Source organism: Amycolatopsis sp. NPDC003861, from assembly GCF_053605405.1.
Genome location: NZ_JBSGJD010000032.1, coordinates 1 through 53,162, shown reverse-complemented (window position 1 = coordinate 53,162; position 53,162 = coordinate 1). Strand labels below are relative to the sequence as shown.

At 71.6% G+C, this 53,162-nt stretch carries 52 protein-coding genes and 1 pseudogene; 25 read left to right on the top strand and 28 right to left on the bottom strand.

The window, feature by feature from the left end:
- Together ACWEVN_RS11460 and ACWEVN_RS11455 are read left to right on the top strand one after the other, a co-directional pair.
- A partial coding sequence (locus ACWEVN_RS11460; protein WP_452051161.1) for a substrate-binding domain-containing protein occupies positions 1-501 on the top strand: 501 nt, incomplete at its 5' end.
- Between the two features lie 191 nt (positions 502-692).
- On the top strand, positions 693-3,977 hold the full coding sequence (locus ACWEVN_RS11455; protein WP_452051160.1) for a S8 family serine peptidase: 3,285 nt from the start codon (positions 693-695) through the stop codon (positions 3,975-3,977).
- On the opposite strand, the gene ACWEVN_RS11450 is transcribed toward ACWEVN_RS11455, so the two are convergent.
- The 5 genes from ACWEVN_RS11450 to ACWEVN_RS11430 are packed head-to-tail and all read right to left on the bottom strand — an operon-like array spanning position 3,952 to position 6,431.
- Positions 3,952-4,515 (bottom strand): hypothetical protein, encoded by a 564-nt coding sequence (locus ACWEVN_RS11450; protein ID WP_452051159.1) that lies wholly within the window; start codon positions 4,513-4,515, stop codon positions 3,952-3,954. The genes ACWEVN_RS11455 and ACWEVN_RS11450 overlap by 26 nt on opposite strands.
- Before the next feature lie 18 nt (positions 4,516-4,533).
- A complete protein-coding gene (locus ACWEVN_RS11445; RefSeq protein WP_452051158.1) occupies positions 4,534-4,707 on the bottom strand; it encodes a hypothetical protein in 174 nt (57 codons plus the stop codon).
- A complete protein-coding gene (locus tag ACWEVN_RS11440) occupies positions 4,704-5,270 on the bottom strand; it encodes a hypothetical protein (RefSeq protein WP_449684166.1) in 567 nt (188 codons plus the stop codon). The genes ACWEVN_RS11445 and ACWEVN_RS11440 overlap by 4 nt, the downstream gene beginning before the upstream one ends.
- Positions 5,236-5,751, bottom strand: a complete 516-nt coding sequence (locus tag ACWEVN_RS11435) for a hypothetical protein (RefSeq protein WP_452051157.1) — start codon at positions 5,749-5,751, stop codon at positions 5,236-5,238. The genes ACWEVN_RS11440 and ACWEVN_RS11435 overlap by 35 nt, the downstream gene beginning before the upstream one ends.
- The gene (locus ACWEVN_RS11430) at positions 5,748-6,431 is read right to left on the bottom strand and encodes a hypothetical protein (RefSeq protein ID WP_452051156.1); all 684 of its coding nucleotides are present in this window, start codon (positions 6,429-6,431) and stop codon (positions 5,748-5,750) included. The genes ACWEVN_RS11435 and ACWEVN_RS11430 overlap by 4 nt, the downstream gene beginning before the upstream one ends.
- Before the next feature lie 133 nt (positions 6,432-6,564).
- On the opposite strand from ACWEVN_RS11430, the gene ACWEVN_RS11425 reads away from it, so the two are divergent.
- Entirely contained in the window at positions 6,565-7,065 is a 501-nt protein-coding gene (locus ACWEVN_RS11425) for a MauE/DoxX family redox-associated membrane protein (RefSeq protein ID WP_452051155.1), read from the top strand.
- 67 nt (positions 7,066-7,132) lie between these two features.
- Here ACWEVN_RS11425 and ACWEVN_RS11420 read toward each other — a convergent pair whose 3' ends face one another.
- The gene (locus ACWEVN_RS11420; RefSeq protein ID WP_452051154.1) at positions 7,133-8,056 is read right to left on the bottom strand and encodes a glycosyl hydrolase family 32; all 924 of its coding nucleotides are present in this window, start codon (positions 8,054-8,056) and stop codon (positions 7,133-7,135) included.
- Positions 8,056-9,111, bottom strand: coding sequence for a LacI family DNA-binding transcriptional regulator (locus ACWEVN_RS11415; RefSeq protein ID WP_452051153.1), 1,056 nt, complete (start codon positions 9,109-9,111; stop codon positions 8,056-8,058). Before ACWEVN_RS11415 ends, ACWEVN_RS11420 begins: the two co-directional genes overlap by 1 nt.
- 127 nt (positions 9,112-9,238) lie before the next feature.
- Here ACWEVN_RS11415 and ACWEVN_RS11410 point away from each other — a divergent pair, with 127 nt between their 5' ends.
- The 4 genes from ACWEVN_RS11410 (at position 9,239) to ACWEVN_RS11395 (ending at position 12,756) form a co-directional block, all read left to right on the top strand.
- Entirely contained in the window at positions 9,239-10,603 is a 1,365-nt protein-coding gene (locus tag ACWEVN_RS11410) for an ABC transporter substrate-binding protein (protein ID WP_452051152.1), read from the top strand.
- A gap of 6 nt (positions 10,604-10,609) precedes the next feature.
- The gene (locus ACWEVN_RS11405; protein ID WP_452051151.1) at positions 10,610-11,560 is read left to right on the top strand and encodes a carbohydrate ABC transporter permease; all 951 of its coding nucleotides are present in this window, start codon (positions 10,610-10,612) and stop codon (positions 11,558-11,560) included.
- Positions 11,557-12,366, top strand: coding sequence for a carbohydrate ABC transporter permease (locus ACWEVN_RS11400; RefSeq protein WP_452051150.1), 810 nt, complete (start codon positions 11,557-11,559; stop codon positions 12,364-12,366). The genes ACWEVN_RS11405 and ACWEVN_RS11400 overlap by 4 nt, the downstream gene beginning before the upstream one ends.
- A 126-nt stretch (positions 12,367-12,492) precedes the next feature.
- Complete coding sequence (locus ACWEVN_RS11395; protein ID WP_452051149.1) at positions 12,493-12,756, top strand: hypothetical protein; 264 nt, start codon at positions 12,493-12,495, stop codon at positions 12,754-12,756.
- A 39-nt stretch (positions 12,757-12,795) separates the two neighbouring features.
- On the opposite strand, the gene ACWEVN_RS11390 is transcribed toward ACWEVN_RS11395, so the two are convergent.
- Entirely contained in the window at positions 12,796-14,994 is a 2,199-nt protein-coding gene (locus ACWEVN_RS11390; protein ID WP_452051148.1) for a tetratricopeptide repeat protein, read from the bottom strand.
- Between the two features lie 373 nt (positions 14,995-15,367).
- The gene (locus ACWEVN_RS11385; RefSeq protein ID WP_452051147.1) at positions 15,368-16,336 is read right to left on the bottom strand and encodes an Lrp/AsnC family transcriptional regulator; all 969 of its coding nucleotides are present in this window, start codon (positions 16,334-16,336) and stop codon (positions 15,368-15,370) included.
- 107 nt (positions 16,337-16,443) lie between these two features.
- On the opposite strand from ACWEVN_RS11385, the gene ACWEVN_RS11380 reads away from it, so the two are divergent.
- The 3 genes from ACWEVN_RS11380 to ACWEVN_RS11370 all read left to right on the top strand — a co-directional run bounded on the left by ACWEVN_RS11380 (position 16,444) and on the right by ACWEVN_RS11370 (position 21,396).
- The gene (locus tag ACWEVN_RS11380; protein ID WP_452051146.1) at positions 16,444-17,883 is read left to right on the top strand and encodes an FAD-dependent monooxygenase; all 1,440 of its coding nucleotides are present in this window, start codon (positions 16,444-16,446) and stop codon (positions 17,881-17,883) included.
- A gap of 106 nt (positions 17,884-17,989) precedes the next feature.
- On the top strand, positions 17,990-18,946 hold the full coding sequence (locus ACWEVN_RS11375; protein WP_452051145.1) for a ketopantoate reductase family protein: 957 nt from the start codon (positions 17,990-17,992) through the stop codon (positions 18,944-18,946).
- A 155-nt stretch (positions 18,947-19,101) separates the two neighbouring features.
- Positions 19,102-21,396: an SEFIR domain-containing protein gene (locus ACWEVN_RS11370; RefSeq protein WP_452051144.1), complete on the top strand. Its 2,295-nt coding sequence runs from the start codon at positions 19,102-19,104 to the stop codon at positions 21,394-21,396.
- A gap of 9 nt (positions 21,397-21,405) precedes the next feature.
- On the opposite strand, the gene ACWEVN_RS11365 is transcribed toward ACWEVN_RS11370, so the two are convergent.
- Positions 21,406-21,921 carry a hypothetical protein gene (locus ACWEVN_RS11365; protein WP_452051143.1) on the bottom strand — a complete coding sequence of 172 codons (516 nt, stop codon included), beginning with the start codon at positions 21,919-21,921 and terminating at the stop codon, positions 21,406-21,408.
- Between the two features lie 280 nt (positions 21,922-22,201).
- Between ACWEVN_RS11365 and ACWEVN_RS11360 the strand changes: the two genes are divergently transcribed.
- From ACWEVN_RS11360 to ACWEVN_RS11350, 3 genes are read left to right on the top strand one after another with little or no spacing between them, the layout of a single operon-like run.
- Positions 22,202-23,416 carry a hypothetical protein gene (locus tag ACWEVN_RS11360; protein ID WP_452051142.1) on the top strand — a complete coding sequence of 405 codons (1,215 nt, stop codon included), beginning with the start codon at positions 22,202-22,204 and terminating at the stop codon, positions 23,414-23,416.
- Positions 23,417-24,661, top strand: coding sequence for a sensor histidine kinase (locus ACWEVN_RS11355; protein WP_452051141.1), 1,245 nt, complete (start codon positions 23,417-23,419; stop codon positions 24,659-24,661).
- Positions 24,555-25,178 (top strand): response regulator, encoded by a 624-nt coding sequence (locus ACWEVN_RS11350; protein WP_452051140.1) that lies wholly within the window; start codon positions 24,555-24,557, stop codon positions 25,176-25,178. Before ACWEVN_RS11355 ends, ACWEVN_RS11350 begins: the two co-directional genes overlap by 107 nt.
- A gap of 4 nt (positions 25,179-25,182) precedes the next feature.
- On the opposite strand, the gene ACWEVN_RS11345 is transcribed toward ACWEVN_RS11350, so the two are convergent.
- Complete coding sequence (locus tag ACWEVN_RS11345) at positions 25,183-25,776, bottom strand: hypothetical protein (RefSeq protein WP_449684151.1); 594 nt, start codon at positions 25,774-25,776, stop codon at positions 25,183-25,185.
- A 114-nt stretch (positions 25,777-25,890) separates the two neighbouring features.
- Entirely contained in the window at positions 25,891-26,490 is a 600-nt protein-coding gene (locus ACWEVN_RS11340; RefSeq protein ID WP_452051139.1) for a DinB family protein, read from the bottom strand.
- A 137-nt stretch (positions 26,491-26,627) separates the two neighbouring features.
- On the opposite strand from ACWEVN_RS11340, the gene ACWEVN_RS11335 reads away from it, so the two are divergent.
- Positions 26,628-27,500 (top strand): helix-turn-helix domain-containing protein, encoded by an 873-nt coding sequence (locus ACWEVN_RS11335; RefSeq protein WP_452051138.1) that lies wholly within the window; start codon positions 26,628-26,630, stop codon positions 27,498-27,500.
- Between the two features lie 242 nt (positions 27,501-27,742).
- Here ACWEVN_RS11335 and ACWEVN_RS11330 read toward each other — a convergent pair whose 3' ends face one another.
- Entirely contained in the window at positions 27,743-28,672 is a 930-nt protein-coding gene (locus tag ACWEVN_RS11330; protein ID WP_449684148.1) for a helix-turn-helix transcriptional regulator, read from the bottom strand.
- A gap of 62 nt (positions 28,673-28,734) precedes the next feature.
- On the opposite strand from ACWEVN_RS11330, the gene ACWEVN_RS11325 reads away from it, so the two are divergent.
- Positions 28,735-29,604 (top strand): SDR family oxidoreductase, encoded by an 870-nt coding sequence (locus tag ACWEVN_RS11325; RefSeq protein WP_452051137.1) that lies wholly within the window; start codon positions 28,735-28,737, stop codon positions 29,602-29,604.
- A gap of 133 nt (positions 29,605-29,737) precedes the next feature.
- Here ACWEVN_RS11325 and ACWEVN_RS11320 read toward each other — a convergent pair whose 3' ends face one another.
- Positions 29,738-30,586, bottom strand: a complete 849-nt coding sequence (locus ACWEVN_RS11320) for an SCO6745 family protein (RefSeq protein ID WP_452051136.1) — start codon at positions 30,584-30,586, stop codon at positions 29,738-29,740.
- Between the two features lie 410 nt (positions 30,587-30,996).
- Between ACWEVN_RS11320 and ACWEVN_RS11315 the strand changes: the two genes are divergently transcribed.
- Complete coding sequence (locus ACWEVN_RS11315; protein ID WP_452051135.1) at positions 30,997-32,172, top strand: hypothetical protein; 1,176 nt, start codon at positions 30,997-30,999, stop codon at positions 32,170-32,172.
- Here ACWEVN_RS11315 and ACWEVN_RS11310 read toward each other — a convergent pair.
- The 3 genes and pseudogenes from ACWEVN_RS11310 to ACWEVN_RS11300 form a co-directional block, all read right to left on the bottom strand.
- Positions 32,148-32,369 (bottom strand): alpha-L-rhamnosidase C-terminal domain-containing protein, encoded by a 222-nt coding sequence (locus ACWEVN_RS11310; protein ID WP_452051162.1) that lies wholly within the window; start codon positions 32,367-32,369, stop codon positions 32,148-32,150. The genes ACWEVN_RS11315 and ACWEVN_RS11310 overlap by 25 nt on opposite strands.
- Complete coding sequence (locus tag ACWEVN_RS11305; protein WP_452051134.1) at positions 32,333-34,444, bottom strand: family 78 glycoside hydrolase catalytic domain; 2,112 nt, start codon at positions 34,442-34,444, stop codon at positions 32,333-32,335. Before ACWEVN_RS11305 ends, ACWEVN_RS11310 begins: the two co-directional genes overlap by 37 nt.
- Positions 34,445-34,796: 352 nt before the next feature.
- A pseudogene (locus ACWEVN_RS11300) lies at positions 34,797-35,192 on the bottom strand (glycoside hydrolase family 78 protein); the annotation flags it as partial.
- 10 nt (positions 35,193-35,202) lie between these two features.
- Between ACWEVN_RS11300 and ACWEVN_RS11295 the strand changes: the two are divergent.
- The 3 genes from ACWEVN_RS11295 to ACWEVN_RS11285 are packed head-to-tail and all read left to right on the top strand — an operon-like array spanning position 35,203 to position 39,128.
- Positions 35,203-36,033 (top strand): ABC transporter ATP-binding protein, encoded by an 831-nt coding sequence (locus ACWEVN_RS11295; protein WP_452051133.1) that lies wholly within the window; start codon positions 35,203-35,205, stop codon positions 36,031-36,033.
- 22 nt (positions 36,034-36,055) lie between these two features.
- A complete protein-coding gene (locus ACWEVN_RS11290; RefSeq protein WP_449684140.1) occupies positions 36,056-37,033 on the top strand; it encodes an ABC transporter substrate-binding protein in 978 nt (325 codons plus the stop codon).
- 1 nt (position 37,034) lies between these two features.
- Positions 37,035-39,128: an iron ABC transporter permease gene (locus ACWEVN_RS11285; protein WP_452051132.1), complete on the top strand. Its 2,094-nt coding sequence runs from the start codon at positions 37,035-37,037 to the stop codon at positions 39,126-39,128.
- Positions 39,129-39,156: 28 nt separating this feature from the next.
- Here ACWEVN_RS11285 and ACWEVN_RS11280 read toward each other — a convergent pair whose 3' ends face one another.
- The 5 genes from ACWEVN_RS11280 to ACWEVN_RS11260 form a co-directional block, all read right to left on the bottom strand.
- The gene (locus ACWEVN_RS11280; protein ID WP_452051131.1) at positions 39,157-39,504 is read right to left on the bottom strand and encodes a hypothetical protein; all 348 of its coding nucleotides are present in this window, start codon (positions 39,502-39,504) and stop codon (positions 39,157-39,159) included.
- Positions 39,505-39,747: 243 nt separating this feature from the next.
- On the bottom strand, positions 39,748-40,365 hold the full coding sequence (locus tag ACWEVN_RS11275) for a sensor histidine kinase (RefSeq protein WP_452051130.1): 618 nt from the start codon (positions 40,363-40,365) through the stop codon (positions 39,748-39,750).
- 104 nt (positions 40,366-40,469) lie between these two features.
- Positions 40,470-40,676, bottom strand: a complete 207-nt coding sequence (locus tag ACWEVN_RS11270) for a hypothetical protein (RefSeq protein WP_452051129.1) — start codon at positions 40,674-40,676, stop codon at positions 40,470-40,472.
- A 78-nt stretch (positions 40,677-40,754) separates the two neighbouring features.
- Positions 40,755-40,994 carry a hypothetical protein gene (locus ACWEVN_RS11265; protein ID WP_452051128.1) on the bottom strand — a complete coding sequence of 80 codons (240 nt, stop codon included), beginning with the start codon at positions 40,992-40,994 and terminating at the stop codon, positions 40,755-40,757.
- A 71-nt stretch (positions 40,995-41,065) separates the two neighbouring features.
- The gene (locus ACWEVN_RS11260) at positions 41,066-41,554 is read right to left on the bottom strand and encodes a MarR family winged helix-turn-helix transcriptional regulator (RefSeq protein ID WP_449684135.1); all 489 of its coding nucleotides are present in this window, start codon (positions 41,552-41,554) and stop codon (positions 41,066-41,068) included.
- 64 nt (positions 41,555-41,618) lie between these two features.
- Between ACWEVN_RS11260 and ACWEVN_RS11255 the strand changes: the two genes are divergently transcribed.
- Positions 41,619-42,038, top strand: a complete 420-nt coding sequence (locus ACWEVN_RS11255; protein ID WP_452051127.1) for a DUF6069 family protein — start codon at positions 41,619-41,621, stop codon at positions 42,036-42,038.
- Here ACWEVN_RS11255 and ACWEVN_RS11250 read toward each other — a convergent pair.
- From ACWEVN_RS11250 to ACWEVN_RS11240, 3 genes are all read right to left on the bottom strand, one after another.
- Entirely contained in the window at positions 41,995-42,822 is an 828-nt protein-coding gene (locus ACWEVN_RS11250) for a hypothetical protein (RefSeq protein WP_452051126.1), read from the bottom strand. The genes ACWEVN_RS11255 and ACWEVN_RS11250 overlap by 44 nt on opposite strands.
- Positions 42,823-42,917: 95 nt before the next feature.
- The gene (locus ACWEVN_RS11245; RefSeq protein WP_452051125.1) at positions 42,918-43,751 is read right to left on the bottom strand and encodes a hypothetical protein; all 834 of its coding nucleotides are present in this window, start codon (positions 43,749-43,751) and stop codon (positions 42,918-42,920) included.
- Positions 43,752-43,883: 132 nt separating this feature from the next.
- On the bottom strand, positions 43,884-44,603 hold the full coding sequence (locus ACWEVN_RS11240; protein WP_449684132.1) for a TetR/AcrR family transcriptional regulator: 720 nt from the start codon (positions 44,601-44,603) through the stop codon (positions 43,884-43,886).
- 86 nt (positions 44,604-44,689) lie between these two features.
- Here ACWEVN_RS11240 and ACWEVN_RS11235 point away from each other — a divergent pair, with 86 nt between their 5' ends.
- The 3 genes from ACWEVN_RS11235 to ACWEVN_RS11225 all read left to right on the top strand — a co-directional run bounded on the left by ACWEVN_RS11235 (position 44,690) and on the right by ACWEVN_RS11225 (position 49,065).
- A complete protein-coding gene (locus ACWEVN_RS11235) occupies positions 44,690-45,805 on the top strand; it encodes an FAD-dependent oxidoreductase (protein WP_452051124.1) in 1,116 nt (371 codons plus the stop codon).
- Between the two features lie 144 nt (positions 45,806-45,949).
- A complete protein-coding gene (locus tag ACWEVN_RS11230; protein ID WP_449684130.1) occupies positions 45,950-46,228 on the top strand; it encodes a hypothetical protein in 279 nt (92 codons plus the stop codon).
- Complete coding sequence (locus ACWEVN_RS11225; protein WP_452051123.1) at positions 46,225-49,065, top strand: RNA polymerase sigma factor; 2,841 nt, start codon at positions 46,225-46,227, stop codon at positions 49,063-49,065. Before ACWEVN_RS11230 ends, ACWEVN_RS11225 begins: the two co-directional genes overlap by 4 nt.
- On the opposite strand, the gene ACWEVN_RS11220 is transcribed toward ACWEVN_RS11225, so the two are convergent.
- The 3 genes from ACWEVN_RS11220 to ACWEVN_RS11210 all read right to left on the bottom strand — a co-directional run bounded on the left by ACWEVN_RS11220 (position 49,043) and on the right by ACWEVN_RS11210 (position 51,280).
- Positions 49,043-49,678, bottom strand: coding sequence for a hypothetical protein (locus ACWEVN_RS11220; RefSeq protein WP_452051122.1), 636 nt, complete (start codon positions 49,676-49,678; stop codon positions 49,043-49,045). The genes ACWEVN_RS11225 and ACWEVN_RS11220 overlap by 23 nt on opposite strands.
- A gap of 133 nt (positions 49,679-49,811) precedes the next feature.
- Positions 49,812-50,393 carry a dihydrofolate reductase family protein gene (locus ACWEVN_RS11215; protein ID WP_452051121.1) on the bottom strand — a complete coding sequence of 194 codons (582 nt, stop codon included), beginning with the start codon at positions 50,391-50,393 and terminating at the stop codon, positions 49,812-49,814.
- Positions 50,394-50,458: 65 nt separating this feature from the next.
- Positions 50,459-51,280 carry a helix-turn-helix domain-containing protein gene (locus ACWEVN_RS11210; protein WP_449684187.1) on the bottom strand — a complete coding sequence of 274 codons (822 nt, stop codon included), beginning with the start codon at positions 51,278-51,280 and terminating at the stop codon, positions 50,459-50,461.
- Between the two features lie 303 nt (positions 51,281-51,583).
- Between ACWEVN_RS11210 and ACWEVN_RS11205 the strand changes: the two genes are divergently transcribed.
- Positions 51,584-52,381 (top strand): hypothetical protein, encoded by a 798-nt coding sequence (locus ACWEVN_RS11205; RefSeq protein WP_452051120.1) that lies wholly within the window; start codon positions 51,584-51,586, stop codon positions 52,379-52,381.
- 61 nt (positions 52,382-52,442) lie between these two features.
- Positions 52,443-53,123 (top strand): LppX_LprAFG lipoprotein, encoded by a 681-nt coding sequence (locus ACWEVN_RS11200; protein ID WP_452051119.1) that lies wholly within the window; start codon positions 52,443-52,445, stop codon positions 53,121-53,123.
- Positions 53,124-53,162 lie beyond the last annotated feature (39 nt).

The following is a 53,162-nucleotide window of genomic DNA, read 5'->3' as shown; positions in this document are numbered from 1 at the left end:
GAGCACGTGGCCCTGATCGGCTCGACCCCCGCGACCTACCGGCGCGGCAGCAGTGCCGCGACCCGGCTCGCGCAGGGCTTCACCGCGGAAGCGGATCGCCGGGGCATCCGCTCGACGACGCTGGCCTGGGGTGACACCCACTGGCGGACGCTGCGCGGCCTGGACGCGCTGTTCGCCCGCCACCCCGGCGTCACCGGTCTGGTGGTGCACAACGAAACGGCGCTGCCCGCGGTGCTGGCCGCCCTGCACCACCGGGGGCTGCGGGTCCCCGAGGACGTCTCGCTGGTCGCGGTCTGCCCGGACAGCCTGACCGCGCACAGCCTGCTCGAGCTGACCTGCCTGGCCATCCCGGCGCGGGAGATCGGCGCGCTGGCCGTCGAAACGGTCCTCGGGCAGCTCGACGACGGCACCACGCCGGGCACCCGGCTGCTCGCCCCGGAGCTGACGGTCCGCGCCAGCACCGCGCCGCCGCGCCTGCCGGGAACCGGGCGGCCCCAATAGCGTCCGGCGCATTTTGCCACTGTCGGTATTCCGGTGATCAATTGTCGGCGGTTGGTTCACGGAAATGACGTATTGCCCGGACGGCCCGGGCCGGTGTTAACGTGACCGCGGCGACCGCGCGGCTGTTTTTCCGCTCGCATTTGCCGAGACGAAATTCCGGGGGAAGCGATCTCAGCCGGAGGGGCCCTGACATGCATCGAAGACAGCTGGCGCTGGCGGCCGTCGTGGTGGCGGGGTGGTCGCTGCCCGTTCCGGCGGCGGCGGAACCGGCCGCCGCCGCCGTTGCAGCGAACGATTCGGGCCAATCGGTCACGCTGATCACCGGCGACCGGGTGCGGGTGCTCCCGAATTCCCGGGGAGAAAGCACGGTCACGGTCGAACCGGGTCCGGGCCGCGAGCGGATCGGTTTCTTCCGCGAAACGCACACCGGTGCGCAGGCCGGCGACATCACCGTGGTGCCGTCGGACGCGCTGGCCCTGGTCGCGTCCGGCAAGCTCGATTCCCGGCTGTTCGACGTTTCCGGGCTGCTGCGGCAGCACCTCGCCGACTCCACGGGCAGCCTCCCGCTGATCGTCACCTATTCCGCAGGCTCCCCCGCCGCCACCCCGCCCGCCACGACGGCCGTGCGCGACCTGCCGAGCGTGCGCGGCGCGGCGCTGCGCCAGGACCGGCGGCGCGGCACGGAGTTCTGGTCCTGGCTCACCGCCGGGTCCGCGCTGCGGCCCGGGGTGGGCAAGGTGTGGCTGGACGGCCTGGCCACCCCCGCGCTCGACGTCAGCGTGCCGCAGATCGGCGGCCCGGCCGCCTGGCAGGCGGGCTACACGGGCCGCGGGGTCACCGTCGGCGTCCTCGACACCGGTGTCCGGGCCGATCACCCGGATCTCGCCGGCAAAGTCGTGGAAGCCCGGGACTTCACCGGAACCCGGCCGGACGCGAGCGACGACCTCGGGCACGGCACGCACGTCGCCGGCATCATCGCTGGCACCGGGGCCGCCTCCGGTGGCCGGTACCGCGGGGTGGCACCGGACGCCCGGCTGGTCAGCGGCAAGGTCTGCGTCGCCTACGGCTGCCCGGAATCCGCGGTGATCGCGGGGATGGAGTGGATCGCGCCGAAGGTCCGCGTGGTCAACCTGAGCCTCGGCGGCGACGCGACCGACGGCACGGATCCGGTGTCCCAGGCGGTGAACGCGCTGACCGGCCGCTACGGCACGCTGTTCGTCGCCCCGGCCGGCAACGACCGCTCGCTCGACCTGCCCGAACCCGGCCCGGTCGTCGCGCCCGCGGCGGCCGGCGCGGCGCTGGCGGTCGGCAGCGTGTCGGCCCAGGACACCACCAGCGCGTTCTCGAACCGCGGCGCCCGGCTCGGCGACTACGCGGTCAAGCCCGACATCGCCGCTCCCGGCGAGGGCATCGTCTCGGCGCGGGCCGCGGGGACACGCGACGGCGACACCGCGCCGGTCGACGACGACTACGCGCGGCTCTCCGGGACGTCGATGGCGGCACCGCACGTCGCCGGTGCGGCGGCCCTGGTGCTCCAGCGGCACCCGGGCTGGCTCGCCGGCCGGCTCAAGACGACGCTGACCAGCACCGCCAAGCCCACCGGCGCCGTCGCCGAGCAGGGGGCCGGCCGGGTCGACGCCGCCCGCGCGGTCACCCAGCAGGTCACCGCCACCACCGGCAGCCTCGGCTACGGCTTCGTCGCCTGGCCGCGCACCCGGCCCGTCACGAAAACCGTGACCTACCACAACGACGGCGACACGCCCGTCACGCTGGCGCTCGCCGCCACCTCGCCGCTGTTCACGCCGACGGCCGCGGCCGTGGTGGTGCCCGCGCACGGCGATGCCGACGTCGGCGTCACCCTGCGGGCCGGCGGGGCCACGGCCGGGCAGCACGGCGACCGGCTGACCGCGACGGCGCCCGGGATCACCGTGCAGACCGCGCTCGGCGCCTTCCTGGAACCCGAAAGCTACGACGTGTCGGTGCGGCTGATCGGCCGCGACGGGCGGTTCACCGCCGGGGTCGCCACCCTCGTCGACACCGCGACCGGAGCCGCGTTCGGCGTGCGGCCGTTCGGCGCCGACGGCACGGCCGTGGTGCGGGTGCCCAAGGGCCGCTACGACCTCAACGCGCTCGACGTGTCCGGCGACCCGACCGGCCAGACCCGGCCGGCCGCGGTGACCCTGCTGTCGCGGCCCGGCCAGCCGGTGACCGGGGCTGTTTCGATCACTTTGGACGCCCGCGCGGGCAAGCCGCTGCGCGCGGTGGTCGACCGCGCGGACGCGCGGCTGCAGGGCGGCGAACTGGGCCTGGTGTCCGGGAACCCGGGCGGGACCCGGACGAACACGCTCGCCTGGATCGTCCAGCCGGGCACCGAGCTGTACGCGGCAGGCTCGGGCCGCGAGGTCACCGACCACACCTACGCGCTGTACTTCCGGGCGACGCTGGCCGCCCGCCCGGACGGCGACTACGTCTACCAGCTGGCGCTCCTCGAACGCGGCCGCGTCCCGGCGGACCCGGTCTTCCGGGTGCGCGACCGGGACCTCGCGGTGGTCGACGCGCGGTACCACACGCAGGGCAAACCCGCGGACAGCCTGCGCCTCGACGACGTCACGTTCGGTTTCCCGGGCGCCGACAGCGGGACGTACCAGGTCGCCGCGCAGGCCCTGCCGAGCCGGCGCACCGAGTACTACACGACCGGGGTGACCTGGCAGCACCTCCTGGCGGTGTACCCGGATCCGCTGACCGACGCGGAAAGCAACTACTCCTACCGGACGTACCGGGCGGGGCCGCAGCGCGCCGGCTGGAACCGCGCCCCGGTCGGGCCCGCTTTCGGCGCGCCTCAGGACGGCTGGGGGGTGCTCCGCGCCGGAAACCAGCTGGTGTACGCGATCCCGCTGGTGTCGGGCAGCGATCCGGAGCAGTACACCTCGCCACCCGGAGGTCTCACCGGCACGGCGACGCTCTCGCGTGACGGTGTCACGCTGGCCACCGCGCCGAGCCCGGCGATCGGGGCACTGGCCATCCCGGCCGACGCGGGCACGTACACGCTGCGGTCGGTGGCCACGCGCAGCGTGCCGTGGTCGGTGGTGGGGACCGCGGCGGACGTGCTGTGGACGTTCCGCGACCCCGGTCCGGCGGCGCCCGCGAAACCGTTGCCGCTGCTGGTGGTCCGGGCCGAGGGGGCGGTCGACGACCAGAGCCGGGCCCCGGCCGGGAAGCCGTTCGTGCTCGCCCTGACCGCGCAGCGGCAGCCGGGTGCGGGCGAGCTCCGGCTGGCGGACCTGCGCGTCGAAACGTCCATTGACGACGGTGCCAAGTGGACACCCGTGCCCACGGCCCGCATCGGCAACGGGGGCCTCGCGGTGGTGCGCAACCCGGCGGCCGGCGGGTTCGTGTCGCTGCGGATCACCGCCCGGGACAGCGACGGCAACGCGGTCACCCAGACCGTGCTCAGGGCGTACCAGACGGCACCGTGACCGCGACGGCGGCGAGCGGGACGACGAAGGCGGCCGCGGTCAGGGCTCTCAGGGCCCGGCCGTGGGCCCGCCATTCGCCGTCCCAGCCGTTTTCGCCGTCGTAGCGCAGGTTCGCCGTCGTCATCAGCGCGCGGCCCAGCCCGAACCCCACCCCAGCTCCCAGCGCCGCGGGCAGCGACGCCGTGAGGGCGACGGCGATCGCGGCGACGTACGGCAGGCCGCTGGGCAGGTAGGTGCGCGCGCCGGTGCCCATTTCGAACCCGAACTGCAGCGGGCCGAGGTGCCGGCCGAGCCGGAACACCGTGTCCGGCACCAGCCGCCGGTTCTCCGGCAGCCGGAACGCCCACACCCCGGTTTCCCGCAGCAGCACCGCACCCAGCACCGCGGCCACCACGACCCAGCGGGCGACCGCCGGGAGCGGGGCGCGCAGCAGGGAACCGGCCACGAGCGAGACGAGCGCGGTCAGGACGCCGCCGCAGACGAGCCCGGCGCAGAACGCCAGTGTCGGAGTGCCTCGCCAGACCGGCGAGCTCAGCACGAAGGCCGAGTTCCGGCTTCAACTGGAGCCGCTGGTGGCGAACCCGGCGGCCGCGCACAGGACGAGCCACGCGCCGGGCAGCAGCCGGCCCGGCGCGAACAGGAGCGCGATCGTCACCGCGGCCGCGGCGAGCACCAGCCCGGCGGCGAGGGTCAGCGGGTGCCACCGGCGCCGGGCGGTCCCGTCCGTCACAGGGCCGCGCGGCAGATCGTCAGGTAGGTCTGGCCGGTGTACCCGCCGCCCCAGAAGGTGGAGAAGCCGTCGGAGCAGCGGTAGACCTTCTGGTCCGGCGTCGTCCACCGCCACGCGTTCTTGCCGACGAACTGGCCGCACGTGTTGGCCACCGGCTGGTGGTCGACCTGGAGGCCGCCTTCGTTCCAGGTGCCGTACTTGTGCCAGCCCGCTTCGCAGTAGGTGCTTCCCCGCCAGAACCCGCCGAAGCAGGCGGCGTAGGTGTTGACGTACGTGCCGCTGGTGTCGGTCAGTTCGGCGTAGCCGGTGGGATAGGCGTCCCGGCAGTCGTTGCGGTCGAAGCCCGGCATGCCGTACGGGCTGAACTCGGCGTTCGCCTTCCGGACGCGGGACAGACCCGACCAGTCGAGCGCGGTCGCGCCGATCGTCAGCGCGCCGAGCGCCACCGCGCGCAGGAAGGTCCGGCGCGTGCCGCGGACCTTCAGCTTCCGCCCCGCGCGGGTGCCCACGGCGTCCGGGCCGGGGTGGTCAAGATCGGGAATGTGCGCCGACTCCAGCGTCACCGGCTTCACCTCCTGCCGTCGGACCGGCCCAGCCGGCCAGTGTGGTGTCCACTTCGGACGCCCGGACCGGGAGCAGCACCCGGCGGGCGCGGCCGGTGTCGTCGAGCAGCATCAGCACCGGTGGCGAGAGGTGGGAAACCGAACGCCACGCTTCGGCGTCGCTGACCACCGGCAGACCGTGGGCGAGCTCCGCCCAGGTCGTCGCGGGTTCGTGGGTCAGCAGGGTCGCCTCCGCCCCGAGCGTGGCCAGCCGCTCGACCACGGTGAGGCACAGCGGGCAGCCCGAATCGACCGCGGCCACGATCCCGCCCGCGAACCGGGGGCCCAGCACCACGTCCGGCGGCGCGGCGATGAAGCCGTCCGTGCTGCGGGTGAGCGTCCCGCGCAGCAGGCGGACTTCGCGCAGGACGGCGGCCAGGCCGAAGAACAGCAGGATGATCGCCGCCCAGGTGAGGACGGCGAACGCGGTCGACGGCGTCACCGCCGGTCCCAGGCGATGTCGATGCCGTCGAGCCAGTCGAGCCGTTCCCGTTCGGTCTTCACGGGCGTGTCCGCGAGGTGCACTTCGGCCACGCCCGCCGGGCAGCCGAGGACGAAGGAACCCTTGGCGTGCCCGGACTTCCAGACCTCGCCGTGCTTCGTGCGCGCGCCCGCGTGCCGGGGCAGCAGGGCCGCGGCCTGGCGCGGCGCCGGGATCGACAGCGAACCGTGGTCCCGCACCACCACCACGAAGTGCTCGTTCGCCGGATCCAGCAGCGTTTCCGCGCGGGGGACGACGGTCATGCCGTCGACGTGGTCTTCGATCCGCAGCGAGCCGAACAGGGCCAGCACGCGGTCACGGCGGGGCGCCGGGCCGGCGTACACGGTCATCAGCTCGTGGTAGGCGCCGAGCAGGGTGGCCACGGACGATTGCCCGTCGCGGGCTTCGGCGACGACGACTTCCCTGCCGTGCACGACCAGGCGCTCGCGGGTTTCGGCCGGGGCGACGTACGTGCACGCGAAGTCGTGGTAGCCGCGCGGGCCGATCTGGAACCCGGTGCCGTACGACCCGCCGACGAACCGGACACCGGCCACGACGTGGGAAACGGGGGCCGCCCCGGGCAGGCCCACGGTGACCCGGCCGCCGCCCGGCGCCACCAATCGCAACCGTTGTGCCCCCATGAGACCTCCGATTCCCGGAATCGCACCCGGTGAGAGTAGCCGACGGATTCCGCGGTCGCCACGATCATTTTCCGGCGGATCTCGAATTGCTCCGATCGGGGAGGGTATTTTTGTCCACTATTACCGTGGGTCCATGCACTCCTTCTGGTCCGCGGGAATGACGGTCCTGACGGCACTCGGCGCGATTCTCCTGACCGCCGCCGGCGTGACCCACGCCGTGCGTCACCGCGAGCATCGCGCCGTGCTGCGCGTCCACCGTCTGCTGCCGCCCACGGTGGCCGCGCCGGCCGCGGGTGCGGAGGTACTCGTGGGCGTGGCGATGCTCGCGGTCCTGTTCGCCGCCCCGGCGGTCGCGGTCTTGCCCGCCACCGTTCAAGCCGCCCTGTACTGCGCTTTTGCCGGCTACACGGCGGTGTTGCGGACGCGCCGCCCGGGCGTTCCGTGCGGGTGTTTCGGCGCGGAGAGGGTGTCGTGGGTGGTGGTGGCCCGAGCGGTCGTGCTCGCCGTGGGCAGCGCCGGGTGCGCGGTCCTCGGCGTGCCCGGGCCGGCCCCGGACCGCTGGGCCTGCGTGGCCGCCGGCGTGGTCCTCGCGATGGCGAACCACCTCGTTCCGGCGTGGCGCCGAGGCGGCTGAACCGCCTTCGAAGCGATTCCCCGGCGGTTTGTGAATCGGTGCTTATTCGCCGGAAAATCACCGCCGGTCAGAGCAGGTGAAGCCCTTCGGCATCGGTGTAGCGGACGGCGAAGGGATCGGACAGTTCCCCGGCGAACGCGCCGTCGCGCTCGGCCACGAACCCGAGGAGATTCCACCGGTTCCCGCTGTCGCGGACCAGGCGGGGCGCGTACAGCCCGGGACACGGCACGGGCCGGGCGAGGGACAGGTCCCACGGGCCGGTCACCGCCGGCCCGGGCACCGCCCAGACCTGGTCCTCGGCCGCCCGCGGACCGAGGTTGCTGCAGAAGAGCAGCAACGGCTGGCCGTCGACGACCGCGACCTGGGGGACCTCGAGGTGCCCGAAGCCGCCGGGCCGGGTCAGCGGCGGCCCGACCGCCCAGTTCAGCAGGTCGGCCGAGAAGGCGTGGCCGATCACCCCGCGCTCGAGCGGGTCGCCGTCCTTCGCGTGGGCGGTGACGAGCATGTGCCAGCCGTCCCCGTCCGGAGATGGGAAGACCCACGGGTCGCGCCAGGCCTCGCCGGCCCAGTCCACGCGGTCGCCGTGGGCGTACCAGGTCGGATCGGGTTCGACGAGCGGCTTCACCCCGGATCGGTGCCACGTGCCGAGGTCGTCGGAGACGGCGAGGCCGATCCGCTGCACCGCGTGATCGCCGTCGTCGCGGACGCCGGTGTAGAACAGGTACCAGCGCCCGTCCGGGCCGCGGACGACCGACCCGGTCCAGGTCGCGAGGTCGTCCCACGCCGGTCCGTCGGCGGGGACCAGGGCGTCGGCGACGAGCTCCCAGTGGCGCAGGTCGCGGGAAACGGCGTGCCCGATCGAGGCCCGCCGGTGGCGCCGCTCGGGATCGAGCAGCGCCCGTGAGGCGCGCAGGAAGAAGACGTGATGACGGCCGTCGTCGTCCGTGGTGTACCAGCTGTCCCACACCCAGTGGTCGGGCAGGCGCAGCATCAGCGCACCTCCGGCGGCCGGGCGACCGAAGCCCGGGTGCGCAGCGGCATCGGGATGCGGTGGACCGGTTTCTCCCCGGTGGTTTCGCCGTCGATCTCGGCGAAGAGCGCGTCGACCGCGGTGCGGCCGAGGTCGTAGAACGGCAGGGCAACGGTGGTGAGCTGGGGCCGCATCCACGAGGCGAGCGGGTGGTCGTCGAACGAGACCACCGAGACGTCGTCCGGAACGCTCAGCGAGGCCTCGGCCAGCGCCTGGTAGGCCCCGAAGGCGAGCCGGTCGTTGAGGCAGATCAGGGCCCGCGGCTTCGTGCGGGCGAGCAGGTCCTGCGTCGCGTCGAAGCCGTACTCGGGCAGCCAGTCGGCGGTGCGGGTGCCGCCCGCGAGCTCGACGCCAGCCCCGGCGAAGACCTCGCGGATGCCGACGAGCCGTTCCACCGCCGCGACGCTCCCCCGCGGCACGTTCCGGAGGCCCGGCCCGGCGCCGATCAGGTGGATGCCGTCCCGGTGCCCGGCTTCCAGCAGCACCCGCGCGGCCGCGCGGCCGGCCTCGACCTCGTCCGGCACCACCACGGGCAACGGCGAAGGCGTCTTCGGCACGGCGTTGAGCAGGACCGCCGACGTCCCCAGCAGGCTCTCGGGAACGGAAACGCGCCGGGTGTACATCGAGGCGAAGACGATCCCGTCGACCTGACGGTCGTGCATGCCTTGCAGCAGCGCGTGTTCGAGCTTGCTGTCCCCTTCGGACTCACCGATGAACAGCAGGACGCCCCGGTCGCGGGCGGCCTCGATCGCGCCCTTGATCATGTCGCCGGCCAGCCGGGAGGTGGCGACCGTATCGGAGACGAACCCGATGGTCAGCGTGCGCCCGGTGCGCAGGCCGGCGGAGACGATGTTCGGCCGGTAGCCCAGCTCTTCGGCGATCGCCTTGAGCCGCTCCTGGACCTCGCCGGAAATGCGCAATTCCGCTCCCCGGCCCGAAAGCACCAGGGACGCGGTGCTGCGCGAGACCCCCGCCGCCTTGGCGACGTCGGCCAGCGTGACCCGTCGTGGGCTCACCGTCGCACCCCCGCTTCCCCCGTCTTGACACCGGCTCGTCCGATCGCCGAGACTACCTTTGCTAACTCGGTTTAGCAAGGTCGAAACCCCTGCTCGACCGGTGAATCCACTTGCGACGGAGGAGACGATGTTGTCCCGTCGAACACACCCCGGCCGGCCCCTCGGCACACTCCTTGTTCTCACGCTGGCCGGCACGCTGGCCGCGGCTTGTTCGGGTCCGGGCAGCAGCGCAGGCCCGGGCGAAACCACCGCCACGGCCGTCACCGCGGAGCCGACGTGCGGCAGCGCACCGGTCACCCTGCGCGGCTACTTCGAAACCGGCTTCCCGATGGCGAAAGCGCTCACCGACGAGTTCACCGAGCAGTTCCCGAACGTCAAGTGGGACGTCCGCGAAGACCAGTTCGCGGTGATCACCCAGAACGCGCCGCGCGTCCTCGCCGACGACCCGCCGGACCTGATGCGCCTGCCGCAGGTGTCCGAGCTGGTCAAGGACGGCCTGCTGAAGAACCTCGACGGGTACGCGAAGTGGTTCGGCTGGGACAAGTGGCCGTCCGGGCAGCTCGCGCAGCTGCGGATGGGCCCGGGCGGGCGGCCGCGCGGAGCCGGGTCGCTCTACGCCATGGGCCTGAACTTCAGCGTGACCGGCGTCTTCTACAACAAGCAGCTCGCGGCCCGGATCGGGATGACCACCCCGCCGGCCACGCTCGCGCAGCTCGACGAAGCCATGGCCAAGGCGAAGAACGCCGGCATCCAGCCGATCCAGCAGTTCAACGGCGGCGCCACCGGCGGGCTGGCCTTCCCGCTGCAGGACCTGATGGCCTCGGTCGGGCAGCCGGCGCCGATCAACGACTGGATCTACCAGAAGCCCGGCGCCACCATCGACACGCCGGCGAACCTGCAGGCCGCCCAGCACCTCGAGCAGTGGATCAAGGCCGGCTACTTCGCGCCGGACGTCAACGCCGTCGACTACGCGCAGATGGTCAGCCGGTTCACCGCCGGGCAGGGTCTGTTCAGCTTCAACGGCGACTGGGAATCGGCCAACCTGGACAAGCAGATGGCCGGCAACGTCGGGTTCTTCCCGATGCCGCCGGCGCAGGCCGGGGGCAAGCCCGCGGCGATGTCGGCACCCCTGACGGTCGGGATCAGCGCCAAGGCCCCGCACGCCGACTGCGCGGCGTTCTTCCTCAACTGGGTGGCCACCAACGGCAAGGCGCGGGAAGTCGCCGTGCAGACCGGCGGATCGCACCCGATGGGCCCCGCGGACGCGCCGCTGCCCCCGGTGGCGGCGGGCACGGTGACCGCGGGGACGCTCGAAGCCGCCGCCCAGGTCGACCAGGCCGGCACCGCCATGGACTTCATCGCCAACGCGACCGGGGCGATCTACGCCAAGAGCTGGACGCCGCAGCTGCAGAAACTGGTCTCCGGCGAGCAGACGCCGGACGGGCTGCTGAAGTCGGTGCAGCGCGACTACGCCGACCAGGTCGGGAGTTAAGCCCCGATGACCAGGTCGGGCAACCTCCTCGCAGCCGGGCCGCGACCGTCCACTGTGGTGGGACCGCCGGCGCGCCGTCGCCGCCGGTCCCGCCGCACCGGCTGGGCCGGCTGGCTCTTCGTGGCGCCGGCCCTGCTCTTCTACGCCGTGTTCGTGCTGCGGCCGATCGTTCTCACCGTGCAGTACTCGTTCTACGACTGGAACGGCATCGGCGCGTCCCGGTGGGCCGGCTTCGGCAACTACGCCAAGGTGTTCACCGATCCGGAACTCTACGAGTCGATCCTCCACGCGTTCGAGCTGATCGTGTTCTTCAGCGGGATCCCGGTGCTGCTCGGCCTGGCGATCGCGGCGACGATCCGCCGCATCGCGACGAGCCGGCTCGCGCTCGTCGCCCGGACCGTGCTGTTCCTGCCGCAGGTGATCCCGCTGGTCGCCGCCGGCATCGCGTGGACGTGGCTGCTGTCGGCCACCGGCGTCGTCAACCAGCTGTTCTCGGCGCTGGGCCTGGGCCGGGTGTCGAAGGCGTGGCTCGGTGACTCCTCGACCGCGTTGCCGGCCGTCGGGGTGATCGGCGCGTGGGTCCTGCTCGGCCTGTGCATCCTGCTGTTCCTGTCCGGCATGAGCAAGATCGACCCGGCCCTGTACGAGGCGGCGCGCATCGACGGGGCCGGGGTCGTGCGCGAGTTCTTCGCGATCACGGTGCCCAGCCTGCGCCAGGAGATCGGCGTCTGCGTGACGGTGACGATCATCGCCGCGCTCGCGAGCTTCGACGTCTTGTACGTCTCGACGCAGGGTGGTCCCGGGAACGCGACCATGGTGCCGGGCCTGGAGATCTACTACCTGGCGTTCTCGCAGCGCGAGGTCGGGCTGGCCTCCGCGCTCGCCGTCGTGCTCATGGTGGTCGTGCTCGCGGTGGTGCTCCCGATCCAGCGCGTCTCGAAGGAGGACAAGCCGTGAGGGACTGGACCGGACGCATCCTGCTCATCGTGCTGATGGCGGCGACGGTGCTGCCGTTCATCAGCCTCTTCGTCACCGCGCTGCACCCGTCCGGCTCCTACCCGTCCGGTTTGGACTGGCCGGCCGACCCGCAGTGGAGCAACTTCGCCCGCGCGTTCGAGGTGGCCCGGCTGGGCGAGTTCCTGAAGTCCAGCGTGCTGATCGTGCTCGGCGTCGTCCCGGTGTCCCTGCTGATCGCGACGATGGCCGGCTTCGCGACCGGGCACCTGCGCATGCCGGGCGGCCGAGCGGTGTTCCTGCTCTTCGTGCTCGGCCTGACGCTGCCGTTCGAAGGCATCATCACGCCGCTGTACTTCCAGGTCAGGGACATGGGCCTGCTCAACACCCGCTGGGCGATCATCCTGCCGCTGATCGGCCTGTACATGCCGTTCTCGGTGTTCTGGATGCGCGCGCACTTCGTGACCATGCCGCACGAGCTGTCGGAAAGCGCCCGCGTGGACGGGGTGAGCACGTGGCAGCTGTTCTGGCGCATCCACGTCCCCCTGGCGAAGCCGGCGCTCTCGTCGCTGGCGATCCTGCTGTTCCTGTGGACGTGGAACCAGTTCCTGCTCGCGATCGTGCTGGTGGACAACCCCGCGAACCGCACGATGGCGGGCGCCCTGGGCGCGTTCCAGGGCCAGTGGGGTACCGACATCCCGCTGTTGTGCGCCGGTTCGCTGCTGATCCTGACGCCGACGTTGGTGGTGTTCTTGATCTTCCACCGGCGGTTCGTGTCGGCGTTGCTGGCGGGTTCGCTGAAGGGGTGATCGTCGTCTCCCGCCACAATGGCAGGCGTGCGAATTGCCTGGACGCCCGAGCCCCGCCGTCGGGCTTGCTGCTCCTGCGGGCCGTCACCAGGGTATCCGGTAGCCGGCTGGATTTTCGAGGACAACGTGACCAAGGTCGTGGAGTACATCGCCGCGCTCGTCGGGTACAGCTGGGACGAGCTCGACGACAGTGCCCTGGAAGCCGGTATCCCGAAGACGGACGCGGACCTTCCGCCCGACACGTGGTTTGCGTATCCGGTCGCAGGAGCGCCAGACCTCACCCTCCGCATCGCGCGCGATCACGGCGCCGGAAAACTGAGCATGATCATCGGCGGTGAGATGGACGACGTGCTCGCCGCCCGCATCGACGTGCTGCTGGACCTTCATTGACGGGCACAGTCGGTATCCGCTCATGCCGATTTGCGGGTCTCAAAAATCTGACTCGGGCGGCCGTACATGTACATCCAGTAATCGTTGCATGCGTTCCGCATCTGATGCACGAAACTGCAACTGGTACATCTCCAAAGCTTTCAAAGCATGCTTGCGCATCTCATCACCTTGCGCCATTTTGGCATACGTCTCCGCGATATGACCCAGGGTGTCTGCCACAAAATACTCATTACCGTGGCGTTGAAAATTGGCAAGCGCTTGCCGATAAAGACGCAGAGCCTCCGCGGGATCACCCATAATTTGCGCTAAGTAACCCGAGTGTCGCAAAGTGACGCCTTCTCCTGGAGTGTGCCCATTCTGCCGATGAAGCAACAGGGCTTCCTCGCAGGCTTTTCGCGCTTGCTCATACCGACCTAGCAAGATCAGGTCCCAGGCGACGTCGTCGAGAATGTCCGCCTTGCGAACTGGATCCATCATTTCTACGGCAAGGCGCAGCGCCCGAGTTCCGCACGCCAAAGACTGCTCAGTTTTGCTTTGGTACTGCCAGTTCCGCATGAGCGACTGCTGACATTGAAGCTGCAAGGAAGCATTATTGCCATGCTCAGCCCAGCGAAGTGCTTCATTTATATGTAAATCAGCTTCGCCATACCGGCCAACCATTGCGTAAAAATCGCCGAGATTTCGGAGCGCCATCGCCTCGATGTCCGGGTTTTTGAGCTCACGCGCGGCGGTCAGTCCTACTTCCCAGGCCGCAATTCCATCGTTCAAATGCCCTCGCGTCCAATGATAAGTGTCCATGCTCCATGCCAACTGCCACGCATCGGCGTACCACTTCCTTTCGAACGCCCATTGCTGGATAGCCAGAAGGCATGCATGCTCGACATCGAACCAATTGACAGCCTCGGAAACATCGGTGAAGATACACGGGTACACTCCAGACACTGGCGACTGGAGGGTGATGCTCTCTCGGTAGTGCCAGACGACGACTTGATCACCGTTGTAGGCGGAGTGGAGATAAAAATCGACAAGACGCCGCATCGCCGGATATTGCATTGCAGCGTACCGCTCTTCGCCTGCACGTTCTGCGGCAAACAACTTGACCAGATCGTGCATCTTGTATCGCCCGGGGAGATATTGTTGCACGAGAGATACGCCTTCCAGCCTGCGCAGTACACGACGTGCATGACCTTCAGAAACTCCGATCATCTGTGTAATTGCAGAGAAACTTATGTCTTGACCAGGAGCCATGCCGAAATATCGGAAGACTGAGGAAAGTTCAGGCTCCAACCCACGGTATGACCACGACAATACGGCCGGCAGACTTGCGGAAGAATCTTCTTCATCAAATACGCTTAGACGATTGGCCATATTCCGAAGTTCCACAGCCAACGACACCAATGGAAAGTTCGAATGCTCGATTGCACGACTCGCAGCGATGCTTAATGCAAGAGGGAAGCCGCCGCAGAACGACAAGATTTCCTCAACAGCTTCGGGTTCAGCGTCAAGTCGACCACGGCCGATGCGAGCGGAAAAAAATGCACGCGAGTCTTCTGCCCCTAATTCACCCAGGACGAGCCCCGCGGCACCATGATTGACCGTCAACCCTGACATGCGACTACGGCTGGTGACAATCACCGCGCAAGTTGAACCACCAGGCAGCAGCGGTTCGATCTGATTGAAGTTTCGAGCGTTGTCCAGTACGATCAATATATGCCGACCTGAAATGAGACTTCGATATAGCGCAACCTTGGCTTCAAATTCGTACGGCATACCTCCCGAGTCGACACCAAAAGCGCTCAGAAACCCATCTATCGCTGCCGTTGGCGATAGATGGACTCCAGTCGGATCGAAGCCTCGCAAGTTGACGTACAGTTGCCCATCGGGAAACCTGCTTGCGTTTCGGTAGGCCCAATGCAAGGCCAGCGCAGTCTTTCCGATGCCACCCACACCGGCGATCGCTGCGATGACAATCGCAGGCGTACCGCTTTGCGTTCTCGCCATTGCCGAATCAATATCAGACAACTCGCCGTCGCGACCATAGAACCACTGCGACGGAGCGGGGAGTTGTTTCGGCGTTACCAAATCTCGCTGTTTCACGTTGAAGTGCAGATCGTGAATAGCATGAGCTTGGACGGCATAGCCGGAGACGTGACCGTCGATGCGGTTTACGGAGCCCGATTCCCCCGTCACGAGCTCAGTGTGCATCTTGCCAAGGAGGACATCAACCTTCTTCTTCATGATGTCCACTTCTTGGACAAAAAACTACCAAGAATATTCAGCCGCTTGGCGTTACCAGCAACTTACGCCCCATCCACACCAGAGCCCGGCGTGCCACCAGCCATCGACAACTGGCACGAAGTCGTCGAACTGAGCCAGTCCCAGCAAGTGGGCGGCAAGGTCGTCCGAGTCGCGCTCAGACAAATCCTTGTCAGGAAGTCGCACTTCAGGCATGCCATCACGGGCGCGGGTCTTTCACTCGTCCCGCAGACCGAACGTACTCTCATGCCGCAGTGAGGGCGTCGAAGCGGGAACCCGGCACCTCCCGCCGAGGCGTGTCTTCCCCGGCCCCGGCCGGCCCGCGTGGCAGGAGCGCGTGCGTCGTGGCTGAACGCTACACCTGGTTCGCGGCCCGCTTCACGGTCTTGATCACGGGTGCGGTCTCGAGGTGGGTGATGGCCGTCAGCCGGGCCAGCCGGCCCGTCAAGTACCGGTACAGCTCCTGCTGGTTCGCGCACGCCACGCTCGCGCACACGTTCGTCGGCCCGGTGGTGGCCGCCGCGAACGCGATCTCCGGGTGCCCGGCCAGCGCCGTGCCCACCTCCTCCAGGTTTGTGGGGGCGACCGAGAGCCAGAGCAGCGTTCGCGGGCCGACGCCGAACATGCTTCCGTCGACGTCGATGTCCAGGTACAGCACCCCGCGCTCGCGCAGCTCGGTCATCCGGCGGCGGACCGTCGTCGGGGACCAGCCGGTCGCCGTGGCCAGGCGCTCGACCTCGGCCCGGCCGTCGGTGGCGAGGGCGGCGAGGAGCTTGCGGTCTCCGTCGTCGAGCCGGATCGGTCCCGGCCGGTGCGGGACCGGGGCCGGGCGCAGCCGCTCGATCGCCTCTTCGTCCAGCGATCCGAGCTTGGCGACCAGGCTGTCCGGGCCGCCGTAGAACGCGTGCAGCACCGAGTGCGCGGTCACGCCCTCCACGCGCGGCGTGCGCGGCAGCTTGGCCAGCAGCAGCGCCTCGCTGTCGGCCTCGCTTTCGGTGCGGACCGTGCAGGTGATCTCCGTGCCCCCGGAGGTGATGCTCACCCAGGACGTGTCGGGACGCCGGGCCAGCGCCTCGGCGACCGGCACCGACGCGGCGGGCGCGCACCGCACCCGCAGGAACCAGAGCACCGCGCCCAGCGCGGCCGGGTCGACCCCGCCGAGCACCCGTACCGCCCCGGTCGACCGCAACCGGGCGTACCGGCGGGCGATGGTGCGATCCGACACGCCGAGCACGTCGGCGATCGTGCTGAACGGCGCCCGGCCGTTGATCTGCAGGGCGTGCACGAGCCGGCGATCGAGTTCGTCGTATTCCACCTCGGTCAAGCTATTCGGTGTCGGATACCGACGCAATCGAGCCGGCTTCTGGCACAACAGCGTCGACGGGCGGAGGGTCGCTCCCGTCCTGATCGACACCACCAGGGGAGAAACTCATGGACACCGAGGTGCTCGTCGTCGGCGCGGGCCCGACCGGCCTGACGCTGGCCAACGAACTGCGGGTGGCGGGCGTGCCGGCCGTGCTGGTCGACAAGCTGGCGCGGCGCAGCACGTTGTCGAAAGCGGGTGGCGTGCAGTCGCGCACGCAGGAGGCGTTCGACCAGCGCGGCCTGCTGGAACCGTTGCTGGCCACCGGAAACCACCCGGCCGGCACCGCGCACTTCGCCGGGATCACGCTCCCGCTCACCCGGGACCGGCACGCCCATCCGTGGCGGTCCATCCCACAGGTGGTGATCGAGGGGTTCCTCGAGCGGCACCTTGCCGCGCAAGGCAGCCACGTCCGGCGTGACCACGACCTGACCGGTCTCACCCAGGACGAGGACGGCGTCACCGCGACCTTCGCGAGCGGCAGCGTCGTCCGTTCCCGCTACCTGGTCGCGGCCGACGGCGGCCGCAGCACGGTCCGAGCGCTGCTGAACGCGGAGTTCCCCGGCCGGCCGGGGACGATGACCACCGTCGCCGCCGACGTGCGGCTGAGTGGCGGCGAACAAGGGATGATGCACGCCCGGAGCGAGGACGGGCACTGGGCGTCGGTGTTCCCGCTCGGCACCGATCCGCAGGGCCGGCCGCTGCGCCGGCTCGCGCTGGGCGGCCCGGGCCGGTCACTGCCGCGGGACGCTCCGGTCACCGAGGACGAGATCCGCGACGGGCTGCGCAACGTCTTCGGCGCACGGGTGCACCTGCTCGAACTGCGCTACGCCCGCCGCATCACCAACGCGGCCCGGCAGGCCGCCCGCTACCGGCACGGGCGCGTGTTCCTGGCGGGCGACGCCGCGCACGTCCACCTCCCGATCGGTGCGCAGGGCATGAACACCGGCATCCAGGACGCGCTGAACCTCGGGTGGAAGCTCGGCGCCGCGGTGCACGGCTGGGCGCCGGCGCACCTGCTCGACACCTACCACGCCGAACGCCACCCGGTCGGGGCCGCCGTGCTGCGCAACGTCCAGGCGCAGAGCCTGCTGATGGACCACCAGGGCACCGGCGACCCGGATCTGGCGGCGGCCCGTGAGCTGTTCGCCGCGCTGGCCCAGCTGCCGGAAGTGCAGTACCGCCTGGACGACATGCTGTCCGGGATGGGCATCCGGTACCCGATGCCGGGCGGCGAAGACCAGCCGCGCGTCGGTCTGCCCGCACCGGATCTGCGGCTCGGCCCGGTCCGGTCGCACGAACTGCTGCGCTGCGGGCGCGGCCTCCTGATCGACCCGGCCGACAGCTTCGCCGAGGTCGCCGCCCCTTGGCGGGACCGCGTGGACCGCGTGGGACAGGGCGTCGGCACCGACCCGATGCTCATCCGGCCGGACGGTTACGTGTGCTGGGCCGGGAATCCGGACGATCTCGGGCCGGCGCTCGGTCACTGGTTCGGCGACCGCCCATAGGGCCTCCTGGCCGCGGCTTCGCACCGCGCGTTGACAAGCGGGCAGCACCTCCCTAGCGTGATAAGTGGAGATGACCTCCAATTTCATCATATCCGACGAGGTGCGCGTGAAGATCCTCATGTTCGGCCGGGGCGCGATCGCCACGGTGCACGGCTGGGCCCTGGAGCGGGCCGGACACGACGTCGAGTGCTACGTCCGGCCGGGCCGCGCGTCGGCTTACGGGGAGGCGGTGGAGCTCGATCTGCTCGACGCGCGGAGGTGGGTGTGGGGGCAGCGCGTCGTCCAGGCGTGGCCGGTGCGCTACCGCGAACACCTGCCGCCGGACCACGATTTCGACCTGATCGTGCTGAGTGTGCCGCACCACCGCCTGCCGGAGGCAGCCGCGTTCCTGGCGCCGCGCGTCGGCAACGCCACGGTCCTGGTGTTCGGCAACATCTGGGCCGAGCCACTGACCGCGATCGGCGCTCTGCCCGCCGATCAGGTGGCGTGGGGCTTCCCGCTGGCGGGCGGCGGCTTCGGCGAAGACGGCGTGCTCCGTGGAATGCTGCTGCCCGCGGTCGTCTTCGGCACCCTCGACCGGCCCCCGACCGAGCGCGAGAAAGCGACGCGGCGGGTGTTCCGCGAGGCCGGATTCCGGTTGCGCGAGAAGCGCGATTTCCGCACCTGGCTGTGGCTCCATTTCGCGATGAACGCCGGCCTGCACGCGCAGGGCCTGCGGCGGGGAACGCTGTCCGCATTGGTGGGAGCGACGGCCGATTTGCGCGAGGCGTTGCTGACCGCCCGCGAGCTGCTGCCGGTGCTCGAGGCGCGCGGCGCCGATCTGCGCCGGCGTGACACGCTGGGATACCGGGCGCCGACCTGGCTGACGGCCCCGGCGTTCGCGTGGCTGACCGCGCATGTCCCGCTGGTGCGCAGGAGTTTCGAGGGCCACGCCGACCCCGCAGCCGAGGAACCACGGGAGGTCTGCCGCGACACCCTGGCCGAAGCCCGCCGGCTGGGCATCGCGGTGCCACGCCTGGAGGCGGCGGAATCGAGCTTCGCCGGTAGCCCACCCGTGGTCTAGAGTGCTGTCTCCGGGTCGGGGGATTCCGGCCTGATTCCGCTGGCTTCCTCCTGAAGCTCCGCGCGCTTGTCGTCGGCGGCGACTCGCACATCCCGGATCCACGCATCGACGCGAAACCGGTACGGGAAAGCCCCCCGGCACTAGAATCGGCCGGCGTGCCGCCCACGCGAAGTCCCCGGGTTTTCGTCTCCTACGCCGATGACTCCGGTGACCACACCGAAGCCGTCCGGCTGTTCGCCGGGCGGCTGCGGTCCTCCGGCATCGATGCGCGGCTGGATCTGTGGGAACGGGATCGGCGGCGGGACTGGCTCGACTGGACCATGGACCAGCTCGAACACGGCGACTTCGTGCTCGCGATCGGCTCGCCCCGGTACAAACAGCTGGCCACTTCGGACGGCGAATCTCCCGGTCTCGCCCGGCTCCAGCTCGTCATGCTGCGCGAACACCTGGCCCAGGACCGGGCGCAGTGGCTGGCCAAGATCCTGCCCGTCGTCCTGCCCGGGTGCTCCGCCGACGACCTGCCAGCGTTCCTCCAACCCTACTCGGCCACCCGGTACGCGATGCCCGGACAGTTCGACGAGTTGCTGCGGGTGCTGACCGGACAACCCCGGTGCGTCCAGCCGGAGCTGGGACCGCTCGCCGATCGGCCGGACGGGCTGTCCCTGCTGAGCGCGGAGCTGAGCCGCGTGCTCGTCGACGCCTCGGAAGGCCTCGCGGGCGCGGTCGGCGACCTGTGGCGCGGAGAGTCGCGGCGGCTCGGGCTCGACGACCCGCGTCCGCTGGTCACCCGCTGGCGCGCCGGCAGCCGCGAGTTCGAGCGGATCGGGCCGTTCTTCCGCGACGACGTACCGTCCCGGCGGCTGCTCCTGCTCGGGCCGCCGGGATCCGGCAAGAGCGTGGCGGCGATCCGGCTGGTGGCCGAGCTGCTGGCCGGGTGGGCCCGGGGCGCGCCGGTGCCGGTGCTGGTCCCCGTCACCGACTGGCACCCGGGCGAACTGCACCCGTTCGACTGGCTCGCCCGCCGGCTGGCCCGCGACCACCGGCTGGGCCGGACCGTGCGCTGGGTCGACGGGCGACGGCTGACACTGGCGTCCGCGCTGCTGGAGGTGGGCCTGGTGCTGCCCGTCCTCGACGGCCTGGAGACCATCGCCGAAGACCTGCGGCCCGAGGCGATCGCGGCGCTCAACCGGCTGGGGTCGTCGGTTCCGCTGGTCGTCACCTGCGGCCTCGCCGAACACCGCGCCCTGGACGCGGCGGGCGTCGGGCTGGCGCGCGCCACCCGGGCCGAACTCCGGCCGCTCGACCGGGACGACGTCGAGGACTACCTGACCGAGACCGTCCCCCACGGCGGGTCCCGCTTGGCGCCGCTGTTCGCCCGCCTGCGCACGGAGCCCGCGCCGACGCCGCTCGTGGTGTGGCTGATCCGCGTGGTCCACCAGGACCCCGGCCGCAATCCCGGTGACCTGTCCGACCGGACGCGCTTCCCGGACCGGGACTCGATCGAGGCCCACCTGGTGCGGCACCTCGTCCCGGCGGTCTACCCGGACCACCCCGGTCACCGCCGCCACGGGGCCTTCGCCCGGGTGGACCACGGCACCGTGCGGCGCTGGCTGGCGCACCTCGCGGCGAGCGGGACGGCGGACATCGCGTGGTGGCGGCTCGATCGTTCCCTCCCCTGGGTCGCCCCGGCCTGTCGCGTCGCGGCGGGCGCCACGATCGGCTTCGGGCTGGTCAGCACGGCCGGCGTCGTGCCCGGGTTGGTGGCCGCCGCCGTGGTCGGGCTGGCTGCCGGTCACTCGCGGTACCTCGCGTACTTCGCCGTCACCGACCTCGAAACCCCGCACCGGTTCGACAACTCGACGTCGAAGGTGCGCACCGAACTGCGCGACTTCGCGAAACTGCTGGGAAGTACGCTGCTGTTCGTGACCGGCGTGCTCGCGCTGCTGGTCGCCGGCCGGAGCGTCGCGACCGGACTCGTGCACACCGTGCGCGCGGCACTGGTGGTGACGGCTTTGGCGCTCGGTGGCGGGTTCCTGGCCTGGTGGTTCGGCCGCAAGCTGTGGCACCGGCAGCGCCACGGCCGCGGCGACGGCCTGGTGGCGCTCGCCGATCTCGACCGCCCGGCGAGTCCGGGCGCCACCCTCCGCGCCGACCGGAACGTGCTGCTGGCCGGCACCGGGACCATGCTGGCGATCGCGACGATCTTCGCGGTGCTCGGCCTCGGCTACGCGGTCCGGATCGCGCTCGGTTACGCCGCGGCCTGGACGTTGCTCAGCGCGTACGCCAGGTTCACCACGGCCCGGCTCGTGCTCGCCGCGCGCGGCGAGCTCCCGTGGCGGCTGTTCGGGTTCCTGGACGACGCCCGCGACCGCGGTGTGCTCCGCCAGTACGGCGCGGTCCACCAGTTCCGGCACCGGCACCTGCAACGGCACTTGGGCGGACCGGAGTAGCCGGGGAGGTCAGGAGCACTGGATGGCCATGTCGTCGAAGCGGACGAAGGTCTTGGTGCCGTTGCTGTTGCCGTAGATGACCTGGAGGTAGATGTCGCCGGTGAAGCGGCGCAAGTCGAGGCCGGTGAGGTAGGCCTGGCGGTAGCCGCCGCCGGGGAACCAGGGGTAGGTCTCGGCGATGATGCTCCAGCCGTCGGGGTTCCAGATCTGGAGTCCGACCTGGGCGCCGGCCGGGGTGAGGGGGTTGAACCAGACGCCGACGGCGCAGTTGCCGCGGTTCCAGTTGGAGATGGTGACCGGGATGCGGTTGGCGGCCCAGCCGTTGCCGACGAAGAGCCAGCCGTCGTTGGCGCCGGAGCGGGCGACCCCGCCGTTGAGGTCGTAACCGGCGACACCGTCCCCGGAACCGCCGCCCTGCCAGCGGGTCCACGGGGTGGCCCCCTCGACGCTGTCCCACACTTGCACGCTCGCTTGAGCGGGCGTTGCGGTGGTCACCGAGACCGCCGACAGGAGCGCGGTGGCCAAGGCCAGAGCTTTTGCGGTTCTTTTGAGAATCCCGTGTTTCATGGCGTGTTCGCCTTTCGCATCGAATTTCGCCGGAGGCCGGGCTGATTAGCGGATCCCGATTTCCTTTCCGGCAACCGATGCTGGCACAGAAACCGCGCACCGATAAGCGTCCGGTCTTGCCCACTCGACCGTGGGTAAGATTGCCCATGCCTACTATTGTCGTGAGACCGGTGCCGTAGCGGCACAGCGTCCATCCAGGGTAGTGCGGCCGGCCCGGGGAAACCGTAGACTCGGTTTGGTGGGGGCGATCGCCGCGTCGGGCACTGGTGCCGGGCAGCGCGTGCTCGCGGACATTGTGGGAGCGCAGGTCGCGTGGTGGAATCTCGGTTTCGCGGTCCGGCGGGCCGTGGTGCGGGAAGCCCGCCGGGGAAAGCGATTTCCGGAGCCGGACGTGTGGGATGTGTCCGCCCGCTGGGCCCGGCAGTGGCTGGCGGCGCCGTGGTGGTGGCGGCTGGTTCGCAGTGCCGGTGTCACGGTCCTCGTCGTCGTCGGCCTGACCGGGCTCGCCGCGGTGCTGGGCGAGGTGGACGGGATCACCGCACTGAGCGGTGCGGTGGCCGGGTGCCTGCCGCCGGCCGCCGGGTGGTCCTGGCGGCAGGCGCGCATCGCCAGGCTGTTCGCCGCACAGGACCTCGATCCGGCGCCCGATCCGCTGCCCGCGCGGAGGCTGGCCGTCCGCACGGTCCTGGTCCTGCTCGCGGTCGGTGCGGCGGTGAGCGCGACGATCATCGCCATCGCGAACGATCGGTCCGCCCGGTACGACTGTCCCGAGTACGCCGTCGATGCGCCCGTGCACGACTGGTGGCTGCACCGAGGCGGACGCGCCGGGGTCGGCTGCCCGGCCGCCGACACCCGCTCGGCCGGCGCGGGCGTGCGCTACACGCCGTGGAGTCCGGTGGTCGCCAACCGATTCGGGTGGAGTGAGGTGGTGTACGCCTTCCCGCCGGAAGAGCCGATCACGATGTTCGCGCCGATCTTCGGCGCCTGGATCGCCGCCGGCGGCCCGTCCGGCGTGCTCGGCCGGCCCACCGACGGCAACGTGGACGACACGACCACCGCCTACGTGAACTTCCGTGGCGGCACCATCGTCCTGACCGCCGACGGCGACCCGAAGGTCCACGTGGGACAGCAGTACGCCCGCCGGGCCCGCGACCTCGCCAGCCCCTGCGCGGCGCGCGATCGCCCGTGCATCACCACGGCCTACGCCGACGCCGGCGGAATCCACGTCGGCTGGCAGTACGGTGCTGCGGACGCGTTCAACGTCACCTGGCAGCCGGCCGGCGGACCGCCGTGGTCGGAACGGCACCGTGAGGTGGCCGGCTTCGAGGTCACCCTGCCCGACGTCCGGCCGGCGACGACGTACCTGGTCTCGATCCAGGCCTGTGAAAAGCACTTCTTGAGCCGGTCTGCCTGCACCTGGCCGCCCGACGAAGTTGCCGTCCGGGTCGGTTAGATGCCGACCGAGCCCAGGCATCCGGCCCCCATGCTGCTGGTGCTCGGCCTGCGCTGGCTCGCGTTCGGCTGGATGCTGGTGGTGGCGTTCGCCGGCGGCCAGGTCCAGCGGCCGGTCGAGGCCGGCGTCGCCCTGATCGCCACCGGCTGCTGGACGGCCTGGCTGACGATGGCCGCGGTGCGGCGGATGCGGCTCGTGCTCGCCGCCGATCTGGCCATGGCCGTGGCGTTGATCGTGGGGTACGGCCGGGTGTATCCGGCGCAGGCGGTACTGACCGACCACCCGTCGTTCATGGGTGCGTATCCGGCCGCGGCGGTCGCGGCGTGGGGCGTCGTCCGGGGAATCCGGGGTGGCCTGGTCGCCGGGGCGGTGCTCGGGCTGAGCCTGCCGTTCGCTTACGCCGCCAACGAAGTCGCGTTCGCGCGGCTGTCGTTCCTGCAGCTGTTGACCACGGTCGGCTGGGGGCTGTCGTACGTGCTGCTGGGTGGCGCGGTGGGCGTGGCCGCCGGTCAGCTCGACCAGCTGCGCGAGCAAGCCATCCGGCACGGCGAGCGGACGGCGCGGATGGCCGAACGGGAGCGGCTCGCCGCGCGGATCCACGACGACGTGCTGCAGAACCTGGGCCGGCTCCGGGCCCGGATCGGGGAATTGTCCGCCGCGCCGGCGCTGACCGCCGTGGCCGAGGGGATCGCCCGGCAGGAGGCGGCGCTGCGCGGTCTGGCGCGCTCCGATCCCGACCCGGTTCCGGCCGGCGTCGTCTCGCTCCGCGAGAAATTGGCCGAGCTCGCCGAACGGCGCGACGAGATCCCGATCCGCCTGGTGACGAGCGGCCCGGTCCGGTTGCCGGAGGCGGTGGCGGCCGACGTCGTCGCCGCGGTGGCGGAGCTGCTGAGCAATGTCGTCAAACACGCACGGGCGCACCGGGTCTGGCTCACCGTGTTGCAGGATCGCGCTGACGTCACGGTGAGCGTCCGGGACGACGGCGTGGGGTTCGAGCCCGGCCGCGACACGGACGGGATCGGTTTGCGGCTGTCGGTCCGGGCTCGGGTGGAACGCCTCGGCGGGCAGGTCCGCATCCGCAGCCGCACCGGCCAGGGCACCGAAGTGGAGCTGCGCATCCCCCGAGGGAGAGGTGATCATGCCGGGAAACCCGGTCCGGTTGCTGGTCGTCGAGGATCACCCGATCACCCGCGACGGTGTCCGAACCGCACTCGAGCGCGACGGCCGGGTGACGGTCGTGGGTGAGGCCGCGGACGCACCGGCCGCCTGCCGCCTGGCGGACCGGCTCCACCCCGATGTCGCGCTGGTCGATCTGCGGCTGGGCCCCGGGGCGGGCCGCGGCGTCGACGTCATCGGCTACCTGCGCGTCCACTGGCCCGACATCCGGATTCTCGTGCTTTCCCAGGGAGAACCCGCGGAGTTCCTGGCCGCCGTCCGCGCCGGGGCACACGGCTGCGTCAGCAAGGCGATCACCGCCGCGGAGCTGACCGCGGCGGTGGAGGCCGTGCTCACCGGCCCGGTCCTGCCCGCCGACCTGGCCGCCCACCTGATCGGCGAACTGCACGAATCGTCCCGCCCGCTCACCACCCGCGAGCGGGATGTGCTGCGCTGCCTGGCCAAGGGCTACGACAACCGCGAGATCGCCGACGAGCTGCAGATCGCCGTCCGCACGGTCAACCGCCACCTGGAGAACATCCGCGCCAAGCTCGGCCACCACCGCCGTTCCGTGCTCATCCGCGTCGCCCGCAACCACCACCCCTGAGGCGTCAGGTGCCGATCACCTGTGCGTGGGCCAGCTCCGCGTAGGCCTCGTCGAGCTTCGCGACGGCCTGCTGGCGGAACCCGGCTCCGCCACCGGTCCAGTCGTTCAGCGCGAGCTGGATGTACCCGACGCCGACGGAGATGTCCTGAGCGGCGGCCTGCAGCCACGGCTCCGGCTGTGGTTTGACGGTACCGAGCTCGTCGATGAAGCCGGCCCGCGCCGGGAACGGCCGGGCGCCCGGACTCGCCTGGGCGGCCTGGGTGAACTTGTCGAACGCCGCGGCCCGCAACTGGGCCCGCCGCACCGGGTCGAGGGTGCGGCCCGCAGTACTGAGATCACCCAGCCCCAGCGCGATCTGCCGGCCCACGACCTCCTGCGGGTCGGGCAGCCAGTCGACCGCCAGGCCGCACTGCGGGCACCCGAGCTCCCAGTTCCAGTCGAGGTGCACCGGAACGCAGATCACCTGCCCTCGCCACTTGAAGCACCACGGCCCCTCGGAGTCGGCGGAGGCCGGCGCGGCCACGCCGATCGTCGCCAGTGCGGCGGCCCCCAGCGCGACCAGTCCTCGGCGGATCCGGCTCATCTTGTTGCGTCTCATGGGTTCTCATGGTTCTGCCCGGTGACGTCGTCCGCAAGCGACCGGGTTTTCCCATGCCGGCATGGGTATTCTTACCCACAGGCCCGGCCCTCGGGCCGGCGCGGCGACCATCTCTCACCGGTGACGGCCGGCGGGATCACGCTCCTCGACCTCGAAGTTCGCGGCCTCCCGGGCCGCGGCCTCGACACGGTTGTGCAACTCAAACCACCCCTCGGGCAGGTTGCTCACCGTCGGGTGGTAACCGGCGCTGCCATCGATGAGCTCACGGACGATATCGGCGTGACCGGCGTGCCGGCAGGTCTCGGTGATCATGTGGACGAGCATCCACTGCAGGGTCACCTCTCGCATGCCTTCGGGAAAGTGTGGCACCTGGCCGGGTGAGTCGAGATCAAGCGCCGCGATGGTGGCGTCGGCGTGTTTCCACGACCGCTTGTACTCCGCGATGACCTCCTCGCTCGTCTCCTCCGGGCGGACGAGGAAGTCTTCCGAATGAGTGCGGTCGACCAGCCACTCCGCCGCGTCGGCGGGTCGGTCGAAGACTTCGCCGAAGTAGCCGAACTCGTTGCCCGTCAGGTGCTTCACCAGTCCGAGCAGGTTGGTGCCGGTCGGGGTGAGCGGTCGGCGTGCGTCGTACTCGGAAAGGCCGTCGAGCTTCCACACGAGTACGTCGCGCACCTGCTGCAAGTAGAGGTGCAGATAGGTTTTCGGATCCACATCCCGACCCTAGAAGTCCGGTGCCGCCGCGGTCTTGAACACCAGCGCCGGATCGATCGACGATGCGTGCCATGTGATTGGATGGCCCGATGGACCCGGTACGCGGCTCGGTTCGGCTGGACACCGAGCGGTTCGGTGTGGACGCCTTCCGCGACGGCTGGGAAGAGCAGATCGGCGACGGTTTCACGTTGCCCGCCTTCAGCCACGAAGCCACCGCTGGTGCCACCGTTCGCGGCCGCGCCTCCCGCGTCGGGGACTCAGCCATCACGGACTTCGAGACCGCCACCCGGGTCCGGGTCGATTCCGCGTTTCCCGACAACGGCGAACTACGGATGTACGTGGTGCACCGGGGCGCCTACATCCTCGAACGCGAACGCGACACGATGGCGGTCGAGGCCGGCCAGTTTCTGCTGAGCCGATCGATCGGGCTGACCGGTTACGACGTCGCTGCGGGCACTTCCGCCCAGGTGATCGGTCTGCCCGCCGAGGCGCTGAGCGTGTTCGCCGGCAGCACGCAAGCGACCGGCCCGGCCGCCGCCGCGGAGGTTCGTGTGCTCCTGGCCCACACACGTGTCGTCCAGGCGACGCTCGGCGACCTCAGCGATGAGGGCGTCCACGCGAGCCGCAACGCGTTGGTCGAGCTGGTGCGCGGGGTCTTGCACGGATATGTCGACGGCACCGAGCCCGGCCCGCTGGTCCACGCGGCCAGGAACCTCGCGGATCGCCTACTCACCAACCCGGACCTGACACCGGCGCTGCTGGCGAGCCGCCTCAAGGTCTCGCTGCGCACCCTGCACCGGGCCTTCGCGTCAACCGGCGAGCCCGTCGCGGCGTACATCCGCCGACGGCGTCTCGAGCAGGCGCGCCGCGCGCTCCTCTCGCCTTCCCCCAGCACGGTTTCCGAGATCGCGGCACGCTGGCAGTTCGCCGACAGCAGCCACTTCATCCGGACATTCCGCCGCTACTACGGCCAGACGCCGGCCCGCTATGCCCGCGATCACCACCGCTGAGAGGCAAACTCTCAAGCCGCTCGGCGGGAACCCCGACACCTCCCGCCGAGGCGTGGGTTCCCCGGACCCGGCCCGGCTCGAACGGGCTGCCACCCTCACCGTGCGACGGGCAGGACGCACCCTTACCGGGTAGCTGCGCCTTGGGCGGGTTCCTGGCGAGCGTAGCCCGGAGTCACCTGCCGCGGCGATCGAATTCGGCCGCGCCGGAACCGCGCGCTCACGGCGAAGAGCGCGTGGCGGGGTTACCCGAGCCGCCGGCGGAGGGTGTCGAGCGCGGCGTCGAGGTCGGGTGAGGACTGTTCGAGGACGAAATCCGCGTCCAGCATCAGCAGGTTGAGGGCGAGCGCGGCCGGTGACTCGGCGGTGGCGTGCACGCGGCAGCGATGCTCGTCCACCACCTCGACGGGGACGGCCGCCGGTACTCTGGCGATGATCTCGGCGGCGGGTGCGCCGACCAGGACGACGGCGCGATGGCGGGCGAAGGCCGAGTCGATGCCGTGCAGCACGTCGGTGGCGGACGGGGCCTCGCGCGGGGTGAACGTCGCGCCTTCCGGGCGGTTCACGGTCATCCGGTCGAGGCGGAACTGCCGCCAGTCGCCGCGGCCGGAGTCGAAGGCGACGAGGTACCACCGCCGCCCCACCTGGACGACGCGATGCGGTTCCACCTCACGGTGGGTCGCCTTGCCTTCGCGGGTCAAGTAGCCGAAGCGGACGCGGCGGTGGTCGCGGCAGGCGGCGGTGAGGAAGATCAGCAGGTCGGGGGCGACGCCGCCGGGGGCCCGCGCCGCCTGCGTGTAGTCGCGCATGGCGGCGACCCGTCCCCGCAGCCGGCGTGGCAGTACCTGCTCGAGTTTCACCAGCGCGGTTCCGGCGGCTTCGCCGAGGTCGGTGGTGCCGGCGCCGGTGGCCATCCGCAACGCGATGACGATGGCCACGGCCTCGTCGTCGTCGAGCTGCAGCGGAGGCAGCGCGGTTCCGGGGCGCAGCCGGTAGCCGCCGGCCACCCCGGGGGCCGCTTCGACGGGGTAGCCGAGGTCACGCAGCTTCCGGATGTCGTAGCGCACCGTGCGGGGGCTCGTGCCGAGCCGGTCGACCAGCTCGGCGCCGGTCCACGACGAGCGCGTCTGCAGCAGGGTCAGCAACGCCAGCAGGCGGGAAGCCGGGTTCGACATGTCTCCATGATGTGGTGAATCGCGGCAAAGATCTTGCCGCAATACCCGGCATCCTTCACCTCATGCATACGACCACCACACCCAGCCCCAAGACCGTCCTCGTCACCGGCGCCACCGGCACGATCGGCCGCCACCTGGTCGACGAACTGCTCGCCGCCGGGCACCGGGTGAGGGCGCTGACCCGCACCCCCGAGAAGGCCGGCCTGCCCGAGATGGTGGAGCTGGTCGCCGGCGACCTGACCGCGGCGCCACCGGAGGGACTGTTCGACGGTGTCGACAGCGCGTTCGTCTTCCCGGTGGCGGGGGTGGCCGGATTCGTCAAGGCGGCCGCGGCCGCGGGCGTCGCGCACCTGGTCCTGCTCTCCTCGCTCGCCGCGGCACTCGAACACGAGCGTGACCGCGGGTCGGCCAGCCAGGTGCACCACTCCGCGGTCGAGGACGCCGTCCGCGACAGCGGCGCGGCCTGGACGATCCTGCGGCCCGGCACCTTCGCCGGCAATCTGCTGGCATGGGCCCGGCCCATCCGCTACACCGGCGGAGTGACCGGCCCCTACCCGACCTCCGCGCAGGCCCCGATCCACGAGGCCGACATCGCCGCCGTCGCCGCCGTGGCGCTGACCGAACCGGGACACGCCGGCCGGCACTACCCCATGACCGGTCCGCAGGCGCTGAGCCGGGTCGAGCAGCTCGACACGATCGGCACGGCCATCGACCGGGAGCTGAGGTTCACCGAGAACACGCCGGACGAGTTCCGCGCCGAGATGCATTCCTACGGCGTCGGCGAGGACATCATCTCGATGCTCCTCGGCTATTGGTCGGACACGGTCGAAACGCCCGACATGGTGCGGCCGGCCGTGGAGCAGGTGACCGGACGGCCGGCCCGCACCCTCGCGGAGTGGGCGCGCGACCACGCGGCGGCCTTCGGCGCGTGAACCCTCCGGGTCAATCCCGGTAGTTGAAGAGCACCTCGCCCAGATCGGCCGGGGTCAGCACCCGGAACGCCGGGAACTCCGCCGGCGCGGCGCGAGCCCGGGTGACCGATTTTCCACCTCCCGACGCTCGCGGCTACTGCCTCGCGAGCACCCAGGGCATGAACTTCTCCGCCAACGCCCGGCTGAACGGCCGCACCAGTTCCTGCAGTTCGGCACACGCGGATTCGCCGATGTGCGCATACGGCGCCACGCTGTTCTCGTCGGTCGCCTTCTCGAGTTCCGCCCGGCGGGCCGCACCCGTGGGCGTGAACGTCGGCTCGGCATCACCGGTGAGCCAGTCCCGCTCACGGAGGCCGTCGACGGCGCGGCTCCAGTCCTCTTCGGACCACGACCGGGAAGTACGCAGGGTTTCCGCCGGGACAGCACCGGAAGCAGCGTGGGTGACGAGCGCTTCGACGCCGCTCAGGCCTGCCGTCAGCAGGGCCGCGATGTGGGCGTCGCCGCGGTACTCGCGGAGCAGGGTCTGCGCGTGCCACAGGACCAGGTGGGGTTCGGTGGGCCACGAAAGGGCCGCGTGGGCGGCGTACAGCGGGCGGCCGACAACGTCGTCGGCGACGGCCTCGGCGGCCTCGCGCAGCAGAGTGGCCGCCCGGTGCATCTCCGGAGAGCCGATCGCGTCGCCCAAGGCGCCGCGCAGCGCCCGATCCGCGGCGGCGTAGCGCGCGGCCAGGACGGCGTCCGGCTCGGTGGCGGCCCGCGCGGCGGTGATCGACTCCCGGACGAGAGCGGGGTTGAAGTTGTAGAAGGTCGCGACCACGACCGAAGCCGGGACCGCACCCAGCGCCGCCGACCTCGACGCGAAGTAGCCCGCGCGGCCGCTGAGGCCGAGCTCCTGGTACGCCGCGGCGGCTTCCGGAGCGAAGTAGATCATGCCGTGGTAGGGCTCGATGAGTCGCCAGGTCCGGCGCGCCGCTTCGATCACGAGGCCAACATACCAGCCAGTCGGTACGGCGTGGGGCGTTCCGGCCCGCCCAGCCGCGGTCCACCTCGCTATGCGGGCCACCCCGCCTTACGGCCCACCGGCCGTGCGACTCATCCTGCCGCGCGGCCCCCGGCCGCGCCGCCCACCCGGCTTTCGCGCCTACCTCACGGTGCGCCCTCATCCCCCGTGCCGCCCACCCGGCCGTGCGGCCTACCAGCCGCGCGGCCCACCCGCCGCGCACCCCACCTCGCCGCGCGGCCCACCAGCCCGGCAACCCCGCCGTGTCGCCCACCCGGCCATGCCGCCCACCCCGCCACCCGACCCACCCAGCCGTGCCGCCCACCCCGCCGTGCCCCACAGCCGGCCCGCGCTAGCATCCCGGCGGCGGCCGCGCCGATCGGGAGGCGAACATGGCGGACGAACGCGGCGTCGAAGCCGTTGAGCAGTGGTTTCGGCGGCGAGGCTTGCCCGCCGTGGTGCGGGGGCGGCCTGCGCAGCTGCTGGTGCGCATCGGGCCCGCCGTCGTGTTCGTTGCGGCCTGGCGGGTGCTCACCGCCGTGCTGTCCGCTGTGGACGGCCGGACCGATGCGGACTTCGACCGGCTCATGGAAAACGACCTCTACGCCCTCGGGTACACCGGGCTGCTGCTGAGCCTGATCGTCTTCCCGGCCCTCGGGTCGTGGCTCACCGCGCGGTGGGTGCGGCGCAAGCTGGTCGACCGCGGCGGCACCGTGCCCGCGGCGGTGATGGCCGCGGTGTTCGTGGTCGTCGTGCCCGTGGCCGACTGGATCGTCGACGGCGACTCGATGCCGCTCGGCTTCGGCACCCAGCTCGCGATCCTGGTCGGATTGTTCGCCGCCGCCTTCGTCGGGGTCGGGTCGATCGTCGGCTGGGCGCTGCGGGCCGCCTACCGGCAGACGCGGCTGCTCGGCGAGCTGACCAGCCGGGCGCTGCCGCTCCTGCTGCTGTTCACCGTCTTCGGGTTCTTCACCACCGAGATCTGGCAGGTCGGCGCCGCCCTGCCGCGGCAGCGGATGTGGCTGGTCGTCGGGCTGCTCGCCGTGGTCGCCGTGGTCTTCCTGCTCGCGGCGCTCAAGGACGAGGTCACCCGGCTGACCCAGTCGCGCACCGCGCCCGTCGGCCTCGACAAGCTGCGCGAAACGCCGCTGGCGCCCTTCCTCGCCGACGACGTCCCCGAACGGCTCCCGCTCACCAAGCTGGAACGGGCGAACATGATCCTCGTCCTCGTCCTGACCCAGGTGCTGCAGACCTTCGTGCTCGCCACCCTCGTGTTCGTCTTCTTCGTGGTCTTCGGGATCGTCGCGGTGCAGCACGCGGTGATCAAGGCGTGGATCGGCCGCGACCCCGCCGGCGGCACGCTGTTCGGCATCCAGCTGCCGATCCCGCAGGAGCTGCTGCAGGTTTCGCTGTTCATCGCCGCGTTCTCCGGCCTGTACTTCGCCGCCTCGACGGTGACCGACGCCAAGTACCGCAACGCCTTCTTCGACCCGCTCGCCGACCACCTCGCGGTCAGCCTCGTCGCGCGCGACCTCTACCTCGCCTACTTCGAGCCTCGGAAGCGGTAACTCCCCGACCCGACGATCACGACGGTGGCCTTCTTCGCCGCGTCGTACGTCACGCTCGAAACACCCGGGGCCCACCGCACCGGCTTGCCCGACTCGGTCACGTTGCCCGCCGGGATCACCACTTCGGCGGTGGTGCCGGCGGGCACGGTCACGTCCATCGTCAGCCCGCCACCGGTGACGCTCCAGGCATTCGACAGCCGCCCGTAGACGGTGTCGATGGCCCCTTCGGCGTGGGTGAGCCCGCCGCCGAGGTGAACGAATTCATGTCCACCGGCCCGAACGTGCCGTCGGGCTGGATCGAGTTCCAGCGTTCCCACAGGGTGGTCGCGCCCTTGCCGATCTCGTACCCCCACGACGGGTAGTCCTTTTTGGACACCAGCGTGTAGGCGAGGTCGTCGCGGCCGATGTTCGTCAGGGTCGGCATCAGCCACGGCGTCCCGATGAACCCGGTCTTGAGGTGGTTGTCGCTCTGGGCGAGCTTCGCCACGTACTTCGCCCCCGCCTTGGCCTTAAGCGCCGGATCGGTGACGAGGTCCATGCCGAGCGCCAGGGCGTACCCGGTCTGCGAATCGCCCAGCACCGTCCCGTCCGCCGCCATCTCCGCCATCATCCGGACGTCCTGCGCCCAGATCGCGGTGCCGAGCACGCCCTGGTCCGAGGGGTCGTCGAGGTTGAGCCAGTCGTTGGTGAAGAACGTCAGCCGGCCGGTCTCCAGGTTGTCCGGCCCGGCACTCGCGCGGGCGTAGGCGAAGAAGCGGCTCATGGCGTCGTAGTTGTCGCGCAGCACCTGCCCGTCGCCATAGGCGTGCCACACGGCATACGGCACGGTGATCAGCGCGTCTTCCCAGCCGACACCGCTTTCGTCGAACGCACCATTCGTCGACGGGACGACCGCCGGGATCGACCCGCTGCTCTTCTGCTCGTCACGGACGTCGGTCAGCCACTTCCCGAGGAAAGCCCGGGTGTCGCTGAGGTAGCTCGCCGTCGGCGCGAAGATGTTGATGTCACCGGTCCAGCCCAGCCGCTCGTCGCGGGCCGGGGTGTCGGTCGGGATCGAGAGGAAATTGCCCCGCGCGCCCCAGGAAACGTTGCTGAGCAGCTGGTTCAGCATGCCGTCGGACGTCCCCAGCGTGCCGGTGCGGCGCAGGTCCGAACCCCACACGACGCCCCGCACGTCCGCGGCGGCCGGCGGCGTGGCGAGCCCGGTGACCTCGAGGTAGCGGAAACCGTGCTGGGTGAAGGTCGGCTGGTAGGTGCTCGTGCCGTCCTTCGCGAACCGGTAGTAGTCCGTGGCGGTCGCCGCCCGCAGGTTCGCCACGTACATCGTGCCGTCGGGGTTGAGTACCTCGGCGTGCCGCAGCTTGACCGTCTCCCCCGCCTTGCCGGTGAGCTTCACCCGGGCGACGCCGACCATGTTCTGGCCGAGGTCGTACACGGTCACTCCCGGCGCCGGGTGGCTGACCGCTTTCGTGGTGAGGACCTGGGTTTCCCGCACCGGCTCGTCCGGCTGCGGCGACAGCTTCGCCGTGTCCGAGGGCCGGGTGACGACCGGCGCCCACGCCGAGTCGTCGAACCCGGCGGCCGCCCAGCCGGGCTGTTCGAGCCGGGCGTCGTAGGTCTCGCCGAGCTGGTTGTCGGTCGCCGCGAACGGGCCGGTGCTCCACTTCCAGCCCGGTGCCGTGTCGACCCACTGCACGCCGCCGTCGGCGTAGGTGATCTTCAGCCGGGCGACGAGCGCCAGGTCGGTGCCGTACTGCCCCTTGCCGGCGAGCCCGATCTTCCCGGCCCACCACCCGTCGCCGAGCGCGGCTCCGAACCCGTTCGCGCCCGCCCGGACCAGCTCGGTGACGTCGTAGGTCTGGGACTGGATCCGCTTGGCGTACTCGGTGTAGCCGGGCGCGAGGCACTGGTCGCCGACCTTGCGGCCGTTGAGCGTGAGCTGGTAGACGCCGTGCGCCGACGCGTACACGCGGGCCTGGGCCACGCGCTTGCCGGGCGTGGTCGAGAACGACGTCCGCAGCAGCGGTTCGAAGGAGTCGCGGCCGGCGAACAGGGCGTCGGTGCTGCCGGTGACGGTCAGTGCGCCGTGGTCGATGCTGCCGCCGGTGAACGGATTGGGCACCGCGAATTCGGGGTTCGCCAGCACGCTGCCGTCCGGTTTGGTGACGGCGAACTTGGTGACGGTGACCGATTCCGCGTCGTAGGTGCGCAGGCCGGCCCGCCCGCTCGGGAAGTCCGTGGCCGTGCGGGTGTCGACGACGACACCGTCCAAAAGTGGTCCGGATGGTGGTGCCGTCGACGGTGTAGGCCACGGTGTGCGTCCCGGCCAGCAGGCCGGCCCGGGTGAACCCGAACGGCCGCAGGTCCACTTCGGCCAGTACCGAGTAGCCGCCGTTGACGCGCAGGTGCGGACGCAGCAGCGGCACGGACGTCGCGGAGTCGCCGACGTTGAGCTGCCACATGTAGGCGTTGCCGGCGTCCCGGGCCCGGAGGAAGGTCCCGAAGGCCAGGTTGTTCAGCCGGAAGTCCTCGGTGACGGTGTAGTCGGTCCACTGGTCGTACGACGGCGCCGGTTTGCCGATCCAGGCCGCGGAGCCCCAGTCGGCCGCGGTGAGCAGCCCGGTCTCGAACCACGCGGGCCGGCTCCGCCGGCTCGGGGCCCCCTGGTCGTCCCAGCTGCGGACGCGCCAGAAGTACCGGACGCCGGAGACGAGATCCGGCCCGCGATAGGCGACGTCGACCTGCTGCGCCGACCTGACCCGGCCGGAACGCCAGACATCGGCGGCTCCCGGCGTCCGGCCGACCTCGAGCTCGTAGGCGGTTTGCGTGACCGTCCGACGCGACGAGGAGATCTGCCAGCCGAATACGGGGGCCGCTCCGGGAATCCCGAGTGGGTTGGCCCGGCCGTTCGTGGTGAGCCCGTCGAGGGCCGGTGAGAGTAGGTGACCGCGGTCACGGTCGTCAACAGCGTCCGAATTGTGCCGTCCGCCACCTTGTAGGTTAGGTAAGCCTGACCTTATGGTCCTCCCTGTGTCCCTCGTCCCCCGCTCCGGCGTGCACGCCCAGGAGGTCGACGTCGCCTACGGCAGCGACGTCGTCGTGCGTGCCGCTTCCCTTTCCCTGCAGGCCGGGACCGTCACCGCGCTGATCGGCCCGAACGGCAGCGGGAAGTCGACGCTGCTGCGGGCGCTCGCCCGGCTGCACCCACCGGTCGCCGGGTCCGTCACCTTCGCCGACGGCGCCGACCTGCGCGCACTGTCCGGAAAGGACATCGCCAAGCGGATCACCCTGCTGTCGCAGCACCGGACCGCGCCCGGCGGGGTCTGCGTCCGGGAGCTGGTCGAGTTCGGCAGGCACCCGCACCGGTCCCGCTGGGGCGGCCGCGATCCCGAAGGGCCCGCCGCCGTCGAGCGGGCGATGGCGCTGACCGGGCTGTCCGCCCTCGCCGACCGGCCCGTGCAGGCGCTGTCCGGCGGGCAGGCGCAGCGGGTCTGGCTCGCCGCCTGCCTGGCCCAGGACACCGCGCTGCTGCTGCTCGACGAGCCCACGACCTTCCTCGACCTGCGCTACCAGGTCGAGATCCTCGACGTCGTCCGCGATCTGGCCGACCGGCACGGGGTCGGCGTCGGCGTGGTGCTGCACGACCTCGACCAGGCCGCCGCGGTCGCCGACCGGGTGCTGCTGCTCGAAGCCGGCCGGGTCACCGCCGAAGGCACCCCCGCCGACGTGCTGACGGCCGAACACCTCAGCCGCGCCTACGGCATCCGCGTGGACGTCGTCGCCGACCCGGCCGACGGGCGGATCCACACCCGCGCGGTCGGCCGCTTCAACGACGCGGCACCGCGCACCGCGTCGGTCTGACCCGAGAAAAAACAGGAGAAACATGCGGATCACCCGGATGCTCCTCGGCCTGTCCGCGGCCGCCACGTTCTTCGTGGCCGGCTGCGGCACCACCGAGGCACCCACCAGCAACGCCGCCGCCACCGGCGGTGCCGGCCCGATCACCGTCGTCGACTCGCGCGGCAAGGAGGTGAAGCTGCCCGGCCCGGCCAAGCGCGTCGCGGCGACCGAGTGGAACGCCGTCGAGCACCTCGTCTCCCTCGGCGTCATGCCGGTCGGCGTGGCCGACATCAAGGGCTACGGCCAGTGGGTCAGCGCCGAAAAGCTCGACGGCACCCCGAAGGACATCGGCACCCGCGGCGAACCGAGCCTCGACACGCTCGGCTCGCTGGGCCTGGACCTCGTGGTCGTCACCGACAGCGTGACCGAAGGGGCCCTGGAGCAGATCGAGGCGAAGGTCCCGGTCATCGTCATCAACGGCGGCAACGCCAAGGACCCGATCGCCGGGATGTACGCCAACCTGGACACCATCGCCAAGGCCACCGGCACCGAAACCCGGGCCGCACAGCTGAAAACCGAGTTCGAGCAGAAGCTGACCGCCGGCCGGGCCGCGGTGGAGAAGCGGGGCGCCGCGGGCCAGAAGGTCGCGTTCTCCGACGCCTACGTCACCTCCGGCTCGGTCAGCATCCGCCCCTACACCAAGGGCGCGCTGGTCTCCGCGGTGTTCGCCAAGCTCGGCCTCGAGACCGCCTGGCCGATGGACGGCGACGCGGTCTACGGCCTCGCGCAGGCCGACGTCGAAGGCCTGACCAAGCTGCCCGACGTGCGGTTCTGGTACATCGCCAACAACGCCGACGGCGACCCCTACCAGCAGCAGCTGGCCGGCAACGCGATCTGGACGAACCTCCCGTTCGTCAAGAGCGGCAAGGTGCACCGCTTCCCGGACGCCCTCTGGATGTTCGGCGGCCCGAAGTCCATGGCGCAGTTCGTCGACGCGGCCGTCGCCGCGCTCGAGAAGTAGCGTGGTCACCCTGACCGAGCCCGGCCCGCCCGCGGTCGCCGTCCGGCGCCGCGGGCGGCTCGCGCTGCTCGGCGGCGGGCTCGCCGCGCTCATCCTGCTGGGTTCGGCCGTGCACCTGACGCAGGGCACCGCGAACCTGGACCCGCTGGACGTGCTGCGGCTGGTCTTCGGCAGCGCGACCGGTGACACGACCGCGGTGGTCGTCGAGTCGCGGCTGCCGCGCCTGCTCGCGGCGCTGGTCGTCGGGGGCGCGCTCGGCGTGGCCGGCGCGGTGCTGCAGTCGGTGTCCCGCAACACCTTGGCGTCGCCGGACACCCTGGCCGTCAACGCCGGCGCGCACCTGGCGGTGGTCGCCGTCGCCGCGTTCGGCGTCTCGCTGCCCCTGCTCGGCGCGACCGGGATCGCCTTCGCGGGCGGGCTGGCGGCGGCCGTGTTCGTGCTCGCGCTGTCCGGCACCGGGGGCACCGGGATCGTGCGGCTGGTGCTGGCGGGCACCGCGATCGCGCTGGCCCTGATCTCCGTGACCCAGGTGCTGCTGCTGTTGTACGCCCAGGAAACCCGCGGCCTCTTCGCCTGGGGCGAGGGCTCCCTGGAACAGAACGGGCTCGGCGGCATCCGCACGCTCGGCCCGGTGGCCGGCGTGGCCCTGGCCGTGCTGCTCGGCCTGGCCCGGCGGCTCGACCTGATCCAGATCGGCGACGACCACGCCCGGACGTTGGGTGTCCACATCGGACGGACCCGGTTCGCCGCGATCGCGCTGGCCGTGCTGCTGGCCGCGACCGCGGTGACGCTGGCCGGCCCGATCGGGTTCGTCGGCCTCGCCGCACCGGCGGTGGCCCGGCTGCTCGCGACCGTGGTGCCGGGCCTGCACCGGCACGCGGCGCTGCTCCCCTGCTCCGCGGCGCTCGGCGCGGTGCTCCTGCTGGGCGCGGACGTGCTGCTGCGCGCGGTCATCGGCCCCCAGCGCGCCCTGGCGGTGCCGACCGGCGTCGTGACGACGATCCTCGGCGCGCTCTTCCTCGTGGTCCTGGCCCGCACCGCCCGGATCACGGCCGCGACCGCCGAACCACCCGCGGCCGGCGCCCGCGGCGGGGTGAGCGCGACCCGGTACCGGGTGACGGTGGCGGTGCTGGTGCTCGTGCTGGCCGCCGTCGCCGTGGGCGCGGTGCTGCTCGGGGACGCGAAACTGCTGCTGGGCGACGTCGTCAACTGGGTCACCGGGCAGGCGGGGCCGCTCGTCACCGGTGTGCTGGACACCCGCGTTCCCCGGGTGGTGGCCGCGCTGCTGGCGGGCGCGGCACTGGCGCTGGGCGGCGCGCTCACCCAGGCGGTCGCCCGCAATCCCCTGGCCGAGCCGGGGATGATCGGCGTCGTCGGCGGCGCGGGCCTCGGTGCGGTCGCCGTGATCACGGCCGTGTCCGGGGCCGGGTTCTGGACGCTGACCGGCTCCGCGGGCCTGGGCGCCGCCCTGGCCATGGCCGTGGTCTTCGCCGTGGCCGCCCGCGGCGGGTTCACCAGCGAACGCCTGGTGCTGATCGGTTTCGGCGTGCACGCGGCGTCGCAGGCGGTGGTGACGCTGCTGATCACGCTGTCCGATCCGTGGAACGAGACCAAGGCGCTGACCTGGCTGGGTGGTTCGACCTACGGCCGGGCCTTCCCGCACCTGGTGCCGATGGCGCTGGCCCTGCTGGTGGTGACGCCGGTGCTGGTCCGCACGCGGCGTGAGCTCGACCTGCTGGCGCTGGACGACGAAACCCCGCGCGTGCTGGGCGTGCCCGTGGCCCGGACGCGGTTGCTGCTGCTGTCGTGCGCGGTCCTGCTGACCGGCGCGGCGGTCGCGGGCATCGGGGTGCTGACGTTCGTCGGGCTGGTCGCCCCGCACGCGGCCCGCGCGATCGTCGGCAGCCGGCATTCCCGCCTGCTGCCCGCCGCCGCGGTGCTGGGCGCGATCCTGGTCTGCGCGGCCGACACCGTCGGCCGCACGGTCCTCGCCCCCGGCCAGCTCCCGGCCGGCCTGATGACCGCGATCCTCGGCGCGCCCTACTTCGTGTGGCTCCTCTACCGCCACCGCACGACCGCCGCCCGGAGACGCTGAGCTCCCCCGGGCGGCGGTCCGTCCGTGCTCAGCCGTCGACGCTGGTGTGCGTCTTCGAGGCGCACTTCGCCGGCGTGGTGTCGCCGTTGCCGTCGACCAGGCACACCTTCAGGCCGACCGCGTCACCGGCGTAGACGTTGCCATAGGCCCTGAAGGGATCCCACACGACCGGCTCCTTGGCCAGCCCGTTGCCGTTGTCCTTCGACCCGATCAGGACGCCGTGCCCGTCCCCGCAGTAGTCGTGCACGACCGCGTAGTCGTCGTTGTTGCCGCCCCCGGGCGCCCCCGCGCCGGCGAACCCCGGGGTGGCCCGGATCAGCGCCGCTGGCCCCGCGCGGATCAACTCCTGGTCGTCGACGACGAGCACCCGAACCATTCGCGATCGCTTCCCCCGGGCTGTCCGCGTTACTGGCTGTGCGTTCCTCCCGCCGAGCTTGTCGGCAGGGTGAGCACGACCTCAGCCTGGCGCGCTCCCGCATCCCGATCAGGCCGTGCCCGCCCGATTCCGCGGGAGCACCGCGGTTTCGCCCGTCGTCGGTGATCCGCGCGACGAAAACCGTTTCGCCGTAGGCCAACCGGACGCGCGCGCCTGCCCCGCCGGCGTGCTTCACCACGTTCGTCAGCGATTCCTGCACGATCCGGTGCACGCACAGGGCGACGCTGTCCGCCAGCGGGCGGACGACCCCGTCGACCACCAGCTCGACCGGGATGCCCAGCGCCCGGCCAGCACCTCGATCCGGTCGAGGCTGAACGCCGGGGAAGCGTCGTCGGCCGGGGCCACCGGATCCGAACCGATCCGCAGCAGCACGAACAACCGCCGCAGTTCGTCCAGCACCTGCCGGCTCGTGTCGGCGACCGCGCGCAGCGCGCCGGCGGCGGTCGGCGGGTCGGATTCGAGCACGTACCCGGCCGGCCCGGCCTGCACGGCGATCACGGACAGGTGGTGCGCGAGGACGTCGTGCAGTTCGGTGGCGATGCGCATCCGCTCCTCGGTGACCGCGCGCCGGGCCCGGGCTTCCCGGTCCCGGTCGAGCTGCCTGGTCAAGACCTCCAGGCGCGCGTTGCGCTCGGTGAGGATCCGGCGGATGTCGCCGACGGCCCAGACGGTCGCGCTCAACAACGCGGCGAGCGCGGCCAGCAGCCACAGCGGCCCCAGGTCCGCGGAGGCCGTCCCCGCCGCCTGCACCACGGTGGCGAGCACGGCGGCCGCGACCGACACGCGCCGGGACCGTTGCACCGCAACGGTGTAGTGGGCGAGCAGCGGGCCGAAGTTGTTTAACGCGTCTCAGTACCCGGCGATCACCGACGCCAGCGAACCGGCCAGGCAGAGCAGGAATACCTTCACCGGCGCCCGGCGGCGCAGCGTGACCGGCAGGATGGCGGCGGCGGTGAGCAGCACGCCGGGAAGCCCGAAACCCGGCCGTGCGAGGCGTAGTCGTACCGGGCGGCCAGCACGACGCCGAGGACGACCCGCCACGACACCACGCCGTCCAGCAGCTGCGGGTGCGCTTCCCCGTACCGCCGCACCCGCGTCCACGCCGCCCGCACCGGGCCACCGTATCCGCCCGGCTGCGGTGCGTCATGCTCCCGGGGTTGACCTTCGGTACCGCGGGAGTTGACGGGCCCCTACTCGGCCGTGGTTCTGCTTCCGCGCCGCCGTCGCCAGACCACGGCCGCGACGAGCAGCGCCACGGGTAAACCGGTGATCAGCAACCCTTCGGCGGGCGCCGGCACGACGTCCTGGTGCGCCACCGAGGCGGCGAGAGTGACGCCGCCGGCGGGGAATTCCCGGGCGGGCGGACCACTCCCGCACCCGTTCTGCTCGTGCCAGGGCCCGGCGACTGCGTATTCGACGGCGGTGGGCATCCCGCACCCCTCCTCGGGTGTTCTCCGGAACCGCAGACCAGTGTGGCGCGGCCGGCCGGAGAACTCCACACCTACTCGGGTGCCAGGATTTCCGTGGGGAGGCCGAGGGTTTCCACGATCCGCGCGACGGCGTCGCCGAGCCGCACGAAGTCGTCGCCGAGCGGATCGGTCACCAGGCGGCGGACGGTGGCGACGTGCCCGGGCGCCGAAGCGGCCAGGTGCGCGCGCCCGGCCGCGGTGAGCGTCGCCGTGGTGAACCGGCGGCCCTGGCCGGTGCAGACTTCGCGCACCACCCACCCCCGGTCTTCCAGGCGCGCGACGGCGTGCGAAATCCGGGGCAGCGACCCGTTGGCCATTTCCGCGATTTCGCTCATCCGCAGGCTTTCCCCGGGCACGGCCGACAGCCGGGCCAGGATCATGTAGCCCAGCAGTGTCAGGTCGGCGTCCCGCAGCAGCTGGCTTTCCAGCGCGCCCGGGAGCGTGAGCAGGACCTTCGCCAGGTTGATCCACGCCCGCCGTTCGTCGTCGTCCAGCCAGCGGGCCGGCTCCTCCTCGCGCACGCCTTGACTTTAACACGCAACCCAACCTACCGTTTGGGTTGCGTGTTAAACCCAAGGAGGAGCGATGACGACCACCCCGCGACTGACCTCGATGACCGTCCTCCGCCTCGGCTTCGCCCTGCTGGCGGCGGCCGCGGCGAACACGGCCATCGCGCTCGGCGCACTGGCCCTCGACGACGGCGGGATCGCGATGGGCCTGAACCCCGCGTCCTACCTGCCCGCGACCGCCGCCGGGCTGCTGCTGGGCACCATCGGCTGGTTCGTGCTCGCCCGCCGGGCGCCGCGGGCCCTGCGCGTGGTCGTCCCATCGGTCCTGGTCCTGACCTGGGTCCCGGACCTGCTCCTGTTCACGGCGGGCGCCACGGCGGCCAACGTCTTCGGCTTGATGCTGATGCACCTGGTCGTCACGACGGCCGTGGTCGCCGCCCTGCGCCCGACGCTCACTCCGGTCGCGGTTCAGCTCTCAGAACCGTCCGGGAGGTGAGCCGGCCCTTCTCGGGTTCCCGCCCGGCCTGCCCCGCGGCGACGGCGGCGGTCAGCGCCCCGACGGCGTCCTCGGCGCGGTAGATCGTTTCCAGCAAGGTGAATTCCTGAAGGGCGGCAACGGTGGCCGGGCCGTTCCGCTCCAGTTCCGCCAGCAGCGCCCGCCGCAGCGGCAGCAGCTGCGGGGTGAGCGAGATGTCGACGAGCGTGCCTTCGGGGTCCCGCGGATCGCGGTACCGGATGCCGGCGAACTCGTCGGCCGCCCAGAGCTCGTTCTTGAAGGTGGCGAGGTGCCGGCCGTCGGCGGTCGCGAACACGAGCGTCTTCGCGCTTCCGTTGTCCGCCACCAGATCCACGGCCACGGCACACCCGAGCCCGGCCGCCTTCAAGCGGTCCCGGTGGTCCGCGCCCGGTTCGGCGGCCAGCAGGACCTCGTGCGCCTTGCCCCGCACCAGCGACGTCGGCCAGTCACCGGAGAGGTGCGCGAGCATCGGCCCGCGCACGTCGACCTCCCGGAGTTCGCCGACGGTCCGGACGACCAGCCCACCCGGAGCCCCACCGGGCGACGCCCGGCCGACGAGGACCACCTCCAGGTGGTGCTCCCCCAGCCGGTCGGCGAACTCCCCGAAAACCCGGAAGGCCTCGGCGGCGAACTCCCCGCATTCGACGTAGGTCCCACCCTTGGCCGACCGCAGCACGGTGGCGGTCCACGCGTCGAGGTACCGCACCAGCACGTCACGCTCGACGGAAACGTGCGGGTCAGGACGCCGGACGCGCTCGGCCACGCTCCCGGTTGTACCGCACCGCGGCGCCGATCACCAGATCCCGCGCGGCTCGGCTCACCTCCTGGAGACCGAGGAGCGGCGATGAGGAGCAACGCTCACGTGGCTTCGGCGCGATTCGCCGCGCCACCGAGTTCCACCGTCTGGACGAGCCAGAACACTGCATACCAGAGGATGATCAGCGCCTCCAGCCACAACGCCCAGTGCTGCACGCCGACGACCCAGAGGATTCCTCCGGTCAGGAGGGACCCGCCCATCAAGGCGGCGACCACGATGTACCAGACCGTGAAGTTCCCTTGGGGGGCGGACCAGGCGTTCGCCACGACGACGATGACGATCCCGATGAACAACGGTATCGCCGCGTAGAGGTGGCCGTGGTCACGGAACCAGTCTTGCCTGTTCCAGTACAGCCAGATTCCGAAGACCAAAACCGCCAGCGTCACCAGGTGCGAGATGAGCGTGTACGGCTTGGGGCGTTCGAACCGGCCGTGCCGGCGTTTCCGCGCAAGGAGGCCGAAGACCGTGGCGGCGACCCCGATCGCGAGCAGCGCACCGACATCGGTCTTGACCGCCGCCTCGATCTCGGGCCGGCTCGGCCCGTTCACCGGAAGACAGGCGTCGTCGATTTCCGTCGGCACGAACGCGACGATGAACGCCAGGAACCCCGAGCAGTCGAGTGCGGTGTTCTCGTAGTCGGTGTTCCCGCGGTAGACGATCATGCCCGTGCCGATCGCGCACAAAACGCCGACGAAAACGGGCCGCACCGAAGTGAAGTAGTAGGCGCTGATGGAATGCTGCCAGCACAGACCGTCATTGACGAACAGGAACTGCAAGAGGATGGCGAGGAACAGCAGCGCCACGAGCATGACCATGGCGACGCGAAGCGCCAGGTAGGTCTGGTGAATGTTTTCTTCCCGGTTTTCGACGCTCACGCCGACCTCCTTTCGGGAAACGTCCGTTGCCCGTGCAGGACGCCGTCGGGCCGCGGTTGTCCGGAGGTCGCAGCTTCTTCACCGGCCGTTACCGTCCAGGAAAAACGTCACCTGAACGAGTCTTCAACGGAATCAACGGGACGACGGGGTCCGGCTGAGGTTGTCGACGATCAAACCGACGGTGAACTCGAACCGATCCTCCCCGCTTCCGGAAGTCAGCTCGGCGGCGAAGCGCCGCGTCTGCGGAAACGCCTCGGCCGGCAGTGCGGCGAACCGGTCCAGCAGCTCGTCCCGGCCGACCACCCATTCGTCCTCCGGACGTTTCCGCCGCTGCCGGACCAGCGATTGCTCCAACGCATATGCGCTGACGTACAGAGAAAGCGCGTCAAGGCCCCACGCGGCGGCCTGCGGCTCGACATCCCCGGCAAGCAGAATCGCGAAAAGCCCTTCACGGACCCGCAGCGCGTCGAGGTTGGTGGGGACCATGCCCAGCGCAGCCCGGGAAACGCCGGGGTACTTCAGATACTGGTCCCGGATCCGGCCGTACACGTCGAGGAGCTGCGTCCGCCAGAGCGCCGGGTCCGGTTCGGGCAGGTCGATCTCGGCGCACAGGCGGCCGATGAGCAGGTCGTCGAGGTCGTCCTTGTTCACGATGTGCGCGTACAGCGAAGACGGCCCGGTGCCGAGCACGGCGGCGACGCGGCGGATCGTCAGCGCGTCGTAGCCCTCGGCCGCCACGACCTGCAGGGCCGCGTCGGTGATCCGGTCGACCGTGATCGGCCTCTTGGGCGACGGGGCCGCGGGATTTCCTGCGTGCCGGGCGGCTCGGCGCTGCCGGGGGTCGGTGGGCATGTCGATCACTATAGCTTGAGACGAACTTAGTTCGCGTGCTAGAACTTAGTTCGTTGAGAACGAACTAAGTTCGAAAGAGGTCTGACATGCGAGTTTCCATCGCTGGAGCCGGGCTGGGCGGGCTGTGCCTCGCACAGGGCCTGCGCCAGGCAGGGATCGAAGCCGACGTGCACGAACTGGACCCGGCGATCACCGCGCGGTTCCAGGGCTACCGGCTCGTCCTGAATCCCACCGGGCTGGCGGCGCTCCAGGGCTGTCTGCCGCCACGCTGGCACCCGCTGCTGGACGCGATCACCGGCGACGCCTACGGCGAGCGGCTGGTCCTGGACCCGCGGCTGAACAAGATCGGCGAACTCGGCCCCGGGAGAACCGGCACCGTCGTCGACCGGCACGTGCTCCGCCACCTGCTGCTGACCGGGCTCACCGTGCGCACCGGGGCCGCGCTGACCGGCTACGACGTGCTGGACGACGGCCGCGTCGAAGCCCGGTTCGCGAAGAAAGACCCGGTCGTCGCCGACCTGCTCGTCGGGGCGGACGGCGTCGGCTCTGCCGTGCGTGCGGTGCTCTCGCCGCGGACCACGCCGACCGATACCGGCGTCCGGTTCGTCATCGGCCGTACGCCGCTGACCGGGCAGTTCGCCGGGCTGGAGCGGGCCTTCGGCTCGAAGATCGCCGGTAACGGCGTGAGCCTGCTGCTCGGCGCGATGCGCTTCCGCACCCCGCCGAAGGAGGCGGCCGAGACGCTGGCGCCCGAGGTGGTCCTCCCCGACGTCGGCGACTACGTGCGCTGGGCCATGATCCTGCCGCCGGACGGCCCGGCCGGCGGCCGGACCCCGCAGGAGACCGTGCTGGCCCGGATCGAGGGCTGGCACCCGGACCTGCGGGCGCTCATCGAGCAGGCCGACCCGGACAACAGCGCCCTGCTGTCCATCCGGGTGGTCGAGCCCCGCGAGCGCTGGGCGCCCGGCCCGGTCACGCTGCTCGGCGACGCCGTCCACGCCACCTCCCCGACCGGCGGCAACGGCGCGAACACCGCCCTGCGCGACGCGGACCTGCTGCGCCGCTGCCTGACCGAGGGCCGCCCGGACCTCGTCGGCGCGGTCGGCGCGTACGAACGGCAGATGTTCGAGTACGGCGCCGAGGCCGTGCGCCACAGCCTCGACGCGCTCCCCGCCTTCGCGCCGCAACCCGAATCGGCCTGACCCGAAGACGGACAAAAGCCGGACAATCGGGCCGCTCACCTACCCGGTACCGGTTCCACCCGAGAAAATAGGGCCTCACGCGGGGAGAAACCGGCCCGGTGCGCCACGAGCCAGGTGACACGGTTGCCGAACTCGGGAGATGTCATGGACGTCCTGCGCACCGAGCAGGAAGAAGACCGCGCCCTGGTGGCGCGGCTGCACGACGGTGACTGGAGCGCGCTCGACGTGCTCTACGGCCGGTACGCCCGACCGGTTTTCCAGCGCTGCTGGCGGATCCTGCGCGAACGGACCTTGTCGTGGGAGACCACCCACGACACGTTCGCCCAGTTCGTCGGGCACCTGCGCTGCCCCTGCGGGCAGCCCGCGCGCGAATGGCTGCTGGAAACCGGCACCCGCCTCGCCACCCGGAGGGCCGCGCGATGACCGAGGCGGAGATCTTCGACCACTGCCGCACCAGCGTGCGGGCCTTCCTGCGCCCGCGCGTGCCGAACACCTCCGACCTCGACGACTGCGTGAGCGAGGTCGTCGTCCGCGCGCTGGAAGGCCTGCGCAAGGGCGCCCGGCCGGACGTGCTCGAGGCCTGGCTGATCGGCATCGCCAAGAACGTGCTCAAGGAGCGCTACCGGGCCGCCAAGGAGGACGAGCTGCCCGGCGAACTCGCGCAGGAGCCGGGCGAGCCGCAGCTGGAGCTGGCCCGCACCGACCTGCCGGACCTGCCGTCGGAGTTCGAGGTCCTGCTCGGCAAGCGGCAGCTGTGGGACACGCTCGACGCGGCGACCCGCGGGCTCGGCGACGGCCTGGCCGCGATCATGCACGCCCACCTGCGGCTCACCAAGGAACGGGGACGGCACGTCGTCGGCGCGGAACTCGCGCGGGAGCTGGGCCGGCCGGTCGACGTCGTGAACCGGCAGCTGCAGCGGTCGCGCCTGCGGATGCTCGACGCGATCGCGGCGCTCGTCCTCGCCCGCACCGGCCGCGCGGACTGCGCGGGGCTGTGCGAGGTGCTCGACGCCGATCAGCTGCGCGCGGGCCGCCGGCTGCTGCTCGACCCGGAGCGGACGCGCGCGGTGCTCAAGCACGCCGGCGGGTGTGCGACGTGCTCGCCGCGCGTCGACGAGGCCCAGGACTACAGCCGCTGGGCCCTCGGTCCCGGGCTGCTGCGCCTGGCCGACGACGAAGAAGAACGCCGCCGGGCGCTCGTCGCGCTGCTCGACCGCCTCGGCGAAGGCGGGATCTCGTCGGCGCCGGCGCAGGCGGCCGCGCTGGCCGTGCCGGTGCCGCTGGCGGGGCCCGCGAACCTCGCGGGCCGGCTGCTCGCGTCCCGGCCCGCGCTCCTGCGCAAGGTCGACGGGGTCACCCGGTTCGCGCGGGACAACCCGGACGTGGCGCACCGGATCGTGGCCGCGGCGACGGGCGGGCTGGCGGCGGCCGCGGCGATCGTGGCCGCGGTGCTGTCCGGGTCGGACGGCGGTGGCGTGCCGCCGGTGGCCGCCTCCCCGCGCGCACCCGGGACGACGGCGCCGGCTGTCGCAGTGCCCACGGTGAGCGCGCCGGCGGCGGTGCCGGTGGCCCTGACGGCCCCGAAGAGCACTCCGCCGCCCACTACGACCTCGCCGGAAAGCCCCGAGCCACCGGCGCCCGGCTCGTCCGCCGTGCGCCCGGCCGTCGCCTTGCCGCCGCCGACCACCGCGGCGCCGCCGACATCGACGGCCACGGTCCCACCGACCACGGCGCCACCCACGACTTCGAACCCACCGACCACGATCCCGCCCACCACAGCGCCGCCCACCACCACTCCGCCGCCGACCACGACGACCCCGCACCCCCAGCCGATCACGATCGACGCCACCGGCCTCTCCTACACGACGATCACCATCTCCGGCGTCGGCGTCCGCGACTCCCGGCAGGCGCAGACCCTGAACCTCACCCCCGGCCCGCACACGCTCGCCACCCCGGCCGGTCAGGTGCTGCCCTTCGTCGTCACCGACGACTACCGCGTCCGCTACGACCAGGCACCGGGCGGCCCGTTGGACGGGTACGGCAGTTCGACCTTGACCGTGCGCGGGCACGAGATCGCCTTCGACGTGTCCGATGTGGACTACTACACCATGGCGGTCTCCGGCACGGGTTTCCCGGCGCCGCAACCGGTCCGGCACCTCAGACTGCTGCCGGGCGCGCACAGCGTGGTGACCGCCAACGGGAACTCGCTGCCGTTCACCGTCACCGCCACCGGCGGGATCACCTTCCCGGCCGGCTCGCCCGGCCTGCTGACCTGGGACGACCGGACGCTCGCCGTGCACGGCCTGCCGGTGACCCTCGACGCGACCGGCGTCGACTACGCCAACCTGACCGTCAGCGGCGCGGGCTGGCCGGCGCCGCAGGCGATCCGGACGTTCCGGCTGCTGCCCGGCACGCACTCCGTCGTGACGGCCAACGGCAACTCGGTGCCGTTCACGATCACCACGGCCGGGACCGTCACGTACGCCGACGCCCTCGGCGTCCTGTTCAGCACTGCCGACGAGGGCAGGAAGCTGCGGGTGCACGGCTTCCGCGTCACGCTGGACGCCACGGACGTCGACTACGACACCACGACCGTGAGCGGCACGGGTTGGCGCACCCCGCAGGCCGTCCGCGAACTGCGGCTGCTGCCGGGCGCCCACCGCGTGGTCGCGCACGACGGGCTGACCGCGCCGTTCACCGTGACCGCCACCGGGCTGGTGCGCTCCGACAGCCCGCTGCTGACCGGCACCGGAACCGTGCTGGCCGTGCACGGGCTGCCGGTCACGCTGGACGTCACGGATCTCGGCTACGCCAACGCGTCGATCGAGGGCGTGGCGTACGGGCCCCCGCGGCCGGCGCGCACGCTCCGGATCTTCCCCGGCCCCCACCGCGTCGTCACCAACGGCGGGCCGACGCTGGCGTTCACCGTCGACGAGTACGGGTTCGTCGGCTACGACCCGGTGGTGCGGGGCCTGCTCACCGCCGAGGGCAGCACGCTCGCCGTCCACGGGTTCCCGGTCACGGTCGACGCCACCGGGTCCGGCCACCCGCAGTTCGGCGTCGAGGGTGTCGGCTGGTGGGACGCCCGGCAGCCCCGCGTCGTGCGGCTCCTGCCGGGCACCCACTACGTGACGGCCCCGGGCGGGCGGCGGTTCGCCTTCACCGTGACGAGTGCCGGCCGCGTCGCGTACGCCGCCGCGCTGGACGGCGTGTTCGCCGGCCGCGACGGCACGACGCTCACCCTTCGCCCGCCCGGCTGACCGGCACGCGGACCCGGTTCGCCCGGGCCGGGTCCGCGGCCACCCGCAGCCACGCTGGCGCGTCGACCTCCTTGACCCGGATCCGGACCGGCGCGTAGCCGTCCGGGTCGATGCCCTTGTAGCCGTGCCGGACGACGCCGTCGTGGATCCGTTCCGACACCACGACGGCCAGGTCGGCGCCGGAGTGCGCGAGCAGCTCGTAGAGCGGTTCCCCGTCGACCAGCCGGCACGCGAGCTTCACGTCTTCGCTCACCCACCGCGGGCCGGCGCGCAGCAGCTCCCCCGCGTGCACCGCCAGCCGCAGCCGGATCCGCCACGCCGGCGCGACGACGGCGTTGTACGCGCGCAGCTCGGCGGCCAGCCGCGGCACGAACGGGTCCAGCAGGTCCGCTTTGGACACCCCGGGCGGCACGATGACGAGCAGCCCGTCCCCCCGGTCCTCGACGGACAACCGCCACCGCCCGATTCCGGCCGCCCGGAAGGCGTTCCGCACCATCCGCGCCAGCGCGGCCCGCGCCCGGAGCTGGGCGGGATTGTCCCAGCGGGACGATCCCGCGATGTCCACCACCACGATCGACCGGTGCACCGGCCCCCTCGACCCCACACTCAGCATCGGCTGCTCCCTTCTCGGTACAGCCTGTCCGTGGCGCGGCGGCGGCACTTCTCCCCGGCGGCGCCGAAGATTTTTCCCGGCACCCGGGTCCGTCGACCACCTCGTCGAATGGTGCCGGCAGCTCGCGCAGCGATCAGCGACGCACCCGATAGCAGAGGTGGAGCACCCGGTTGCCCCGGATGACCACCTCGGGGTCCTCCAGCAACTGCTGCCCGTCGACCGGCCCGAAGAACCGCTTGCCGGCCCCGAACACGACCGGCACGACGTCCATCCGCACCTCGTCGACCAGCCCCGCGGCCAGCACCTGGCCGCCGACGTCCCCGGCGGCGACCTCGACCACGCGGTCACCCGCGAGCTCCTGCGCCTCGGCCACCGCTGCCTCGACCCCGTCGGCGAAGTGGAACGGCGCCTCGGGGTCCCAGCCCTCGGGCGGCGGCCGGTGCGTCACGACGACCACGTGGTCGACCCCGGCGGGCGGCACACCGTCCCAGCCGTCCGTCAGGTCGAAGACGCGGCGGCCGGCGATCGTCGCCCCGATCCCGTCCCAGTACGGCCGGACGTGGTCGTAGGACGTCTGCGACACCTTCAGGACGCCGCTCGCGTCCAGCGGGACGTCGCCGCCGGTCAGCCAGTCGAACAGCGGTCCGGGCTGGTCCTCCTCGTCCGCGATGAAGCCGTCCACCGATACCGAGCTGTACATGACCACCTTGCCCACGGGCCCTCCTTTTGCTCTCGGGGAGCCCAAATTAGCCCGTCGTGCGCGGTGGCTCTTGTAAGAAATCAATCGGCCGGCAGCGGCCAGCCGTCCAGCACGTGGCCGGGGTGTTCGCGCAGGAATCGCCGCCGGACCTCGACGTACCGGGTCGGCGTCAGCCCGGTGAACGCCCGGAATTCGTGGCCGAAGTGGGCCTGGTCGAAGTAGCCTGCGCCACCGGCGAGGCCGCTCCAGTCGATCGGCCCGGCGGGGTCGATCGCGAACACGGTGGCGGTGAAGCGGTGGGTGCGCGCCAGCCGTTTCGGCGTGACGCCGACGAGCTCCTTGAACCGCCGGACCAGGTGGGTGCTGCTGACCCCGGCGGCCACGCTCAGGTCGCCGATCGCCACCGCCCCGCCGGCCGCCGCGATGACCCCGCTCGCGTGGCGGACCAGCCCCAGGCCGGCGGTCCCGGTCAGCCGTCGCAGCAGCTCCTCCTCGAGCAGCGTCAGCATCTCGTGCGGTCCGTCCGCCGTGGCCAGCCGGTCGCGCAGCCGGGCAACGGCGGCCCGGCCCCACACCTGCTCCAGCGTCACCGGCCGGTCACACAGCTCGCCCGCGGGCATCGGCAGGAACGGCGCCAGCCCCCACGGCTTCACGTGCGCGCCGACCGACCGGGTCGGGAGCGGGTAGCCGAACTCCAGCGCGCGGGTGGGCGTGCTGACCACGCAGCCGTCGGCGTACTCGGCCGTCTCGGCGTCGGTGCCACCGCGGATGCGGAACGGCGCCCCGAGGTTGACGATGAGAAAGGCCCCGGGCATGGGCGGCAGCATCAGCCGCGGATAGGGCGGCGCGCCCTCCAGGTGGTAGAGGTCGTCGATCAGCCCGTCCAGCGGCGGTCGCGGCACTCGGGACACGTACTCCACACCCCTAGCATCGCCCACGGGACGATGACAGGCATGGAAGCGTGCATCTTCTGCGCCATCGCGGCGCGGCAGGCCGAGGCGAGCGTCGTGCACGAGGACGAGACCGCGGTCGTCTTCATGGACCTGAACCCGGTCACGCCCGGCCAAGGCCACGCCCCCGGAACGCGAGAGGTCGCTCCTCGACGGGGACGCGCAGGCGATCAAAGACGCCATCGCGGGAACGGGCTGACCGGTGGCTCCGCGGTCCGCTCGGAATTGTCTTGCGGGCCAAAGTAAATTGGAGTCATGACGCTGTCCGGGGAACAGTGGTTGGCGCAGGTCTTCCGGCCGGCCGTGGCCGGGGTGACCCGGGCCCGGCGCGAAGGGTCCGCCGGCGTGGTTTCCGTGGATCCGTTGCGGATGCTCGGAAGCCGGCTCGCGGCGCAGGTCGAGGCGCTCGGTGCCACCGGGGTGCTCACCGACGAACAGGAAAGCGCCGCGCTCGACGCCCTCGAGGAGGCCGGGATCCGGCCGGAAGTCCGGTCGGTGTCGGTCTCGACGTCGTCTTCGACGGCCGGGGGTGCCTTCGCTCCCGTGGCTGCGCGGACGGGGTCGCCACCGGTCGTTGCCCCCGAGCCGGCCGAGCCGCCGACGTTGCGAGGTGTGCTGGCCGGCCCGCGCCTCCTCGGGCACGTCGGCGGACGGCCGGTGACGCTGATCTCGGCGGAGCTGTGGAGCGACCGGTTCCTGGTCGACCTCTACACCCACCCCGGCCCGGAGCACCGCGAACGGCGGGCCCAGGCCGCGCGCGAGCACCTGGACTGGCTGAACCGCCGACGCCGCGGGCAGGCCACCGACCCACCGGCCCGCACGGTGGCCGGGTCGCCCCTGGCCGACGTCACCTGGGAACTCCGCGACGAGCAGGGCACGGCGTACCGCCGGACCGGCGGCTCGGCCGAATCGGGCGACCACCTCGACCGGCTGCGCATGCAGTGGTCTCCGGCGCCGCCTGCGCATCCCGGACGCCTCACCCTGCTCGCCACCGATGCCACCGGCGCGACCGTGCTCGACACCGAAATCCCCCTCCCTCGGGCAATGCCGTGACGCCGCACCTCCGGCGGGGCTGCCCCTGACGCACGGGTGGCTCCTGATCTAGGGTGTGCGCATGATTCTGCGGCGTAGCCTGCTCGCGGTCCTGGCCCTGGGCGCGGCGATCGTCACCGGCTGTTCCTCGGGCGGTGACGCCACGCTGCCCGACGCCGGTGCCCTGCTCAAGGACAGCGCGTCGGCGGCGGGCGCCGTCACCAGCACGCACTTCACGCTGAAGGTCACCGGCACCGTGCCGGGCCTGAGCGTGCACAGCGTCGACGGTGACCTGACCAAGGCCAACGGAGGCGGCGCGAAGGGCACCGGCACGCTGGACCTGATGGGCCAGGTCGTCGACGCCCAGTTCGTCCTGGTGAACGGCTCGCTCTACATCAAGGGGCCCACCGGCGGGTTCCAGCGGATCCCCGCCGCGCTGAGCTCCTCGATCTACGACCCGTCCGCGATCCTCGACCCGCAGCGCGGCATCCCGAAGGTGCTGGCCTCGGTCCAGGGCCCGAACACCGAAGGCACCGAAAACGTCGGTGGCACGCCGACGTACCGCGTCGCCGGAACGGTCCCGAAGGACGCGCTGACCGCGCTGGTGCCGGGGACGGCCTCGAACGTCAACGCCACCTTCTGGCTCCGCCAGGACGGCGGCCACCTGCCGGTCAAGGCTTCGCTGGGGTACCCCGATGGCGCCACCGTGGACGTCACACTGTCCGATGTGGACAAGCCGGTCACCGTGACCGCGCCGGCGTGACCGCGCCGGTCGCCTCGCGCGGCGGCCGCGCGCTCGCGG

Coding starts and splice junctions, on each gene's coding strand:
- ACWEVN_RS11455 (WP_452051160.1), top strand. CDS start 693: ATGCATCGAAGACAGCTGGCGCTGGCGGCCGTCGTGGTGGCGGGGTGG.
- ACWEVN_RS11430 (WP_452051156.1), bottom strand. CDS start 6,431: ATGGGGGCACAACGGTTGCGATTGGTGGCGCCGGGCGGCGGCCGGGTC.
- ACWEVN_RS11425 (WP_452051155.1), top strand. CDS start 6,565: ATGCACTCCTTCTGGTCCGCGGGAATGACGGTCCTGACGGCACTCGGC.
- ACWEVN_RS11420 (WP_452051154.1), bottom strand. CDS start 8,056: ATGCTGCGCCTGCCCGACCACTGGGTGTGGGACAGCTGGTACACCACG.
- ACWEVN_RS11410 (WP_452051152.1), top strand. CDS start 9,239: ATGTTGTCCCGTCGAACACACCCCGGCCGGCCCCTCGGCACACTCCTT.
- ACWEVN_RS11405 (WP_452051151.1), top strand. CDS start 10,610: ATGACCAGGTCGGGCAACCTCCTCGCAGCCGGGCCGCGACCGTCCACT.
- ACWEVN_RS11390 (WP_452051148.1), bottom strand. CDS start 14,994: ATGAAGAAGAAGGTTGATGTCCTCCTTGGCAAGATGCACACTGAGCTC.
- ACWEVN_RS11380 (WP_452051146.1), top strand. CDS start 16,444: ATGGACACCGAGGTGCTCGTCGTCGGCGCGGGCCCGACCGGCCTGACG.
- ACWEVN_RS11355 (WP_452051141.1), top strand. CDS start 23,417: ATGCCGACCGAGCCCAGGCATCCGGCCCCCATGCTGCTGGTGCTCGGC.
- ACWEVN_RS11350 (WP_452051140.1), top strand. CDS start 24,555: ATGCCGGGAAACCCGGTCCGGTTGCTGGTCGTCGAGGATCACCCGATC.
- ACWEVN_RS11345 (WP_449684151.1), bottom strand. CDS start 25,776: ATGAGACGCAACAAGATGAGCCGGATCCGCCGAGGACTGGTCGCGCTG.
- ACWEVN_RS11330 (WP_449684148.1), bottom strand. CDS start 28,672: ATGTCGAACCCGGCTTCCCGCCTGCTGGCGTTGCTGACCCTGCTGCAG.
- ACWEVN_RS11325 (WP_452051137.1), top strand. CDS start 28,735: ATGCATACGACCACCACACCCAGCCCCAAGACCGTCCTCGTCACCGGC.
- ACWEVN_RS11315 (WP_452051135.1), top strand. CDS start 30,997: ATGGCGGACGAACGCGGCGTCGAAGCCGTTGAGCAGTGGTTTCGGCGG.
- ACWEVN_RS11290 (WP_449684140.1), top strand. CDS start 36,056: ATGCGGATCACCCGGATGCTCCTCGGCCTGTCCGCGGCCGCCACGTTC.
- ACWEVN_RS11280 (WP_452051131.1), bottom strand. CDS start 39,504: ATGGTTCGGGTGCTCGTCGTCGACGACCAGGAGTTGATCCGCGCGGGG.
- ACWEVN_RS11265 (WP_452051128.1), bottom strand. CDS start 40,994: ATGCCCACCGCCGTCGAATACGCAGTCGCCGGGCCCTGGCACGAGCAG.
- ACWEVN_RS11255 (WP_452051127.1), top strand. CDS start 41,619: ATGACGACCACCCCGCGACTGACCTCGATGACCGTCCTCCGCCTCGGC.
- ACWEVN_RS11240 (WP_449684132.1), bottom strand. CDS start 44,603: ATGCCCACCGACCCCCGGCAGCGCCGAGCCGCCCGGCACGCAGGAAAT.
- ACWEVN_RS11235 (WP_452051124.1), top strand. CDS start 44,690: ATGCGAGTTTCCATCGCTGGAGCCGGGCTGGGCGGGCTGTGCCTCGCA.
- ACWEVN_RS11230 (WP_449684130.1), top strand. CDS start 45,950: ATGGACGTCCTGCGCACCGAGCAGGAAGAAGACCGCGCCCTGGTGGCG.
- ACWEVN_RS11225 (WP_452051123.1), top strand. CDS start 46,225: ATGACCGAGGCGGAGATCTTCGACCACTGCCGCACCAGCGTGCGGGCC.
- ACWEVN_RS11220 (WP_452051122.1), bottom strand. CDS start 49,678: ATGCTGAGTGTGGGGTCGAGGGGGCCGGTGCACCGGTCGATCGTGGTG.
- ACWEVN_RS11205 (WP_452051120.1), top strand. CDS start 51,584: ATGACGCTGTCCGGGGAACAGTGGTTGGCGCAGGTCTTCCGGCCGGCC.
- ACWEVN_RS11200 (WP_452051119.1), top strand. CDS start 52,443: ATGATTCTGCGGCGTAGCCTGCTCGCGGTCCTGGCCCTGGGCGCGGCG.